Annotated in this window: 35 protein-coding genes (2 of these 35 running past the window's edge); 30 read left to right on the top strand and 5 right to left on the bottom strand. The window is 53.5% G+C overall.

Features of this window, described 5'->3' with window-relative positions:
* From AB1757_14115 to AB1757_13985, 27 genes are all read left to right on the top strand, one after another.
* Positions 1 to 314, top strand: partial view of a M14 family zinc carboxypeptidase gene (locus AB1757_14115; protein ID MEW6128172.1) — the 3' end only. Its footprint begins 2,725 nt before the window's first position; the window shows 314 of its 3,039 coding nt (coding positions 2,726-3,039); its start codon lies beyond the left edge, outside the window; the stop codon is at positions 312 to 314.
* A gap of 282 nt (positions 315 to 596) precedes the next feature.
* A complete protein-coding gene (locus AB1757_14110; GenBank protein ID MEW6128171.1) occupies positions 597 to 3,446 on the top strand; it encodes a PSD1 and planctomycete cytochrome C domain-containing protein in 2,850 nt (949 codons plus the stop codon).
* Positions 3,447 to 3,662: 216 nt separating this feature from the next.
* Positions 3,663 to 5,207, top strand: a complete 1,545-nt coding sequence (locus AB1757_14105; protein MEW6128170.1) for a DUF1501 domain-containing protein — start codon at positions 3,663 to 3,665, stop codon at positions 5,205 to 5,207.
* Between the two features lie 360 nt (positions 5,208 to 5,567).
* A complete protein-coding gene (locus AB1757_14100; GenBank protein MEW6128169.1) occupies positions 5,568 to 7,025 on the top strand; it encodes a PQQ-binding-like beta-propeller repeat protein in 1,458 nt (485 codons plus the stop codon).
* Between the two features lie 37 nt (positions 7,026 to 7,062).
* On the top strand, positions 7,063 to 7,236 hold the full coding sequence (locus AB1757_14095) for a hypothetical protein (GenBank protein MEW6128168.1): 174 nt from the start codon (positions 7,063 to 7,065) through the stop codon (positions 7,234 to 7,236).
* Positions 7,237 to 7,462: 226 nt separating this feature from the next.
* Positions 7,463 to 8,884, top strand: a complete 1,422-nt coding sequence (locus AB1757_14090; protein MEW6128167.1) for a sulfatase — start codon at positions 7,463 to 7,465, stop codon at positions 8,882 to 8,884.
* A gap of 33 nt (positions 8,885 to 8,917) precedes the next feature.
* Positions 8,918 to 10,966: a PQQ-binding-like beta-propeller repeat protein gene (locus tag AB1757_14085; protein MEW6128166.1), complete on the top strand. Its 2,049-nt coding sequence runs from the start codon at positions 8,918 to 8,920 to the stop codon at positions 10,964 to 10,966.
* A gap of 44 nt (positions 10,967 to 11,010) precedes the next feature.
* The gene (locus AB1757_14080; GenBank protein MEW6128165.1) at positions 11,011 to 11,325 is read left to right on the top strand and encodes a hypothetical protein; all 315 of its coding nucleotides are present in this window, start codon (positions 11,011 to 11,013) and stop codon (positions 11,323 to 11,325) included.
* Positions 11,312 to 11,956: a nucleotidyl transferase AbiEii/AbiGii toxin family protein gene (locus AB1757_14075; GenBank protein MEW6128164.1), complete on the top strand. Its 645-nt coding sequence runs from the start codon at positions 11,312 to 11,314 to the stop codon at positions 11,954 to 11,956. The genes AB1757_14080 and AB1757_14075 overlap by 14 nt, the downstream gene beginning before the upstream one ends.
* A 95-nt stretch (positions 11,957 to 12,051) precedes the next feature.
* Positions 12,052 to 13,926: a CocE/NonD family hydrolase gene (locus AB1757_14070; protein ID MEW6128163.1), complete on the top strand. Its 1,875-nt coding sequence runs from the start codon at positions 12,052 to 12,054 to the stop codon at positions 13,924 to 13,926.
* A gap of 189 nt (positions 13,927 to 14,115) precedes the next feature.
* Positions 14,116 to 15,963 carry a M2 family metallopeptidase gene (locus AB1757_14065; protein ID MEW6128162.1) on the top strand — a complete coding sequence of 616 codons (1,848 nt, stop codon included), beginning with the start codon at positions 14,116 to 14,118 and terminating at the stop codon, positions 15,961 to 15,963.
* Between the two features lie 9 nt (positions 15,964 to 15,972).
* Positions 15,973 to 16,509, top strand: a complete 537-nt coding sequence (locus AB1757_14060; GenBank protein ID MEW6128161.1) for a DinB family protein — start codon at positions 15,973 to 15,975, stop codon at positions 16,507 to 16,509.
* Positions 16,510 to 16,693: 184 nt separating this feature from the next.
* Entirely contained in the window at positions 16,694 to 19,594 is a 2,901-nt protein-coding gene (locus AB1757_14055; protein MEW6128160.1) for a protein kinase, read from the top strand.
* Between the two features lie 57 nt (positions 19,595 to 19,651).
* Positions 19,652 to 20,410 carry a cupin domain-containing protein gene (locus AB1757_14050; GenBank protein MEW6128159.1) on the top strand — a complete coding sequence of 253 codons (759 nt, stop codon included), beginning with the start codon at positions 19,652 to 19,654 and terminating at the stop codon, positions 20,408 to 20,410.
* A complete protein-coding gene (locus AB1757_14045) occupies positions 20,411 to 20,638 on the top strand; it encodes a hypothetical protein (protein MEW6128158.1) in 228 nt (75 codons plus the stop codon).
* Between the two features lie 329 nt (positions 20,639 to 20,967).
* Entirely contained in the window at positions 20,968 to 21,321 is a 354-nt protein-coding gene (locus AB1757_14040) for a PadR family transcriptional regulator (GenBank protein MEW6128157.1), read from the top strand.
* The gene (locus AB1757_14035; protein MEW6128156.1) at positions 21,314 to 24,163 is read left to right on the top strand and encodes an ABC transporter permease; all 2,850 of its coding nucleotides are present in this window, start codon (positions 21,314 to 21,316) and stop codon (positions 24,161 to 24,163) included. Before AB1757_14040 ends, AB1757_14035 begins: the two co-directional genes overlap by 8 nt.
* A gap of 13 nt (positions 24,164 to 24,176) precedes the next feature.
* Positions 24,177 to 26,867 (top strand): ABC transporter permease, encoded by a 2,691-nt coding sequence (locus tag AB1757_14030; protein ID MEW6128155.1) that lies wholly within the window; start codon positions 24,177 to 24,179, stop codon positions 26,865 to 26,867.
* Positions 26,868 to 27,075: 208 nt separating this feature from the next.
* Positions 27,076 to 28,365, top strand: a complete 1,290-nt coding sequence (locus AB1757_14025) for a PQQ-binding-like beta-propeller repeat protein (GenBank protein ID MEW6128154.1) — start codon at positions 27,076 to 27,078, stop codon at positions 28,363 to 28,365.
* Between the two features lie 180 nt (positions 28,366 to 28,545).
* Positions 28,546 to 29,697, top strand: a complete 1,152-nt coding sequence (locus AB1757_14020) for a VCBS repeat-containing protein (protein MEW6128153.1) — start codon at positions 28,546 to 28,548, stop codon at positions 29,695 to 29,697.
* Between the two features lie 11 nt (positions 29,698 to 29,708).
* On the top strand, positions 29,709 to 32,189 hold the full coding sequence (locus tag AB1757_14015; protein ID MEW6128152.1) for an ABC transporter permease: 2,481 nt from the start codon (positions 29,709 to 29,711) through the stop codon (positions 32,187 to 32,189).
* A 288-nt stretch (positions 32,190 to 32,477) separates the two neighbouring features.
* Entirely contained in the window at positions 32,478 to 32,840 is a 363-nt protein-coding gene (locus AB1757_14010) for a PadR family transcriptional regulator (protein ID MEW6128151.1), read from the top strand.
* Between the two features lie 4 nt (positions 32,841 to 32,844).
* Positions 32,845 to 35,508 carry an ABC transporter permease gene (locus AB1757_14005; protein MEW6128150.1) on the top strand — a complete coding sequence of 888 codons (2,664 nt, stop codon included), beginning with the start codon at positions 32,845 to 32,847 and terminating at the stop codon, positions 35,506 to 35,508.
* Between the two features lie 19 nt (positions 35,509 to 35,527).
* Positions 35,528 to 38,188 carry an ABC transporter permease gene (locus tag AB1757_14000; GenBank protein MEW6128149.1) on the top strand — a complete coding sequence of 887 codons (2,661 nt, stop codon included), beginning with the start codon at positions 35,528 to 35,530 and terminating at the stop codon, positions 38,186 to 38,188.
* Between the two features lie 33 nt (positions 38,189 to 38,221).
* Entirely contained in the window at positions 38,222 to 40,900 is a 2,679-nt protein-coding gene (locus tag AB1757_13995) for an ABC transporter permease (protein MEW6128148.1), read from the top strand.
* Positions 40,897 to 43,557, top strand: a complete 2,661-nt coding sequence (locus AB1757_13990; protein ID MEW6128147.1) for an ABC transporter permease — start codon at positions 40,897 to 40,899, stop codon at positions 43,555 to 43,557. The genes AB1757_13995 and AB1757_13990 overlap by 4 nt, the downstream gene beginning before the upstream one ends.
* Before the next feature lie 19 nt (positions 43,558 to 43,576).
* Entirely contained in the window at positions 43,577 to 46,231 is a 2,655-nt protein-coding gene (locus AB1757_13985; GenBank protein ID MEW6128146.1) for an ABC transporter permease, read from the top strand.
* Between the two features lie 152 nt (positions 46,232 to 46,383).
* Here the strand turns inward: AB1757_13985 and AB1757_13980 are convergent, their stop codons facing one another.
* Positions 46,384 to 47,118, bottom strand: a complete 735-nt coding sequence (locus AB1757_13980) for a lysophospholipid acyltransferase family protein (protein ID MEW6128145.1) — start codon at positions 47,116 to 47,118, stop codon at positions 46,384 to 46,386.
* A gap of 467 nt (positions 47,119 to 47,585) precedes the next feature.
* Here AB1757_13980 and AB1757_13975 point away from each other — a divergent pair, with 467 nt between their 5' ends.
* A complete protein-coding gene (locus AB1757_13975; protein ID MEW6128144.1) occupies positions 47,586 to 49,586 on the top strand; it encodes a putative Ig domain-containing protein in 2,001 nt (666 codons plus the stop codon).
* A 95-nt stretch (positions 49,587 to 49,681) separates the two neighbouring features.
* On the opposite strand, the gene AB1757_13970 is transcribed toward AB1757_13975, so the two are convergent.
* Positions 49,682 to 51,271: a sulfatase gene (locus AB1757_13970; protein MEW6128143.1), complete on the bottom strand. Its 1,590-nt coding sequence runs from the start codon at positions 51,269 to 51,271 to the stop codon at positions 49,682 to 49,684.
* A 231-nt stretch (positions 51,272 to 51,502) separates the two neighbouring features.
* Between AB1757_13970 and AB1757_13965 the strand changes: the two genes are divergently transcribed.
* Complete coding sequence (locus AB1757_13965; protein MEW6128142.1) at positions 51,503 to 54,796, top strand: hypothetical protein; 3,294 nt, start codon at positions 51,503 to 51,505, stop codon at positions 54,794 to 54,796.
* Positions 54,797 to 55,022: 226 nt separating this feature from the next.
* On the opposite strand, the gene AB1757_13960 is transcribed toward AB1757_13965, so the two are convergent.
* The 3 genes from AB1757_13960 to AB1757_13950 form a co-directional block, all read right to left on the bottom strand.
* On the bottom strand, positions 55,023 to 55,499 hold the full coding sequence (locus tag AB1757_13960; protein MEW6128141.1) for a C25 family cysteine peptidase: 477 nt from the start codon (positions 55,497 to 55,499) through the stop codon (positions 55,023 to 55,025).
* Positions 55,483 to 56,475 (bottom strand): formylglycine-generating enzyme family protein, encoded by a 993-nt coding sequence (locus tag AB1757_13955; protein MEW6128140.1) that lies wholly within the window; start codon positions 56,473 to 56,475, stop codon positions 55,483 to 55,485. Before AB1757_13955 ends, AB1757_13960 begins: the two co-directional genes overlap by 17 nt.
* A 110-nt stretch (positions 56,476 to 56,585) precedes the next feature.
* A complete protein-coding gene (locus tag AB1757_13950; GenBank protein MEW6128139.1) occupies positions 56,586 to 56,879 on the bottom strand; it encodes a hypothetical protein in 294 nt (97 codons plus the stop codon).
* A 139-nt stretch (positions 56,880 to 57,018) separates the two neighbouring features.
* On the opposite strand from AB1757_13950, the gene AB1757_13945 reads away from it, so the two are divergent.
* A protein-coding gene (locus tag AB1757_13945; GenBank protein MEW6128138.1) for a winged helix-turn-helix domain-containing protein crosses the window boundary here: on the top strand, positions 57,019 to 57,671 show its start. 1,726 nt of this gene lie beyond the right edge of the window; the window shows 653 of its 2,379 coding nt (coding positions 1-653); it begins with the start codon at positions 57,019 to 57,021; the stop codon falls past the right edge of the window.

The raw sequence follows: 57,671 nt of genomic DNA, 5'->3' as shown, positions 1-57,671 counted from the left end.
TCTGGGAACTGCCGCCGGTCACCGATGAACAATTGCGCAATGGCATAGGGGTGATCCCACCTGCAATGAGACCGCGCGTGGTGTTGCGTTACGCGGATGCGCGCGAGTTGTTGGTATCGGGACTGTTGGAAGCGGGCAATGAAATCGCTCAACGCCCGGCAGTGATTGATGTGCCATTTGACAAAGGTCATGTGGTGTTATTCTCGAATAATCCGTTCTGGCGAGCCGAAACCCAGGGGAGTTATTTTCTGGTCTTCAATGCGATTTTGCATTTCGATAATTTGAATGCCGGAAGAAAACTCGCCGAGCGATAAACCAATCCATTTATCAGTAACCTCAGCGTAAGCGGGTGATGAGTTCGATAGTTCCGACGCTCACGCTGAGGTTACTGATTGGTTGTTGATTGCTGGTTGAGCAAGCGATCTTTGACCGCGCCATTAGTAAAATCGCTCATTCAACCTCAGTCAATGGTGCGGCAAATCGCTCCAGGCAATCATCAAGTCGCTTTGTCACTTTCTCAAAGTCGCATATAATAGCGCGGTAGTACGGTTCCCTTTGGACTTCATCAATCAATACATAACGCAAGAGGATTTAGGATGCCGCTCGCTTATCGCCGGTTTAAATTTCCGGTTTTTATTTTCTTCGTCAGCTTATCAATGACCGCTGCCTGGTTTGATAGGCAATCGGTGTCGGCAAACGCGGATGATACAGCCGAGTTTTTTGAAAAGCGCGTTCGCCCGATTCTTTTGACCCGCTGCGCCAGTTGCCATAATCCGCAGGCGCAGGTTGCCAAACTTGACCTGACGACCGCCGAAGGTTTCGCTAAGGGAGGCGAAAGCGGCGCGCTGATTAATTTGAGTCAACCCGAAGAGAGCCGTTTACTTAAAGTCATCGGTTATTCGGAAACCTTGAAGATGCCACCCACCGGCAAATTGAAAGCCGATGAAATTGCTGTGCTCACCGAGTGGGTGAAGATGGGCGCGCCGTGGGCGAATGCGACCGTAAAACCCGAAGCCAAATGGAACCCGCCAAAATCGACACGCGAATTTACCGAAGAAGAGAAAACTTATTGGGCTTTTCAACCGCTTGCTACAGTCGCACCGCCGAAAGTTAAAAATCGAGCCTGGGTTAAATCGCCGATTGATGCATTCATTTTGCAGAAACTCGAAGCCCGTGGCATCACCCCCGCGCCGCCTGCCGATAAACTCACCTTACTGCGCCGCGCCACCTTTGATTTAACGGGACTGCCGCCGACTGAAAAAGAGATGGGCGATTTCTTAGCCGATAATTCGCCTGCTGCGTTTGCCAAAGTCGTCGAGCGATTGCTGGCGAGTCCGCGTTACGGCGAGAAGTGGGGCAGGCATTGGCTCGATGTTGCGCGTTATGCCGATTCGACCGGCAATGATGAAGACCATCGCTACCCGCACGCCTGGAAATATCGCGACTATGTCATCGAAGCGTTCAACTGGGATTTGCCGTATGACCAGTTTATTCGCGAACAGCTTGCGGGAGATTTGTTGCCCGCTGCGGATGGCGGCGAAATCAATAAGCGCGGCATTGTGGCAACCGGATTTCTGGCGCTTGGCGCAAAAGCTCTCGCGCAGCAGGACAAACAGAAGATGCTTTACGATGTCTGGGATGAACAGGTGGATGTAACCTCGAAAGCCTTTTTAGGCATGACGATGGCTTGCGCGCGTTGTCACAATCACAAATTCGACCCGATTCTCACCAAAGATTATTATTCACTGATTGGTATATTTGCCGCGACACGCAGTTTTACCAATCCCGATTCGCATGTCTCTGTGGTGCTTGAAAAACCTCTGATTCCGAAATCCGAATGGCAGCAGTATCAAGCGGCGAAAAAAGTTTATAACGAAAAACAGAAACGCTTGCAGTTGGCTTTGGCAGCGATTAAAGACGATGCGCAGCGGCGATGGGTGCAACCGCTTGCCAACAATTTTGCGAATATCATGCTTGCCGCCCGCCGTGTCTATGAAGGCAATATCAAAATCGAAGAAGCCGCTAAGCAGGTCGGACTTGATGCGGCTTTCATGCAGAAATGGGTCGATTTTTTTAAGCCGAATGACGAGCGGGTGCGCGGTTATTTGAATGAATGGAAGGACGCGCCTGTGGATAAACGCTCGACGGTTGCGCAAAGTTATCAAGCGCGATTTGTGAAACGTTTTGAAGCCTGGCAGAAATCGCTTGGCGAATGGCAAAGCAAATATCAGAAAGCGCTCGAAGCCAATCAAGCGTTACCCGACCGACCCGGCTTTGAAGAGGGCGAAGACCGTTTTTTTGCCGAAATTTATTTTGGTGATAGCGTATTTGCAGTCTCTGATAAAGAGCCGAAATTTTTCTCCACAGAGCAATGGGCAGCGATTGAAAAGCTGCATAAAGAACAAGAGGCGTTAAAGAAACTTGCGCCCGTAGAACCCGAATTTGCCTGCGCCATTGAAGAGGGCGCACCGGTTAAACAAAAAGTCCTGGTGCGCGGCGATTACAATAACCCCGGCGAAGATGCGCCGCCCGCATTCCCGGCAATCCTTGCGCGCTATGACACGCAATCGCCGTTTAGCGGCAGCGGGCGTTTGCAACTTGCAGATTGGTTGACGCGCGCGGAAAATCCTCTGCCGAAACGGGTGCTGGTCAATCGCTTGTGGCAATGGCATTTCGGCGAGGGGTTAGTGCGAACCCCCGATAATTTTGGCAGGATGGGCGACCGTCCGTCGCACACGGAACTCTTGGATTTTCTCGCCGCAGAGTTCATCAAATGCGGGTATTCGATGAAGGCGATGCATCGAATGCTCATGCTCTCAAACACTTACAAAATGGCTTCGGAAAATCCTGTGGCGATGAAAGCCGACCCGGATAACCGTTTGCTTTCGCGATTCAATCGCCGGCGTCTAACGATTGAAGAGATGCGCGACGGCTTGCTTGCGATTGACGGGACGATTGATTTGACGATGGGCGGCACGTTGCAGACCGGGCGCGGCACGGATGGCGAAAATAATCAGGAGCGGTTGAGTTTCAATCCCGAAAAATCGAAACGCCGCACGGTTTATCTGCCACTTCGTCGGGCGAATTTGCCGACCTTGCTGAATCTTTTTGATTTTGGCGACGCCACAACCATGAGCGGCAAACGCCAACTTACCAATGTCGCAACCCAAGCTTTGTTCTGGCTCAACAGCGAATTTCTGACCGAGCGTTCAGCCGATTTCGCACAACTATTAATGGCGAACAATGTGAAAGATGAGGCGGAGCGCGTGGCGATTGCCTATCGGCGCATCTTAAATCGCGAACCTCAAAAAGCAGAAATGGCGGGCGCATTAAAATACCTTGAAGGATACAAATTGAAATTCGCCGGTGACAAAGCCGAGCAGAAAGCCTGGCAGAGTTTTGTGAGAATTCTGATGTCATCGAATGAATTTGTTTACCTTGATTGAAGAAAATATTTGAGCAGATATTCAGCTACGGTAAGCCTTAAAATTGAGATTGCCAATGTGGATTAACCGCAGAGAACGCAGAGGCAGCGCAGAGAGTTGCTGCAAGCAACTCCTCCAGCGGTTCAACATTTGGAAACGAGGTCAGCTGACGCTCCTCAAACGTGGTTTTTATTTTTCAGAAATTGTAGTGATTACTCATCAATCGGGAGTTGCATAATGTCAAAGCCGGAAAGTCTGGCGTGGATTCAATCGCTTTATCAAAAAACCGAACAACCCATGTCGCGCCGCGCCTGGCTGCGCGCCGCAAGCCTCGGTTTCGGCTCACTCGGTTTAACCGCGATGCTTGCCGAAGAAGCAAAACTTTTCGCGGCGACGAATTCGCAATTCGCGGAAGGCTCAAGTCAGTCCGGCAATCCGCAATCCGCAGGAGGCGTAAGCCTGCCCCGCAATTCGCAATTGCAAAGTCCGCTTGCGCCGCGCCCGCCGCATTTTGCGCCGCGAGCCAAACGGGTGATTTTTCTTTTTATGCATGGCGGTCCCTCTTCGATTGACACTTTCGACCCGAAAGAACGACTGGTGCGCGATCATGGCAAACCCTTGCCGATTAAACGCCCGCTGGCATTCGCTGATGGCAAAGTCGGACCTTTGATGAAACCGCTTTGGGATTTCAAACCCGGCGGACAAAGCGGCATTCCCGTAAGTGATCTCTTTCCACATGTGCGCGATTGCGTAGATGACCTCTGCATTATTCGTTCGCTGGTTGGCGAAGGCGTTGACCACGGCGCGGCATTGCTGCAAACCTTCACAGGCTCTTCAACCTTCGTGCGACCGAGCATGGGGTCTTGGGTGATTTACGGACTGGGAACCGAAAATCAAAATCTTCCCGGCTTCATCACGATTAAACCGGCGCTGTCGCATGGCGGCGCGAAAAACTGGTCATCAGCTTTTTTGCCCGGCGCATATCAAGGCACGGCGATTGGCAATTCCGGCTTGAAAGTCGAAGACATCAAAAAAGAACCGATTGAATATCTCCTCAGCAAACATCTGTCGCCCGATGAGCAGCGTTATGAACTGGAGATGCTCGAAGCCATCAATCGCCGCCATCAGCAACTCCATAAGCAAGACCCGCAACTGGAAACCCGCATACAGGCATTCGAGATGGCTTTCAAAATGCAATCGCAAGCCCCCGAAGCCTTCGAGGTGGATAAAGAATCCCAAGCCACGAAAAAACTTTACGGCTTGGATGACCCTTTGACCGCCGATTTCGGCTGGCAGTGTTTATTGGCGCGACGACTTGCCGAACGCGATGTGCGCTACATTCAATGCACCCACAGTTACAAATGGGATCAGCACAGCGACCTCTATAATCTGCATACTAAGAATGCCCGTGAAGTCGATAAACCGATTGCCGGACTGCTGAAAGATTTGAAAGCGCGTGGACTGTTGAAAGATACGCTGGTCATCTGGGCGGGCGAATTCGGACGCACCCCGGTCAGTGAAAGCGGTGACGGGCGCGATCACAATCCTTACGGCTATTCGATATGGATGGCGGGCGGCGGCGTCAAAGCCGGTTTCGTTTATGGCGCGACCGATGACATCGGCTATCACGCTGTCGAAGACCGCTGTCACATACATGATTTTCACGCGACGGTGTTGCATTTGCTGGGACTTGATCACGAGCGCTTGACTTATCGGTTCAGCGGGCGCGATTTCCGTTTGACGGATGTGGCGGGCGTTGTCGCCCAAAAGATTCTCGCATAATTAAGGCTTTGGTGTAATTGGCTCAGCTTTATTCCTGTGACTTGGTGAAGGCAATCTGAAACCGGAAATTAGTCGTTTCAATCCGTATCGCTTTGCAAAAAATAACTCGGCAGTTTTTGATTTAATCTGATAGACTGCTCACCCGTTTTTCATATCAAACATTTCAGGCTAGCGAGATGATATTAACCCCTCACACCCGACTGAGGCATTACAAACTCTCGCCACCTGGCGTGGGCGGGATGAGCAGAACTTTTTCTGGTTCGCGTTTGCTATCGCGAGCATCAGTCGTTATCAAATTGTTCAGTAAAAAATTTCAGCCGATACACTCAACTCAGCCTTATAAAAATCTAGGAGTAACTCATGAGTACAAGTTGTCCCGAACGCGGAAATATCCGCAAAGTTATTGACCGCGCGCTCTGCTTGCGTCTGCTTGGTTTGGCGTGCGTGCTCCTTATGGCATCGCTCAACGCGGACGGTCAGCGTCTCGACTGGCCGCAATTTCGCGGGCCCGACGCCAACCCTGTGGGCACATCAGCGCAACTGGCGGAACGCTGGTCGAAGACCGAAAATGTCGAGTGGTCGCAAGCGATTCCCGGGCGCGGTTGGTCGTCGCCCATCGTCACCGGTGGCAAAGTCTATGTGACGACCGTGACCACAGATGGCAAGTCGAAATCGCCGCAAATCGGCACGGAATACAGCAACGAATACGTCGCCGAACTGCAAAAACAGGGATTGCCGATGGATAAAGTCATCGAGCGCGTGACCGAGCGCGATATTGAATTGCCGAAAGAAGTAAGCCTGCACTACTTCCTCTATTGTCTGAACCTGAAAAGTGGCAAGGTGGAATGGCAGAAAGAATTTTATGCGGGACATCCGCCCGGTGGGCGACACCGCAAAAATAGTTTTACTTCGGAAAGCCCGGTGACCGACGGCAAATTCGTTTATGTGTATGTAGCGAATCTCGGTTTATGGGCGTTTGACTTGAACGGCAAGCAAGTATGGAAGACGCCGCTTGAAGTCAATCCCATTTACCTGGACTTTGGGACAGGCAGTTCACCGGCGCTGGCGGGCAACCTGTTGGTGATTGTCAACGACAATGAGAAGCAGCAGTTCATCGCGGCGTTTGACAAGCAGACCGGCAGGCAGGTCTGGCGCGCGAATCGAGACATTGGCCCCCAGGGACGGCGGTCAGCCTGGGTGACGCCCTTTATTTGGCGGCACGCGCTGCGTACGGAAATCGTAGCGGTGGGTCCTGAGGTAGTGGTGAGTTACGACCTCGCGGGGAAAGAATTGTGGCGACTGTCCGGGATGTCTGCAACGCCGATTCCCATGCCCTTGGCTTATGACGGATTGCTTTACATCAACGGCGGGCGCGGCGCTGCCTTGTTCGCTATTCGTCCGGGCGCAAGCGGCGATATTTCGCTCAGTCAAAACCAGACCTCAAACAATTATATTGTCTGGTCGCAACCTCGCGCCGGAACCTATTTGCCATCTTCGTTGGCTTATAACGGAGGTATTTACGCATTGACCGAAACGGGAATCCTGAGCCGCTTTGACGCCAAGACCGGCAAGCAGACATACAAAACACGCATTGACCCGACGGCAACGGCGTTTACGACCTCGCCCTGGGTTTACAATGGCAAGCTGTTCTGCCTGAGCGAAGAAGGCCAGACCTTTGTTATCGCGGCGGGCGAGCAGTTCAAGTTATTGCACGTGAATGAACTGGACGACATGGCGCTGGCGTCGCCTGCAATCGTCGGCGAGCGCTTGTTGATACGCACGGAACAACGCCTGTATTCAATTCGCCGCAGAGGATGAGCGGGGCACTATGGTTACCCGAGGATAGTTAGAATAGATGAGTCAGGAACTGGCAATCAACACCGCGCTCGCGCATTACCGCATCGTCGCCAGACTCGGCGCGGGCGGCATGGGTGAGGCGCAACCCTGTACGTCTCACTGGGTGAGAAGGACGCAGCGTTTGCCGAACTCAAAAGGGGTTACCGCAGTCGCGAATGGTTATTGGCATTGATCAAGGTTGACCCGCGAGTGGATGCTTTGCGAGACGACCCGCGTTTTGCCGAGATGCTGCGGCGCATCGGCTTGTCGCAGTGAGCGAGACCAGCGAACGGTTTGCCTGCGTTGCTGAAATTATGGTTTTCACGGTGAACAAATTTGGCTGGGAAATTCCCCTTATTCAGGGGGGCTGGCGCGGACATTCACCCGACCGGGCGCTTCGCTCTGGAAAGGTCATTGCCATGAAAAAACATCTAATTGCCATCGCCATCACCCTGCTGCTCGCAGCCTCTCACTGTCCGGCGCAATCTGCCCCGCGCCAACCGTCACGCCCCAACATCGTCTTCATCCTGATTGATGATTTACGATGGGATGAACTCGGTATCGTCGGGCATCCGTTTATCAAAACGCCTAACATTGACCGTCTCGGCAAAGAGGGTGGATTATTTCGCAATGCCTTTATGACGACGCCACTTTGTTCGCCTTCGCGCGCCAGTTTGCTTACCGGGCAATATGCCCACACCCACGGCATCACAGACAATGTTGATCGCTCTGCCGCCAGTCACAGGCTCGAAACTTTTCCTCGTCTGCTTAATCAATCGGGATACGAAACCGCCTTCATCGGCAAATGGCACATGGGCAATGATGACAAGCCGCGACCGGGTTTTGATCGCTGGGTGAGTTTCAAAGGACAAGGCACCTATCTCAATCCCGAGATCAACGAAGACGGCAAATCCGTCAAACCATCGGGCTACATCACAGATATTTTGAGCGGCTACGTGGTGGAGTTCATCCGGCGACGACACGACAAACCGTTTCTGGTTTATCTGGCACACAAAGCCATCCATCCCGAAGTCACGCAGAATGACGATGGCAGCGTCAATTTAGCCAATGCGGAACTGTTTATTCCCGCCGAGCGGCACAAAAATTTGTATACGGGCAAAGCGATTCCGCATAGACCAAATTATGGTCGCGCGCCGACGGATAAACCCGCGCTGCAAAGACCCATCGGCAATCTGCCATCACTTGGAGTTGCCACCGTCACCGGCGACGAAGCTATTCTTGGACGGGCGCGCACGCTTGCGGCGATTGACGAGGGCGTCGGGGAAATCCTCAAAGCCTTGCAGGAGACCGGACAACTCGATAACACGGTGATTGTTTTCACCAGCGACAACGGCTATTTTTACGGCGAACACGGATTGAGTGTCGAACGACGGCTGGCTTACGAAGAATCCATACGCATGCCGCTGCTCGTGCGTTATCCGAAAGCGATCAGGGCTGGCACGGTGCGCGACGAATTGGCGCTCAACATTGACCTCGCGCCAAGCTTGCTGGAACTGGCTGGCGTCGCTGTGCCGAATACGATGCAGGGACGTTCGCTTGTGCCGCTGCTGGCGGGCAGGCAAAGGGCATGGCGCAATTCGTTTCTAATCGAATACTATTCCGACAAGGTCTTTCCGCGGGTTTTACAGATGGGCTATAAAGCCGTGCGCAACGCGCGCTGGAAATACATTCACTATCTCGAACTGCAAGGGATGGATGAACTCTACGACCTGAAAACCGACCCTTATGAAATGAAAAACCTCATTGCCAAGCCCGACGCCGCCCGCGCGCTTGCTGCAATGCAGCGCACGATGGAACGTCTGTTGAAAGAGACTGATTGAGGAATTGCCATTTTGTTTGAAGGAGACCGAGCGATGAAATTTCAAAACCTGTTCTTCAGCTTCAATGCTCATCTGAAACTGTCAACCATTTTTATGTTGACCATTCTCGCTTTTACTTTACGAAGTGTGACCGCGCAACAAGCGGGAGTCTTCACCAACGCGCAGGCGGCGCGCGGGCAGGCGCTTTATGACAAACGCTGCGCCGCGTGTCACGGCGCGAACCTCACAGGCGGTTCATCGGTGCCGCTTGTCGGAGCGCGCTTCATGGCGAAATGGGGGCAGGGCAAACATAGTGTCGATGAGTTGTATTACATCACCCGCACCCAGATGCCTTATGGCGCAGCAGCAACGATGACCAATCAGGAATACATCGATATGGTCGCTTATATTTTGAAAGCCAATGGCTATCGTTCGGGTGAACGCGAACTTTCGACCGATTCGGCTACTTTGCAGAAAATCATCATTCGCCCGCAAACCGCTGCCAAAGGCGACGCGATTGAAACTGTTTCAAGCAATACGGGCAAATCTGCGACAGCCAATGCACAGGCGACCCTCACGGGACCTACGCAACAGGAATTAAATGCCGCCGCGACGAATTCCAGCGACTGGCTGCTGACGAATCACGATTATGCCGGAACCCGCTTCGTTGACCTCAAACAGATCAACCGCCAAAACGCCGCTTCTTTGCGTCCGGTGTTTATGTATCAGGCGGGCGACACCAACACCTTTCACACCAACCCGCTGGTCTATCGCGGGGTGATGATTTTGACCACCGCCGATTCGACGATTGCCATTGATGCGACGAGCGGGCAAGTCAAATGGCGGTACAACTGGCGACTCAAAGGCAAGCCCGGTTGGCCCGTGCAACGCGGCGTGGCAATCAAAGATGGCTACGTGGTGCGCGGCACTTATGACGGTTATTTGATTGCGCTCGACATTGCCACCGGAAAATTGCTGTGGGACAGAGCCATCGTTGATATGACCAAAAACGAAGGCGGATTCACCATGCCGCCAATGATTTATGAAGACCTGATTATCATCGGTCCTGCCGGCAGCGAACTCGGCGTCAAAGGCTGGATTGGCGCGTTTCGTTTGAAAGACGGCAGCGAAGTCTGGCGATTCAATACCATACCGGATGACGGCGAACCCGGCGCAGAAACCTGGGGCAAAGCCGATGCGCGACTCAAGGGCGGCGGGTCGCTGTGGACGCCTGTATCGCTGGATACCGCACAGAACCTGCTCTATTTCGCAGTCGCCAATCCTGCGCCCGATTTTTACGGCGAAGCGCGACCGGGAGCCAATCTCTACACCAACTGTATGGTGGCGCTCGATGTCCGCACAGGCAAATTGCAGTGGTACTATCAGGTCGTGCCGCACGATACTCACGATTGGGATTTGACACAGGCAAGCCCGTTGTTTACCGCAACCGTGAATGGCAAACTGCGCAAACTGGCGGCAACCGTCGGCAAAAGCGGCGTTCTGCACGTCGTTGACCGCGAAACTCATGAGAAAGTTTATGAGGTGCCGGTGTCCAGTCAATTGAATGCCGATGTGCCGCTGACAACTCAAGGGGTGCGCGTCTGTCCGGGCATTCAAGGCGGGGTGTTATGGAGCGGTCCGGCGTTCAATCCGCGCACCAATATGCTTTATGTGAATTCGGTTGAGTGGTGCGGGACGTTTGGTGTCGCCAAAGAATTGCGCTACATCGAAGGGCAGTTTTATATGGGCGGGTTTTCCCGTCTTGACCCGATTGAACAGGCGCGGGGGTGGCTCACTGCCATAGACGCTTCGACAGGCAAGGTGCAATGGCGTTATAAATCTAATCGACAGATGGTTGCTACGGTGACCACGACCTCAGCCGATTTAATTTTTACCGGAGAGATTACCGGCGATTTTCTGGTACTTGATGCGCGCAACGGAAAAGAGCTTTACCGCTTCAACACCGGCGGACCTATCAATGGCGGCGTGATTACCTATGCCATTAACGGCAAACAGTATGTCGCGGTGATGAGCGGCAATGCCACGGCGTTCTGGCAGGCACGCCCCGGTTCATCAACGGCAATCGTTTTTGCGCTGCCATAATATTTTTTGGCAGATAATGGCAAATGTGTGAGATTTAAATATTGATGGAGAACCTTGTGAGGGTTGCGCTTTCAACCGAGTTGGATGATCCACAGGCAATTCCCTATTTTTTGTGGGATGAGCCGATGACGGTTGCTGAGTTTAAGCGACGACTTCAACTGGCATCACACAGTGAACAAATTCGTTTGCTGGCAAAAGTGTTGCGTGAAGCTCGCGATACCGATGTCTGGAAATTCACCACTCCGCAAGAGGTTTTGCAGAAGTGGAATGAGCTTTCCCGGCATCTTGGGCGACGGCGCAACTTTTGGGAATTTTTATTTGACTGTTGGCAGAAAGAAGGATTGCTTGCCAAATCGTAAACTGAGCACTTTACAAGAGGAATTTCTTAACGCTTTTTTCAAGCTTGAAGACCGCTTCTTTCTTACAGGCGGCGCAGCGTTGGTTGGGTTTTACCTTGGACACAGAGAAACCCACGACCTCGACCTCTTTACACTTGCAGATGTGCTTGATGAAGGCGTAGCAACCGTTGAAGCCATTGCCCGGCAACTGTCAGCCTCTCTCGAATCCATTCAAACTGCACCGGATTTTCGCCGGTTCTTGTTACGCAAGGGGAAAGATTCAGTGGTCATTGATTTGGTGCGCGAATATGTCACCCAGATTGTGTCGGAAAAACCTGTCGTCAATGGCGTTAAGGTTGACCCGCCGCAAGAAATACTTGCCAATAAACTTTGCGCCTTATTGTCACGCTCCGAAATACGCGATTTGGTTGATGTCCGTGCTTTGGAATTGCTGGGTTACAAAGTTGAAGATGCGCTGCCATCAGCAGCAGCCAAAGATAGCGGTCTGACAGCCGCACAACTGGCTTGGGTATTGAGTCAAATTGAAATGAGTGATGATCTGATTCCTCCGGGAGAAGTTTCGGTCGAAGAATTAAGGCAATATCTTGCAGATTTGATACGGCGACTTACCCGTCAAGCGTTCCCGGAATAATTGGCGCTCAACTATTCAATAAGTGATGATAAACAATCAATCGCGGTAAATATACCCAGCCGCTTTTTATAAATTTACAGCAGGAGAACGGAATTATGAAAATTAAACGAAATCTGGTGCAACGAGTCAGATTGCATTATCTCCTTTTATTCACTGCCCTGGTTGCGCTGCTCAATGTCACGGCACTGGCGCAAGGCGCGCAGCCGCAGCAGGACGCCAAATATGAAGCCATCGAAGCGATGGTGCCGATGCGCGACGGCGTCAAACTCTACACGGTGATTTGTGTGCCGAAAAATCAAACCGAAGCCTTGCCGATTCTTTTGCAACGCACGCCTTATGGGGCAAGCCCGCGCATCGCAGGGTTTTTACCTCAGGCTTACAGAGAGCTTGATGCCGATGGTTACGTTTTCGCTTTTCAGGATATTCGCGGCAAATACAAATCCGAAGGCGAGTTTCGCATGAATCGTCCGCCGCGCGACAAAAGCGACGCGAAATCGGTTGATGAAGCGTCGGACACCTACGACACCATCGACTGGTTGTTGAAAAACGTTAAAAACCACAACGGTCGCGTCGGGATGTTCGGCGTGTCGTATCCCGGTTGGCTTGCGGTGGTTCCGTTAGTCGAACCGCATCCGGCTTTAAAAGCCTTATCGCCGCAAGCCTTGATGGGCGACACCTGGCTTGGCGATGACTTCTTTCATCAGGGCGGTTTTCGCCTGAGCTATGGTTATGAATATGTCTACGGCGTTGAAAGCGCCAAAGGCGGCGCGAGTCCGCAATTCGATACCTATGACATGTATGAATGGTATTTGAAAAAGGGGGCGCTCTCGAATTTTCTTAAACCGACTTTGCCAACCTGGAAAGATTTCATCGAGCATCCGACGTTTGACAGTTTCTGGCAATCGCGTTCAGCTTCGCACTATTTGAAATCGGCGAGCGTGCCGACCTTAGTGGTGGTTGGCTGGTTCGATCAGGAAGATTTTTACGGGCCGATGAAAGCTTATATGGCGTTGGAGAAAAACGATAAGCAGAATAACAATTTTCTGGTGGTTGGTCCCTGGAATCACGGTGGTTGGCGCGGCGAAGGCGCGAAACTCGGCAATCTCGAATTCAAAAGCGCCACCGGAAACCATTTTCGCGAAAAAATCGAAGCGCCGTTTTTCGCTTATTATCTGAAAGGCAAAGGCGACCTCAAACAACCCGAAGCCATCACTTTTCAAACCGGCAGCAACGAGTGGAAAACCTACACGCAGTGGCCGCCTCGCAATCTCACCACCGAGCGTAAACTCTATTTTCACGCCAACGGCAAGCTCTCATTCGATGCGCCGACCGCTGGTGGCGCTAAAGAATTCGATAGTTATGTTTCAGACCCCGCGCATCCTGTGCCCTATCGCAAACGTCCGATTGAGCCGACCTATTTTCAAAAAGGTTCCGGGTGGTTTGCGTGGCTTACCGAAGACCAGCGCTTCGTTGACCGCAGACCTGATGTGTTGACCTGGGAGACCGATACGTTGAAAGAAGACGTGACCATATCGGGTGAAATCATCGGACAACTCTTCGCCTCAACCACCGGGACGGACAGCGACTGGATTGTGAAATTGATTGATGTTTTGCCGGAAGAGATTGCCGAAAATCATCGCATGGGCGGCTATCAAATGATGGTCGCGGGTGAAGTGTTGCGCGGGCGTTATCACAAGAGTTTTGCCAAGCCCGAACCGCTCACGCCCAACCAGGTGACCGAATTCAATGTTGACCTGATACATAAAGACCACTGCTTCAAGAAGGGGCATAAAATCATGGTGCAGGTACAAAGCACCTGGTTTCCGATTATTGACCGCAATCCGCAAAAGTACGTCGAGAATATTTTCAAAGCGACCGATGCCGATTTCACTGTGGCAACGCAACGCATCTACCGGTCGAAGCGTTACCCGTCGGGCGTCAAAGTTTTCGTGGTCGCTAATCAGCATTGAAGATAGTAAGCAGTAGGCAGTAGGCAGTTAGGTTGCACAATGGAATGCAAATGGTGGTTTGCACATTCTATTTTTTTAATATTAAAGAAGACGACGATACCTTCCTTGCTGCCTACTGCCTACTGCTTACTGCCTACTACTTCTTGCCTTAGCGCCTCACGCATGCTCTCATAAACAGGGAGGTCGTTTATGAAACCGTCATTCATTTCTAAACTGCGTTTCAGCATTTCTATCGTTTTACTTTTAAGCCTTTGTTTATTGCCGAATCTCTCATTTGTGCGGGCGCAATCTGCCAAACCGCCGATGAAATCAGCCACAGCAAAAGCGACGGTTGCCGATGCCGAAAAATTTATTGCCGATGCCGAACAGCGATTAAAAACCTTGAGCATTCAATCGAGCCGCGCCGACTGGGTCAACAGCAATTTCATCACCGACGATACCGAAGCGATTGCCGCCAATGCCAAAAAGGATTATATCGCGGCGGTCACTGAACTTGCCGAAGCCTCGCGCCGGTTCGATGACCTGAAACTGCCGGAAAATATGGCGCGAAAAATGATGCTGCTGAAATTGGCGCTCACCTTACCCGCGCCGAATAATCCCGCAGAGCGCGAAGAGTTGACCAAAATCGCCGTGTCGATGGAAAGCGATTATGGCAAAGGCAAATTCTGTCCCGATGGCGCAACCGGCAAATGTCTGTCGCTTGATGAAATGGAAGAGATATTGGCGACCAGCCGCGACCCCGAAGAATTGAAAAAGGTCTGGGCGGGTTGGCGAACCGTTTCGCCCGCGTATCGCGAGCGTTATGCGCGCTTCGTTGAGCTTGCCAATAAAGGCGCAAGAGAGATGGGCTTTAAAGATGCGGGCGCGATGTGGCGTTCAAAATACGATATGCCGCCCGATGCTTTTGCTGCCGAAATGGAACGCTTGTGGCAACAACTCAAACCGCTCTATGATTCGCTCTATAAATACACCCGCAAACAATTGGCGAAAAAATATGGCAACCGGATTATCCCGGAAAACGGTTTGATTCCGGCGCACCTGCTCGGCAATATGTGGGCGCAGACCTGGGGCAATACCTATTCGTTGTTGAAGCCACCGGCGGGCGACCCCGGTTATGATTTAACGGAAATCCTCAAGCGCAAAAACACCGATGCGCGGCAGATGGTCAAATACGGCGAAGGCTTTTTCACCTCGCTTGGTTTTGAAGCGTTGCCCGCGACCTTTTGGGAACGCTCACTGTTTACCAAACCGCAAGACCGCGAAGTCGTCTGTCACGCGAGCGCCTGGAACATCGATACGCAAAAAGATGTGCGCATCAAAATGTGTATAAAAATCAATGATGAAGATTTCGTCACCGTGCATCACGAACTCGGACATAACTTCTACCAGATGGCTTATGCGCCGCAACCTTATCTTTATCAGGACAGCGCCAATGATGGATTTCACGAAGCCATCGGCGATACCATCGCGCTATCGGTGACGCCGGAATATTTGAAACGTCTTGGTTTCATTGATAAGTTGCCGGATGAAACCAGCGACATCGGATTTTTACTCAAGATGGCGCTCGATAAAATCGCTTTTCTGCCGTTCGGTTATCTGGTTGACCAGTGGCGCTGGAAAGTATTTTCCGGCGAAATCAAGCCGCAGGATTACAATAAAGGCTGGTGGGAACTGGTCGAAAAATATCAAGGCATTGCGCCGCCTGTGGCGCGCAGTGAAAAAGATTTTGATGCCGGCGCGAAATATCACATCGCTGCCAATGTGCCGTATGCGCGGTATTTTCTGGCGACCGTCTTGCAATTCCAATTTCATCGGGCGCTGCTCAGAATTGCCGGTTACCAGGGAGCTTTGCACAGAGGTTCGATTTACGGCAACCAAGCCGCAGGTGAACGTTTGAAGCAGATGCTGGCGATGGGACAGAGTCGCCCGTGGCCTGAGGCATTGAAGACCTTGACCGGCGAAGACCGCATGGATGCCACAGCGATTGTTGATTATTTTGCGCCGCTCAAGAAATGGCTTGATGAACAAAACAAGTAAAGGAACGCCATGAACCGAACCGAACTGGAAATCAAATTAAACAATGACCGGGTGTGGTTGCTGGAAACGTTTACGACCATGTCTGATGAAGATTTAACCTGCGGCATCACCACCAGCCGTCACAACCCCGAATCGCGTTGGAGCGCCAAAGACCATCTGGCGCATCTCATCGGCATCGAAACGGTTTTCAACACTATCATTCGCCGCTACCTTGACGGCAACGCTAACCCCGTTGGTGTCATGGTGAATGAAGACGGCACACCGCGTTCCCGCGAAGCGATTATGGCAGATGTGCATGCGATGAATGAAAAGTGGGTTAGTGACCACCGCGATAAAAATCTTGATGAACTCATTGCGCTCGGTCAGAAAGTTCGCGGCGAAACCCTCGCACTCGTGTCGGGACTGACGAATGAACAACTCAGTGAAAAGATTCCCGGTGCGCCGTGGGGCGATGGTGCAATTGCCACGATTATCGGCATCAATGGCGACCATGCGCGTCAACATTATGGTTGGGTGAGGGAAGGACTGGCGGGACATAAAGCCTGAGTATATCGTTCTTTTTTGAACGGTTCTATTGGTGCCTTACATTCGCCAATGCATATAACTTTGCTGAATGGTGGCGCTTGAAGCGCACTCGCGAAATCGAATCAATATTACGCGCCCGGTAATCTGACATTTGAATTTCTTTTAAACCTCCCGGCCAGACGAATCGAATTTTGCCATCGAAATCATGACACTTTCGCAAGGGACACGGCTTGGACATTATGAAATCCTCTCGCCGATTGGCGTCGGCGGAATGGGCGAAGTTTACCTGGCGCGCGATACCCGACTTGAACGCAAGGTCGCGATTAAATTATTGACCGAACCCTTCAAGACCGATGAAAACCGTTTGCGGCGCTTTATGCAGGAGGCGCGCGCCGCGTCCGCCCTCAACCATCCGAACATCCTGACGATTTATGAAATCGGCGAAACCGATGGCGTCCATTTTATCGCGACCGAATACATCGAAGGCGAAACCTTGCGCGGGCGTTTGCAACAATCGTTGATGAGTGTGACGGAAACCCTGGAAGTGGTTTCACAAGCCGCCAATGCGCTCGCGGCAGCGCATCAATCGGGCATCATTCATCGCGATGTGAAGCCCGAAAATTTGATGCTGCGTCCCGATGGTTATGTCAAAGTTCTGGATTTTGGTTTAGCGAAACTCAGCGAAAGCGAAGCCATTGAACCGGCGAGCAATACCTTGACGGGTCCCGGAATCGTCATGGGAACGGCGCGTTATATGTCACCCGAACAAGCGCGCGGGCAAACCCTTGATGCGCGCACAGACATTTTCAGCCTCGGCATCACCCTTTACGAAATGCTCACCGGTCGGACGCCTTTTCGGGGCGAATCCGCCGCCGATGTCTTCGCTTCGATTTTGCATCAAGAGCCTGAGCCGTTCACCGTCGATTCGACTTACGCATCGCAAAAATTGCACTACATCATCAACAAAGCACTGGCGAAAGACCGCGAAGCGCGTTATCAAACCATGAAGGAGATGCTCGCAGACTTGAAGGATTTGCAAAACGAGTTAGCGACGCAATCGAAACAGGAACGCTTTGCCACGCTCGACCTCAGCAATAGCAAAAAAACGCAGGCGATGTTTGCCACGACGATGCAGGAAACCTTGACGCTTGATAATCAGACGACGCCTTTGGCGAGACCTTCAAGCGCCGAATACCTCATCACGCAGATTAAAATTCATAAACGCAGTCTGGCGATTGCCCTCGGTGTATTGGTTTTCTTTTCAACCGCCGCCTATTTTTATCTGAGTCGCAAACCGGCGCTTACCGAACAGGATGCGATTTTGCTCGCTGATTTCACGAATACCACGGGCGATGCGATATTCGATGGAACCCTCAAACAGGGACTCGCGGTGCAATTGCAACAATCGCCATTCTTCAATATTTTTCCTGAAGCGCGCGCTCGCCAAACCTTGTTGTTGATGAAACGCAGCGAAGATGAACGCATCACCCAAACCCTTGGGCGCGAAATTTGTGAACGACAGGGACTCAAGGCTTTGATTGCCGGAGCGATTGCGCCGCTCGGCACGCATTATGTGATTACCCTTGAAGCCATCAATGCGAAAAACGGCGAGGTGATTGCGCGCGAACAAAGTGAAGCCGAAAGCAAAGAAGGGGTCTTGAAAACCCTTTCGTCAGCCGCCAGTCGGTTGCGCGAAAAACTCGGCGAATCGCTTGCTTCATTGCAAAAGTTTGATGCGCCACTCGAAGTCACCACCGCTTCGCTTGATGCGCTCAAAGCCCTTTCGCTTGGCGAAGACCAGCAACTGAAAGGCAAATATCTCGACGCCGTCCCGTTTTTCAAACGCGCCGTTGAACTCGACCCCAACTTCGCCTATGCGTGGGGAAGACTCGGCGTGATGTATTACAACACCAATCAACCGAGACAGGCAGCGCAGGCGGTGACCAAAGCTTACGGATTGCAGGATAGAGTGAGCGCCCTGGAAAAACTGCGCATCAAATATTTTTATTATGCCTTGGTCACTGGCGAACTCGATAAAGGGATTGCCGAACTCGAACTTTATAAACAGACCTATCCGCGTGACTGGCGCGCGCCGGCGGCGCTCTCCGATAGTTATTTGCGAACCGGGCGCTTTGAAGAATCGGTTGCCGAAGGCTACGAAGCTTTGCGCCTCGACCCCAATGCAGCGGTGGCTTACTGGAACCTCTGCGCATCCTTGATGCACCTCAATCGCTTTGCGGAAGTTCTGGAAGTTTGCGACAAAGCTTTTCAACAAAAACTCGACACCACGAGCTACCATACCTTCCTTTATCAAATCGCTTTCATCAATAGCGACGCGGCGATGATGCAATCGCAACTTGATTGGGCAAGCGGCAAGGCTGATGAATATGTGGCGCTTGATTGGCAAACCGGCGCGGCGATATTTGCGGGCGAGTGGCAAACGGCGCAGGATTTTTCGCGCCGGGCAGTTGATCTGGCGACCCGCAGTAATGCCAGAGAAGTGGCGGCGCGTTACAGTGTTGAACAAGCCTTGCGGGCAGCGATGCTCGGCGATTGTGAAACTGCCAAACGCCTGGCAACGGAGGCGCTCGCGCTTGAACGCAATCAGGTGACGTTGGCGCGCGCTGCGCTGGCGCTCGCCTGGTGCGGCGAAGCGCGACAGGCGCAAACTTTTGCCGATGAACTCGCAAAAACCTACCCGCAAGATGTTTTTGTCAACGCCCTGAGATTGCCATTGATTCAGGCAGCCATCGAATTGAAAAGAGGAAATGCGGCGCAGGCGTTGCAGGCGTTGGAAGCGGCGCGGCGTTACGAATCGGTTGCGGAATTTCTGCCGCAAACCTTGCGCGGCGAAGCCTACTTGCAAATGAAGGCGGGCGCGGAAGCCACAGCAGAGTTTCAAAAAATTCTCAATCATCGCGGCGAAGCGCCGCTGTCAATGCTCTACACTCTGGCTTACCGGGGACTGGGGCGCGCTGCTGCATTAAGTGGTGATGTGCAAAAGAGCCGCGAAAACTATCAGGCGTTTTTCGCGATATGGAAAAATCGCGACAGCCAGTTGCCGGTTATCCTTGAAGCCAGAGGCGAACAGGAGCGATTACCATAAGCAGCTATAAATTTTGATAGGCGTTAAGGTAAAATTTGAAATCGGGAGAATCGTTAAATGACTGTTGAACTCGAAGGCGGTTGTCTGGTGACAACGATTGATGCAGGCGAAGCGATTACGCAAGGCAATGTAAAAATCCGCCATCAGGTCGGGCATCACACCGGCGCGCAGGCGATTTCGCTTCGCGTGCTGGAATTTGGCGAAGGTTTATCGAAAGGCATTCGCAACCCTGATTGTGATGCGGTGCAATACGTGCTTGCGGGGAGCGGCAAATTATTCGTTGCCGGTCAGGCTTACGATCTCGAACCCGATATGGGGATTTACATTAAACCCGAAGAGACGTTCGCGATTGAGAATCCCAACCGCGAAGCCCTAGTGTTAATCAGTTGCGAATGTCCCGAACCGCAAACCCCATCCGCTTTTGTTGAATGGAGGGCTGCGCCTCACTCGCAAACCGATAAGCCTCGGCGCTGTGTTCGACTGGCTGACCGCAAAGCGCAATCGACGGCAGACCGCTGGTATCGCGTGCTGATTGATACGGAAGTCGGAAGTCAACAGGTGACGCAGTTCGTCGGTTCGATTCCGCCCGGTCGCGCGCCCGATCATTTTCACACTTACGAAGAAGTGATTGTGATTTTGCGCGGCACGGGGCGCATGTGGGCAGGCAAAACTCATACGCCGATAGCCCAAGGGTCGTGCATTTTTCTACCGAAAAAACAGGTGCATTGTCTCGAAAATACCGGCGACGGCGAATTGCGTTTGCTTGGGATTTTTTATCCGGCGGGCAGTCCCGCGGTGCGTTACGATGCAAAGTAGATGAACAAACTCTACATCAAAAAAATCAAGCAGGGGTTGAATAAATTGCTGGTCGTGGTGTCAACCAATCTTTTGGCATTAGCCATCATCGGGGTGTTTGATGCGATTCTTTTTGCGGCTTACTGGTATTGGAATATTGATTTTGGCAAACTGCCTTATTTTGTCGGCGTCTTGTTTTTAATCGCCACCAACATCTGGGTAATCCGTCGCCTGCGCGCTCAGTCGTAATTGATTTTTTAATTCATCAAAAAATATTTGAACCCTCGCTGTGGGATTCTTATCCAAATTTTCATTTACAGCAGCGGTTTGCCGTTCTTACCGGAAATTTCAACTGCGCGCAAGCGCGCTAACGCCGGTTCTCGGATGAAGCCCAATCTTTCCCTTCAAAAAAAACGCTTCTCTTTGAGTGAATCGCCTAGAGCGGTTTGCGATTGAGTTTACTCAGCCGCTTCCTCAACTTGAGTAAATAGTTTTGCAAACGGCTATAAGATGAACCCTCTCACCCTGATTTTTCATCCGCAGCTTGACAGTGATATACATTTAAATAATATATAGCTATGCCATATATTAAATCGAAGATGCTCGACCGCGAATTGAAAAAGGGCAGCGCCGAATTGTTAATTCTTTCACTGGTTGAAGCGCGCGCCCGACACGGTTACGAAATCAGCAAATTGATTGAAGCGCGTTCCGATGGGGTGTTGTCTTTTAACGTGGCGTCGCTCTATCCGTTGCTCTATCGTCTGGAAAAGCGCGGCTGGATTGAAGGTCGTTGGGTAGAGCGTGCGGGACAGCGCCGCAGGCGTTATTACAAACTGACCAGGGAAGGCAGAAAAGTGCTTTCGGCGCAACGCAGCGCCTGGGAGTCTTTCGTCGCCGCCGTGAGTCGCATTACCGAGACCGAACATGCCTGATTGGAAAGCGGAAATCAAAAAACAACTCGCCGGCTTGAATCTCGCGCCAACCCGCGAAGCGGATATCATCGAAGAACTCGCGCAGCATTTTGAGTTGCTTTATGAAGAGTTACTCGACGATGGCGCAACCGAGAATGAAGCATCACAAACGTTATTGGCGGAGATCAAAGAAAGCCCGTTGCTGCAACAAAAGTTGAAGTGGCTGGAGCGCGAGACGCCGCCCGAACCGATTCTTTATGAAAACAGGAGAGGAAATATGATTGCAGATTTTTGGCAGGACTTGAAATATGCAGTGCGAATGATGCGCAAAGCTCCGAGTTTTACGGCGATTGCCATGCTGGTGTTAGCCTTGGGAATCGGCGTGAACACGGCGATGTTTACGGTCTTCAATGCGTTGGTACTCAAGCCACTGCCGTTAAAAGATGCGGGTAGTGTGGTAGAAGTTCGCGGCGTGGCGGAGCCAGGCAAACGGGCGCGACGGTTTTCTTATCGAGATTATCAGGATTATGCCGCGCATTCGCAGACCATGACCGGACTGACGCTGATGAGCGAGACGGGTGCGACGCTGGGGGTCGAACACTCGAAACCCGTCGAGGGCCAGTCGCAACGGGAAGAATTCGGTCAGGTTTCCTGCCAGTTGGTGGCTGCCAATTACTTTTCCCTGCTCGGCGCGGAGATGGCGCTGGGGCGCGGGTTTCTGCCTGAAGAAGAGGTCACGCCGGGCGCGCATCCGGTGGCTGTCCTGAGCCATTATTTCTGGGAGCGGGCATTTGCCAGCGACCCGCAGATCATCGGGAAGACTATCCGGCTTTCGGGCCAGCCGTTTGAGATCGTCGGGGTGACGAACAAGGAATTCATCGGCACGACGCCGAACCGCCCCGCCTGCTGGTTGCCTCTGATGATGCGCGAATCGCTCTACCAGACGGGGCTACCTCAGAGGCAAAGCTGGCATACGGATCGCCTGGTCGCCAGTTTCAATATGCTGGGACGCTTGAAACCGGGCGTAACGGCGGCGCAGGCGCAGGCAGAATTGAGTCAGATGACGGCGCAACTGGCGCGCGACTATCCCGGCGAAGATCAACTCGGTGAAAATCGCAATATCGCTGTAAAAGTCAACCGCGCTCCCGGCTTTGTGTCGTTGGATGATGGGGAAAACGGCGGAGAAGTATTTCTGATGCTGCCGCTGTCGGTGGCGCTGGTGTTGCTGATTGCCTGCGCCAATGTGACCAATCTGATGCTGGCGCGCGCCGCCCGGCGGCAAAAGGAAATCGCCACGCGGTTGGCGATGGGCGCGACGCGCGGGCGCATCATTCGCCAGTTGCTGACCGAAAGCCTGCTGATTGCGCTTGCCGGAGGGGCGCTCGGTTTATCGCTGGCATGGTGGGCGCTCAGCGCCTTGTATCCGTTGTTGCTGGCGCAGTTTCCGGTTTCAGCCACATTCCGGGCTTCGATGGCACTCAATCTGGAGCCTGATTATCGGGTCTTCGGTTTCATGTTGTTGATGGCGTTGCTTTCAGGTCTGGCGGCGGGACTGGCTCCGGCATTGCAAGCTTCGCGTCCCAGTCTGACATTGGCACTCAAAGGCGAAGGCTCGGTTTTTGGCGATCATCTGAGCCAGTCGCGGTTGCGAAACGGGCTGATCGTCATGCAACTGGCTTTCTCGCTGGTATTGCTGGTGAGCGCGGGGCTGCTGGCGCGGAATCTGCAAAAGTTGCAAACCATTGACACGGGTTTTGAAACAGCGCGGCTCTTAACCGTTGAGACTGACCTGGGGATTGCCAGAGCGCCGCAGACAGAAGAACTGCGCCAGCAGTTGGAAGCGCGGCTGCGCGCTCTGCCTGAAGTGGCATCGGTCAGCCGCAGTTCGCGCGCGCCTTTGTCCGGTTCCGCGCCGCAGATGACTGTCACGCTGCCGGGGCAAGCCGAGGGAGCCAATCTGCGTGATGTCAGCTTCGATACGGTCTCGCCAACTTATCTGGAGACGCTCGGCGTTCCCTTGCTGTATGGGCGGAACTTTACCCGGCAGGAAGCCGATTCCGGCGCGCGCGTGGTGGTCATCAGCGCGGCGGCGGCGCGCAAGTGCTGGCCGCAATTCAACGATCCGGGGCAGGCAATTGGGCAATCCATCGGCATCTGGTCAGGAGTAATTGTTGATGCCGTAGCGCAGCCGCAAGTAGAAGACATAGCGGATTTCGCAAAATATCCCATCTATCAGGTCATCGGCGTGACGCGCGACGTTGTCAGCGGTCTGGTTTTCCAGCGCGACAAGTCTTTCGTTTACCTGCCGTTCCGACCTGGCGGTCGGGGAGGCGAGCACCTGCTGGTTCGCACGCGGACGGATGCGGGCCGCGTGATGGCGGGCATGTATGCGCAGGTATCAGCGCTCAATCCAAACGCGACGCTATCGATGAAAACGACATCGGAATGGCTGGCATTGCAAACTGCGCCGTTTGGCATCGCGGCTAACCTCGCCCTTGCGCTAGGCGTAGCGGCGCTGCTGCTTGCCGCCATCGGATTGTATGGCGTGGTGTCGTTTGTCGTCACCCAGCGCACGCGCGAGATCGGCATCCGCGTAGCGTTGGGCGCAGAACCGCACAGCATTCTTGCCTTGTTTCTCAAACAGGGAATGCGCGTGATTGCCATTGGTATCCTGCTCGGCTTGTTGGGCGGCGCAGCCATCGCGCGTTTGCTCGCCACCATATTGGTTGATTTGAGTCCCTTTGACCCTCTGACCTTCGGCGGCGTCTCGCTGTGCCTGACTTCGGTAGCGTTGCTGGCAACCTGGTTGCCCGCGCGCCGCGCGACAAAGGTTGATCCGATGATTGCGCTTCGTCACGAATGATGAAAGGCAGACCATGCCTGAATGGAAAAATGAAATCAGAAACCGCCTGACGGACTTGCAGCTTGAGCCTGTGCGCGAAGCCGGGATTGTCGAAGAACTGGCGCAGCATCTCGATGACCGCTATCAGGAATTGCTCACAAACGGGGCAACGACTAAGCAGGCTTATCAAATGGCGCTTGCAGAGTTGAGTGACGGCGAATTGCTCAGAAAAGCTTTGCGCGGCATTGAGCAACCCATCAACGAAGAACCCAGCTTACTCGGAATGAATCGAAGGAACCATATGATTGCGGATTTGTGGCAAGACCTGCGCTTTGGCGCGCGAATGTTGATGAAACAACCGAGCTTTACCCTGATTGCGGTGATGACCTTGGCGCTTGGCATCGGCGCCAACACCGCGATTTTCAGTTTTACGGACGCCGTGTTGTTTCGTCCCTTGCCATTTGCCCACCCTGAACGCCTGGTGCTGATGAAAGGCGCGGCGGGAACCTTGGTGGATATGGGCTTTGAAAAAACCGAGATGTTCATGCAGTGGAATCATGCCGTGCAATCATTCGAGCAGGTCGCGGCGTATGATGCCGGTCGGGTAAATCTGGCAGATGAACAAACGCCGGAGCGCGTTCAAATGATGCGAGTCACGGGCGGCTTCTTTCCCATGCTCGGCGTTCCCCCGATGATTGGGCGCTGGTTCAGCGAGCAGGAACAGCGCAAAGGTCAACATCACGTCGTTATCCTCAGTCATCAACTGTGGCAGAGCCGTTATGGAGCGGCAACCGATATTCTGCAAAGGACTGTGCATATCAACGGGCATAGTTTGCAAGTCATCGGTGTGATGCCGCCCGATTTTCAGTTCGCGCATGACCTCGAACGCGCTCAACTATGGATGCCGCTGGTGCCTGGAGATTATGAGGTGTTAGCGAAGGATTCATTTTATTATGAAATCAGCGGGAAATTGAAAGCGGGTGTAACCCTGGCGGCGGCACAGGCGGAGTTGGAGGTGCTCAATCAACAACTGAATCTCGGCGAACAGCGCATCGGCAATTTTGTCAGCGATACGCGACTGACGCTCGCACCGCTCAGTCAGAAGTTTGCCGGAAAACTGCGCCAGCCGTTGTTGCTATTGCTGGGGGCAGTGGCGTTTGTTTGGTTGTTGGCTTGCGCTAATGTTGCCAACTTGTTACTGACGCGGGCGGTTGTGCGGCAAAAAGAGGTAGCGATTCGCGCCGCACTCGGAGCCGCGCGCTGGCGATTGGTTCGTCTGTGGATGACCGAAAGTTTATTGCTGGCAGTGGCAGGCGGCGCGCTGGGGTTGCTGGCATCAAGCTGGTTGTTGAGGGCATTGATGGCATTGAGTCCGCAAAACGCTTCGCCGATAAACCCCATCGGTATGAATGTGCGCGTGATGGCTTTTGGTATCGGCGTGATTTTGTTGACCGGTATGTTGTTTGGTTTCGTGCCCGCGCTGCAAAGTTCAAAGCCTGATTTGGCGCATATGTTGAAAGAAAGCGGGCAACGCAGTACTGCGGGCTTATCGCCGCGCTTACGACAGCTATTGATTGTGGGCGAAGTTGCAATTGCCTTGATGCTGTTGATTGGCGCAGGACTGATGATCAAAAGCTTTCGCGCGTTGTTACAAGTTCCACCCGGCTTCAATCCCGAACAGGTGTTGACATTTGAACTGTCGCCGACATTATTGCAATACGACACCAAAGAAAAACGCGCCGGACTGTATCAAACTATCGTTGAGCGGTTGAGCGCCCTTCCCGGTGTGACGAGTGCTGGGGCAATCAGTCATTTGCCGATTGCGCGCGGCGGCGGGATGGGCTTGCCACTCAAGGTCGAAGGGCGCGCGGATTCGGACGAAGTCCTCATCGGTCTTTATCAAACGGTGTCTGCCGATTATTTCAAGGCAGTGGAAATTCCATTGCTGGCAGGAAGATATTTTACAGAGCAAGATCGCCCGGGCGCAGGCAATGTGCTGATATTGAATCAGGCGCTGGCGCGTAAACTGTTCGCTGATGAAAATCCGGTTGGCAAACGTATTGTGCTGCCAATGGAAAAGCTTACCCCGTTTACGGTGATTGGAGTTGTGGGTAATGTCAAAACTACGGGGCTGGATCAAACCACTTTTGAAGAGTTTTACCTCCACATTCCGCAATATCCGCCCGGTTTCGTTAGCTTCGTTGTGAAAACCACGCTCCCGCCCACGAACCTCGTCGCCGCTATAACTAAAACCGTGCAGGATATAGACCGTAATCAACCGCTTTATCGTGTGAAAACCCTGGAACAACATCTCGCCGATTCCGTCGCTGAACGCCGTTTTCCGATGTTGATTCTGACAGGCTTTGCCGTAACCGCGTTGTTGCTCGCGGCACTAGGTTTGTACGGCGTGATGTCGTACATGGTCGCGCAACGTACACACGAAATCGGCATCCGCCAGGCGCTCGGCGCACAAACAACAGATGTACTCAGGTTGGTTATCGGGCAGGGAATCAGACTGACGATAATCGGCATTGGGTTTGGTTTGATAGCGGCTTATGGGCTGACAAGGTTGCTTGCAGGTTTGTTATTTGGTGTGAGTGCGACTGACCCACTCATTTTTGTTGGGATTGCTTTGTTGTTGCTGTTGACGGCGTGCGCAGCCTGCTGGGTTCCGGCGCGACGGGCGACGAAAGTTGACCCGTTGGAGGCTTTGCGCAATGAATGAACCGGCTCAAGTAATCAGAGTGATGTAAAAGCGAAACAACCCAGATTGACAACCCGCGAGCAGATAAGGCGTGCAGCCATTTGCGCCCATTAATATTTTGCACCTTGAACGTAAAGTTTTTCGTAAATGGCAACGCTACCCAAACTGAGCGTCCCAGCGACGGGCGGCAAGCTCAAAAAGCAATTCCCATAGTCAAAAGGAGACGACAGTGAAGTTACTAATTACCGTTGCTACGCTTTGTTTGTGCTTTTCAAGCTTATCCGTTAGCGGGACTGTTAACCTGCGCGCTTCGACTTCCGACTGGCCTCAATGGCGCGGTCCGAAACGGGACGGCATCTCACAAGAAACCGGTCTATTAAAACAATGGCCAACCGGCGGACCAAAACTCGTCTGGCAACTGAACGACGTCGGTGACGGCTATTCAACGCCATCAGTGGTCGGCAACCGCATCTACCTGCTGAGCAATCGCGGTTTTGACAATGAATTCGTGCAGGCGCTTTCCACCGAAGATGGAAAAACCATCTGGATGACGCGCCTAGGCAACGTCGGCAACGCCAATGATTTTCTTTACGCCAAGGCAAGGTCGACGCCGACCGTTGACGGAGATTTCATCTACGCGCTCGGCTCGGACGGCGACCTCGCCTGCCTCGAAACCAAAACCGGCAAAATTGTCTGGCAGAAGAGCCTGCGCAAAGAGTTTGGCGGCAAGCCGGGCGTCTGGGCGTATGCCGAGTCTCCGTTGGTTGATGGTGACCTTGTTGTGGTAACTCCGGGTGGTGAACAGGCAACCATGTTGGCGCTCAACAAAAAGACCGGCGCAGTTATCTGGAAATCGGCGATTCCGGGCAGCGACCCTGCCGCTTATGCGTCGGCAATTGTCGTGCAAGCGGGTGGCAGAAAACAATATGTGCAGTTTTTAAGTCAAGGCATCGTCGGGGTTGATGCAAAGACCGGTGACTTTCTATGGCGCTACAAGGATGCCGTCAAGGGAATGGCGCAGATGGTGACTCCGGTGGCGCGTGACGGTTATGTGTACGGCGGGGCGCATAGTGTCGGCGGCGGCACGGTTCGCTTAAAGGCTGAGCGTAGCGGCGTCGTCGCCGAACAGGTTTACTTCGCGCGCGGGCTTCCGAACAGTATCGGCGGGTCGGTACTGGTTGGCGATTATCTTTACGGCACTGCTGCCGAAGGCTTGGTCGCGGTCGAGTTCACTACCGGAAAGATAAAGTGGCAGGCTGAGAGTATCGGCAGGGGGTCACTAGCCTACGCCGATGCTCATTTATATGTTCATGGCGAGAATGGTGATGTGGCGTTGGTGGAGGCGACCCCGGAAGCGTATCGCGAAAAGGGCAGATTCACGCCGCCGGCTCAGCCAACCCGTAAACGCCTGGGTCCCTACCCTGAGAAAGCTTGGACCTATCCGGTGATTGCTGGTGGCAGGCTCTACATTCGCGATAACGGCACCTTGTGGGCTTACGACATCAAAGCCAGTCGCTAGGGACTTGGCAAATCTTCATTCGTCAAGCGCACAGGTGGAATCGCTGTGCGAAGGCTGAATAAGCCCGCAAAAACCGGCGAAATTTAACACGCAAGAAATTGGGGATGAAAATCCAGTGCAACTTCGTCTAATTGACACCTGATTCACATTTCAAGTGTCAATTAGAACGGAGGAATGGCAATGGATAAGAAGTGGTTTTTGACTCTGATAATTTTTATTGCTGCGAGTTGCACCGTGTTTGCTTTTGCACAGGCTCCGCAATTTGTGCCCGCGCCCGACTCGCCTGTAGCGGTCGGTGAAGGTTCAGGGTTGGTGTTGATTGCCGATGTCAACCGTGATGGCAAGCCTGATTTAATCACCCAACATTTGCTGCAACGAGTGGTGAGTGTACAACTCGGCGATGGCACAGGGCGATTCGTGCCCGCGCCCGCCAGCCCGATTAAACTTGCTTATTCGCCCGGTGGTATCAAATCCGGCGAGGTCAATGGCGACAGCATATTAGACCTCGTTATCGTCAGCGGCGAACGCAACGCCGTCGATATTTTGCTCGGCGACGGCGGCGGCAAATTCCATCAAGCTCCCGGCGCACCCTTTTCGGTTGGCGCAGCAACCGGGTTCAACACAGGGTTGCAGCTTGCCGACATCAATGAAGACGGGAAACTGGACATCATTGCCGTGAGCAATCAGCGAAACAGCTTTGGCACTCTGTTTGGCAACGGGCGTGGTGGGTTCACGCCGGGAGCGACAACGAGTTTTACCATTGGACAGGGGCGTTATGCCTTCGCATTTGGCGATGTGGATGGTGACAAGCACCTTGATGCCGTCATCGCCAATACCGGCAGCGGCGATGAATTTTCGCCTGAACCCGGCAAAGTGGTTGTGCTTGGCGGCGACGGCAAAGGCACATTCAACAAATTGAGCCAAACCACTGTGCCACTGGGAACCCGCTGGGTGGCGCTTGGTGATTTGAATGGCGATGGGCGAGATGACCTGACGCTCAATCACTCTGGCGGACAGTTGAGCACGTTATTGAATCAAGGCGGCGGTAAGTTTGCGGCAGGTTCGAGCTACGACCTCAATACCAATGCCTTTGCCGTGAATCTCGCAGATGTCAATCAGGATAAGCGCAATGATTTGATTGTGGCGACGGTCGATAGTGTTACTGTATTGCTCAACGGTAAAAACAGATTCGCGCCCGCGCCGGGTTCACCGTTTCGCGCCGGACCCGGAGCCTATCATCTGGCTGTCGGCGATGTAAACCGCGATGGCAAACCCGACATTGCCGCGTCGAGCTTTGAAGGGAAATTGCTAACTGTGTTGTTGGGACGCTGAGGAAACCGCCTATGGAAACCATCTGGCAAGACCTGCGCTTTGGCGCGCGAATGCTCGCAAAGCAACCCGTCTACACTTTGGTTGCGGTGTTCACGCTCAGTTTAGGAATTGGCGCAAACACGGCGATTTTCAGTGTCATCAACGGCGTATTGTTGAAACCGTTGCCATATGAATCGCCGGAACGTCTGGTGATGTTATGGGAACGCAAACTGCCAAGTGGAGCGAGTCGCGGTTTTGAGCAGGAGATGGTTTCGCCGCCGACACTCGCCGATTGGCAAACCGAGCAGCAAAGCTTCTCGCAACTGACCTACTGGACAGGCGACAGCGAATTCAATCTGGTCAATGCCGAGGGCAGCGAAAAAACCCGTTGCAGTTACGTCGCTTCATCGCTATTTGAAACGCTTGGCGTGCAACCCCTCAGAGGGCGCAGGTTGTTACCGGAAGAAGACCGCAAAGAAGGCAATCGCGCAGCGGTCATCGGTTACGATTTGTGGCAACAACGTTTTGGCGGCGATGAAAACGTAGTTGGTCAAACGCTCACGCTCGATACCTTTGGGCGGCGCGCCTATGAAATTGTTGGCGTGATGCCGCCGGGCTTTCAATTTCCCGGCAAAACCGAAATCTGGTTGCCCGCGGGGTGGAATGGCTTGTCGCCGGATAGACGCGCGGGACATTGGCTGACGGTGATGGGGCGATTAAAAGACGGGGTGACGCTGGCGCAGGCTGAGAGGGAAATGAATCTCATTCAAGCGCGCATTGAGCAACAATTTCCGCAACACAATGTCGGTTCGCAAGTCGTCATCGTGCCGCTGCTTGAACAAACCGTCGGGCGCAATCTGCAAAAAGCTTTGTGGCTGCTCTGGGGAGTGATTGCTACCGTGTTGTTGATTGCCTGCGCCAATGTCGCCAATCTGACGCTGGCGCGCGCCACCGCAAGACAAAAAGAAATCGCCATTCGTCTGGCGCTCGGCGCGAGTCGCGTTCAGGTGGCGCGCCATTTACTGAGCGAAAGCCTGCTGTTGTCATTTGCGGGAGCCGCCGCCGGATGGCTAATAGCTTGGTGGGGACTGGCGTTATTGATTGCTTCGAGCGCCGCACAGGTGCCACGCTTGCAAAACGCGCGGTTGGATGTCGGTGTCCTGGGCTTCACTTTCATGGTGTCTTTGCTCACCAGCCTGTTATGCGGACTGATTCCGGCATTGCAATCAACCCGACCCGATTTGCATCAGGCATTGAAGGAGGATAGCAAAGCGGTTTCGGCTGGCGTTTCACATCATCGCTTGCGTGGCGCTCTGGTGGTTGCGCAAATCGCTTTGTCGCTTGCGCTGCTCGTTGGCGCGGGATTGATGGTCAATAGCTTCGTGCGATTGGTGACCCTTAATCGCGGGTTTCAAACCGATAATTTGCTGGTCGCGAAACTCGATTTTTCGGTAACTGGTTTTACAACCTGGATTCAACCGACAACCACGCGCCCGCAGGTTACGCTGCTGGAGTTGATGCAACGAATGCAAGCGCGCCCCGGCGTCCAATCGGTCGCTGCGGTGAGCGCCTTGCCACGCAGCGCAACGCCGCCACGGCAGGGAATCATTCTCGAACAAGGGCAACCCGCTGAGACGCCGCGCGCAGATTTTTTTGGCATCACGCCCGATTACTTTCGCACACTAAGCGTTCCGCTTTTGCAAGGTCGTGGGTTTAGCGAAAGCGACAGGTTTGAAGCGCCGTCAGTAATCATCATCAACGAAAGTTTTGCCAGACGATTTTTCCCCAATGAAAACCCGCTCGGCAAACGCCTGGCGATGGAGGGACGCGCGCCCGGACAACCCGCCACGCCGCTTCCGCACAGCGCATCAGCGTGGAGTGAAATTGTCGGTGTGGTTGCAGACACGCGGCGCTTGGATGTCAGCGGCGGCACCCTGCCGGAAGTATATGTGCCGTACTGGCAATGGCCTATGCAAACGCCGGAATTGCTGGTGCGTACAGATGCCAATACAGCAAGCAGGATCAGCGCCGTTCGCGATGAAGTCAAAGCCTTGAACAAAAATTTACCCACGCCCGATTTGAAAACCATGAATGCCCTGCTCACGGAGGTTGTCGCCGAGCCGCGCTTGTACACAGCACTGCTCAGCTTATTTGCCGTGTTGGCGTTGTTGCTATCGGCGGTCGGCATCTACAGCGTGATTGCCTATCTGGTTGTGCAACGCACACGCGAAATCGGCATCCGCCAGGCGCTCGGCGCACAAGCGCGTGATGTGTTGAAACTGGTTGTTGGTCAGGGGATGAAATGGGTACTTATCGGCATTGTGATTGGTCTTGCCGGAGCTTTCGTTGTGACTCGCGCACTCTCAAGCCTGCTGTTTGGCATCGGCGCAACTGACCCCGCGACCTTTGCGAGCGTCACGGTTTTATTATTTGCCGTTGCCTTGCTGGCTTGCTGGATACCGGCGCGACGGGCGACCAAGGTTGACCCGATGAAGGCGCTACGTTGCGAATAAGATGGATGTTGATTTGAACTCGCCATCCCTCTGGTCAATGGAGTGCTCTTGCGCCCCATGCCTGCCTGTTTGATACCGGCAGAACGCGCTGCCAAAACCCTGCGCTTACGGCGCTCAAGTTTGAATAACGCCGATGCGACAGCGGTTGGTTAGCTTGGCTGTGCAGGGCTTTTCAAACTGCCGGGAACCTTTTCAACATTCCGCTTGATTCCGATTATGCCGTTTCAAACTCAAGATCATTTGAAAAATATTTTCACCCGCCCTTGACAACCCTATGTAGAAAACTATATGAATAGAAAGCTATATAAAGTCGAAAGGAACTTTATGGGAAAAGGTTATCTCTCGTATTCGGCAACCGCCATCCTGCAAGCGGTGGCAAATGGCTATCAATACGGATTTGACATTATGGATATGACGGGCTTGCCAAGCGGCACGGTTTACCCGGCGCTCAGGCGGCTTGAAGACTTGGGATTGGTGAAATCCAAGTGGGAAAAGCAGAGCATCGCGCAGGCCGACCAGCGTCCGCCGCGCAAGTATTATGAACTGACGCGCGGCGGTGAAGCGGCACTCGCGGAAGCCGTCAAGCGTTATCGATTACTCGAACAAACCCCAGCCTTAAAACCCAGCAAACCAACTTCTGAACGAGGGTAAAGCGATGTCATCCAGCAAGCGCTTTGTCAGGAGATTTGCAAACCCTGCGCGGGGACTCATCTACCTGATTGGCATCATCGTGCCGCAAGGTTTGCGCAGAGACTGGCGACAGGAATGGGAAGCCGAGTTGCAGCATCGCGAAATGATGCTTAGCGAGTGGGACAACTTGAATTGGCGCAATAAAGGCGAATTGCTCAAACGTTCACTGGGCGCTTTTCGTGATGCGTTGCTTCTGCAACCTCAGCGATTGGAGGACGAGATGTTTCAGGATGTGCGATTCGGTGTGCGAAGGCTTTTGAAAACTCCGGGCTTCACCTTGATTGCGGTGTTGACGCTCGCGCTTGGCATCGGTGCCACGACAGCGATTTTCAGCGTGGTCAATACGGTGCTACTCAGACCCTTACCGTTTAAAGAACCGGATAGACTGGTGATGGTTCGCGAAACCAAGTTTCCGCAATTTTCGGAATTTGCCGTCTCGCCTGCGAATTTCCTTGATTGGCAACAGCAAAACACCGTGTTTGAACAACTGGTCGGCGTTCGCCCCGTAACGGTGAATCTGACCGGCACGGGCGACCCTGAGCGGTTGAATGGCGCTACGCTTACAGATGGATTTGGTGCGCTGCTTGGTGTCACGCCTCAACTCGGTCGGGATTTTCTGTCCGAAGAAAATCAAGTGGGGCGCAACAACGTCGTGTTATTGAGTCATAACCTCTGGCAGCGACGCTTTGGTGGTGAGCCTGACATTATCAATCAGAAGATTATCCTTGATGGTCAACCTTACACAGTCGTTGGCGTGATGCCCGCAGGGTTTAAATTTCTGGAATGGCAAAGCGAACTTTGGATACCGCTCGCTTTCACGCCGCAACAGGCGCAAAATCGCGGCGGGCATAATATCAGTCTGGTGGTCGGACGACTCAAACCCGACATTACACACGAAATGGCGCGTGTGGAAATGAGCGCGCTGGCGAGCCGCTTGGAGATGCAATACCCGGAAGTCAACGCCGGTTGGAATGTGATACTCATGCCGCTGCTGGACGCAACGGTGAGAACCATCAAGCCCGCGTTGCTCCTGTTACTGGCAGCGGTTGCTTTTGTGCTGGTGATTGCCTGCGTCAACGTTGCCAATTTGTTACTCGCCAAAGCTGCTGTCCGGCAAAGAGAAATTGCCATTCGCACGGCACTCGGCGCCGGACGTTTTCGCATCATTCGACAGTTGTTGACCGAAAGCGTCCTGCTTGCCATAGTGGGTGGCACTGCCGGTTTGTTACTAGCCAACTGGGGACTACAGTTATTATTGCAACTTGCCCCACAAGACTTGCCGCGGGTCGCCAATGTTTCACTCGACGCTCGCGTACTCGCGTTCTCCGCAGTAATCACCTTGTTGACCGGCATCCTGTTCGGTCTGGTTCCCGCTCTGCACGCTTCAAAACCGAATCTACAGGAACCCATGAAAGATGCCAGTCGTGGTCTGACTGCTGGCGGCAATCGCCAGCGCATGCGCAGTTCGTTGGTAGTTGTTGAAATCGCCGCCGCGCTGGTCTTGCTGGTGGGCGCTGGATTGATGCTGAAAAGCTTCTGGCGCTTATTGCAGGTCGATCCGGGCTTTGCGCCTGAGCAGGCACTGACGATGACCGTGGCATTGCCGCAGAACAAGTATGGCGATGGAACTCGGCAGACGGCGTTCTTTCAACAGCTTCTGGACAACGTGAAAGCACTGCCGGGAGTCGAGTCGGTAGGCGCGGCTTCGCATATACCACTTGACGGCAATGATTCCGTGGTCAGTTATGAGGTCAAAGGGCAACCGCCCGCGCCGCCCGGCAGTTTTACCAGCGCCAACTACTTTATTATCGAAGGTGATTATTTTGGGGCGATGGGGATACCACTGCGCAAAGGACGAGTCTTTAGTGAGCACGACACCAAGGATGCGCCTTTGGTTGTCATGATTAATGAAACCTTTGCGCGAAAGAATTTTCCTGATGAAAACCCCATCGGCAAAAGCCTCAATTTCGATAGTGCAGATAATCCGGTTTACCGCGAAATCATCGGCGTGGTCGGTGATGTGAAGTATTACGGGCTTGATAGAGAAGCCACCCAACAACTCTATTTTCCCGCCTCGCAGGAACCCGAACGCAAGATGACACTGGTTGCGCGCACAGCGGGCGACCCCCTTGCACTGACCACAGCGATTCGCAATCAAGTCCATCATCTCGATAAAAACCAGCCGGTTTCCGACATCAAAACGCTTGCGCAGTTGGTTTCAACTTCTATCGTGTCGCAGCGTTTTTCAATATGGTTGCTCGGCATCTTCGCAACAGTGGCGTTGGTGCTGGCAGCGGTCGGCATTTACGGTGTGCTGAGTTATGTAGTCGCTCAACGAACCCATGAAATCGGTATACGCATGGCGCTCGGCGCGGGGCGACGCGAAGTGTTCCGCTTAGTTGTTGGACACGGAATGCAATTGACAATGATTGGCGTCGTAGCGGGACTCAGCGTCGCGTTTGTGCTAACGCGCTTGATGGCGACCTTATTGTTCAACGTCAGTGCCACCGATCCGCTGACTTATACGCTTATCGGGTTGTTGTTAGTAGTTGTGGCTTTGCTGGCTTGTTATATCCCTGCGCGCCGCGCCACCAGAGTTGACCCGCTAGTGGCGCTCAGGCACGAATGATGGATTTGCGGAGTAGTCAATGCAGCAGGACGAGGCGTCAAAATTGAAAGCTCATCTGTGGCTCATTCATTTGATTGGCATCATCGTGCCGCGAAGACTGCGCGCCGATTGGCGACAGGAATGGGAAGCCGAACTGCGTTTTCGCGAGATGTTGCTTAGCGAGTGGGATAACTTGAATTGGCAAACCAAACTCGATTTACTGCGGCGCAGTCTCGGCGCATTTTGGGATGCGCTGGTTTTACAGCCGCGCAGACTGGAGGATGAAATGTTTCAGGATTTGCGATTCGGTGTGCGAATGATGCTCAAGAATCCGGGGTTCACTTTTATAACCGTGCTGACGCTCAGTTTAGGCATCGGCGCCAATACCGCAATTTTCAGCCTCGTCAATCGCGTACTCATTCAACCGTTGCCTTATGCGCAACCCGACCAACTCGTCCGCGTGACTGAGGCTTATCCGAAAGGCGCAATTGTCGCTTTGCAAGAACACAGTCGAACGATGGCTATCGCCGCCTACACCACCGACTCCGAGTTCAACCTGACGGGGCAAGGCGAGGCGGCGCGTCTGGTCGGCAGCCGGGTTTCAGCCAATCTTTTTACTCTGCTTGGCGCTCAAGCGAGACTGGGGCGCACCTTTTCAGGCGGAGAAGACCTGCCGGAACGCGACAACATTGTCATCCTCAGCCATTGGTTGTGGCAGAATAAATTCGACGGCGCTGAAACCATCATTGGTCGCCCGATTATGATTGACGGCGTGGCGCGGCAAGTGGTTGGCATTATGCCGCCGGAATTTAGTTTTCCCTCGCCCAAGGTGCAGATGTGGTTGCCTGTGCGCTTCGATTCGCGCGATAGAGGCGAGTATTGGGAGTTTGGCTGGATGTCTTTGATTGGGCGCTTGCACCCGGGAGTAACGCCCGAACAGGCGCACAGTGAACTGCACACCTTGATTGCCGACATCATTCCCCGCTTTCCATACCTTGTCCCTCCCGATTGGAATGCAACATCAACGGTCATTTCGTTGCAGGAAGATTTAACCCGCGACCTGCGTGGCAAACTGCTTTTGCTGCTTGCCGCCGTGATTTGTGTTCTGCTGATTGCCTGTGCCAATGTCGCGAGCCTGTTGCTTGCCAGAGTTGCAACGCGGCAAAGAGAGATGGCGGTGCGGGCTGCGCTGGGGGCTGGGCGCGGACGCCTTGTGCGACAACTGTTGACGGAAAGTGTGCTGCTGGCGTTTATCGGAGGCGGTCTGGGGTTGGTTTTAGCGACAAGCAGTTTGTCAATCCTGAAATCGGTGTTGCCGTCGGACAATTTCTTATTGGCAGCCGCCGCGATTGACTGGCAGGTCTTTGCCTATGTTGCCGCGCTTGCCATTCTGACCGGATTGGTATTCGGAGTGGCACCGGCACTGAGCGCCGCGCGACTGGATTTATCAAGCGCGCTGAAAACGCGAGGCACACACCATACAGGGCTTGTCGGTGCCCGTTTGCGCAGCATCTTGATTGTTGGTGAAGTCACGCTTGCCGTGGCGCTGGTCATCGGTGCCGGATTGTTGATTAAAAGTTTATGGCGTTTATCTCAGGAAAATCCCGGATTTCGCCCTGAGCAAGTGGTCGCCATGCGTGTCTATCCTCCGCAGTCACCAATGCAGGAACGCGCGGCTTACCTCGCACTGTATGACGAACTCCTACGCCGCGCGCGCAATATCAATGGGGTGGACGAAGTAGCTGCTGCCAGTACCACACCGCTTTCGAGTGAACTGCCGTTTCTGCCGGTTGAGGTCGAAGGTCACATGCTCATTCCGGGACAGCGCACGGCACCGCTCTTCTGGGCAGGAGCCATTACGCCCGACTACTTCAAAACGCTTAACATTCCACTGCTATCGGGGAGGGCATTCGCTGAAGCCGATAGCGAAAAAGCTGAACCGGTGGTGATGGTGAGCGCCGCAACTGCCAAACAATACTGGCACGGCGAAAACCCTATCGGCAAACACATCCGCATTGTCTGGGAAGCCCAGCAGCGCACCATCATCGGCGTGGTGGGTGATGTGCGTCAATATGATATGGCAGGTAAATCGCCGGAATTTATCGAGGGAACTTTTTATATGCCTTATTCGCAATCGACCAATCTGAATCGGCAATTGCCTACAGCCCTGACGCTGATCCTGCGCACAACAACGACTGCTTCGCAAGTTGCCGGTGAGTTGCGAAACCTGGCGTTAAGCGTAAATCCCGATTTGCCGGTCAGTGATGTCTATTTGCTCGAATCGGCGGTTGCCGCGTCGGTCGCGCCATCACGTTCATTGATGTGGCTCTTTACCGGTTTCGGAGCACTGGCACTGCTGCTTGCAGCTATCGGCGCTTATGGGGTTGTTTCGTATGCCACCACCCAACGAACCTTTGAGATTGGTGTGCGCATGGCGTTTGGCGCAACGCCGCGTCGGGTTTTCGGTTTGGTGTTAAGCCAGAGTTTCAAACTGGTGCTTACGGGCTTGATACTGGGAATGCTGGCTTCGTTCATGTTGACTCGTTTGATGGAAGGGTTTCTTTATGGCGTCACGGTTGCCGACCCCTTAACGTTTATAGGTGTCGGTTTTCTGCTCCTGGCGGTCGCTTTACTGGCTGGCTATGTTCCGGCGCGCCGCGCCGCGCGCGTTGACCCATTAATTGCTTTGCAGCACGAGTGAAGCGGTTTGAGATTTTAGATTTCGGATGTTGGATTGAACGCATTAGGTAAAAGTGGAATTTCGCTGAAGCCGCATCTGTGGCTCATTCATTTGATTGGTGTGATAGTGCCGCGCCGCCTGCGCGCTGATTGGCGACAGGAATGGGAAGCCGAACTGCGTTTTCGCGAGATGTTGCTTAGCGAGTGGGATAACTTGAATTGGCAAACCAAACTCGATTTACTGCGGCGCAGTCTCGGCGCATTTTGGGATGCGCTGCTTTTGCAACCTCAGAGATTGGAGGATGAAATGTTTCAAGACTTACGCTTCGGTGTGCGAATGTTACTGAAAAAGCCCGGCTTTACTGCTGCGATTGTGCTGACGCTCAGTTTAGGCATCGGCGCCAACGCGGCGCTCTTTTCAGTGGTTAATGGGGTGCTGCTTAATCCCTTGCCTTACCCGCAGCCCGAACAACTGGTGACCCTGCATCAGAGCAAACCGAATTTCGCGACCGGCGCGATACCCTATCCGAATTTTCGCGACTGGCAACGCCTGAATCAGACATTCGCGGCGATGGCGATTTCACGCGGCGCGAATTTCAGTTTGATTGGTACAGGCGAAGCCGAGCGCGTCAGCGGGCGGCGGGTGTCGGCGAATTTCTTCTCTGTGCTTGGGGTTGAACCGGTCATGGGGCGCAACTTTGAAGCGCGCGAAGATGAGCGCGGCACGGCACCTGTGGTGCTCATCAGCGCGGAACTTTGGCAGCGCAAATTCAGCGCCGCGCCGGATGTCACAGGCAAAAGCCTGACGCTCGATGATCAGAGTTACACGATTGTCGGCGTTCTGCCGGCAGGTTTTACGCTCTATCGCGGCACAGATGTCTATGTGCCGATTGGGCAGTGGGAAAATCCCGCCTTGCAAAATCGCAGCGCTGCTCTGGGATTGCATGGCATTGGTCGGCTCAAACCCGACGTGACGCTCGCGCAGGCGCAGGCAGATATGGACGGGGTGATGCGGAATCTGGCTGAGGCTTACCCGGATGCCAATCGCGGCAATGGCGCGGCGATTATCCCGCTCAAAGACCGGTTAGTCGGCGCAGTCAGACCGATTCTCTGGACGTTGCTTGGTGCGGTCGGGTTTGTCTTGCTGATTGCGTGCGCGAATGTCAGCAACCTGTTGCTGGCGCGTTCGACCGGCAGAACCCGCGAATTTGCCATTCGCGCGGCGCTTGGTGCCGGACAATGGCGGTTGATTCGGCAACTGCTGACTGAAAGTATGCTGCTGGGGTTAGCGGGCGGCGGCCTTGGGCTGGCAATTGCCGCCTGGGGTACGAAAGCCGCGCTTGCCGCGTTGCCTGCTACCTTACCGCGCGCCGATGAAATCGGTCTGGACGGGCGCGTGCTGCTCTTTACTTTTGCCATATCGCTTTTCACAGGCGTGCTTGCGGGACTGGCTCCGGCGTTTAAAGCCCGGCAATGGAGTTTATCGGAAGCCCTCAAAGAAGGCGGACGCGGCACAAGTGGCGGACGACACCGCGCGCAAGCGATGCTGGTTGCCGTCGAGATGGCGCTGGCGCTCGTCCTGCTCATCGGCGCGGGGCTGATGATTCGCAGTCTGAATGCGCTCTGGAGTGTCGATCCGGGCTTTCGACCGGACAATGCCTTGACCTTTAATATCAGTCTTCCGCCCTCAATGAGAAGTCTCGCGCCGGAAGCTGCGAGCGCCGCTTTGCGCGACCTCAGTGACCGGATTGCTTCAACGCCGGGAATCAAAGCGGCATCACTCTCGGTGGGCGCTTCTCCCATGCTGAGCGAAGACGACCGCTTCTTCTGGCTCAATGACCAACCCAAGCCTGCCAGCACCAGCGAGATGCATATGACGCTCACCTATCGCGTCGAACCCGGCTATCTGACAGCAATGGGCATTCCGCTTAAACAGGGGCGCTTTTTCACCAATCAGGATGATGAACGCGCGCCGCCCGTGGTGGTGATTGACGAGGTTCTCGCCGCGCAGTATTTCCCCGATGTAAACCCCATCGGTAAGCGCATCAATCTTGGGGATGACCGTGGCGCATTAGAGATTATCGGGGTGGTCGGGCATGTCAAGCAGTGGGGACTTGATGGCGATGACAGAGAGACGCTACAGGCGCAACTCTATGAACCGATGCGGCAATTAATCGGCAGCCCTTCGGAGGTGAGCGTCGTCGTGCGCGCCCAGGGCGTTGACAAAAACCCGACGGCGCTGCTCGATTCAATCCGCCAGGTCGTACAGGCGCAACATAACCAGAACATCATTTTCAGACCGCAGACCTTGAATGAAGTAATTGCTGTGTCGCTTGCCTCGCAACGTTTTTCGATGACCCTGATCAATATCTTTGCCGCCGTGGCATTGCTTTTGGCAAGCATCGGTCTTTACGGGGTCATCTCTTATCTCGTCGGACAGCGCACTCAGGAACTCGGTGTTCGTATGGCGCTCGGCGCACAGCGTCAAAATGTCTTGCGCCTGATTATCAACCACGGCATGAAGGTCGCACTCGGTGGCGTTGCGCTGGGACTCGTGGCGGCGTTTGGCTTGACACAACTCTTGACAGAAATGCTCTACAGAGTGAGCGCCACCGACCCGCTGACCTTCACAAGCATCACGTTGTTGCTCATCGCCGTGGCGCTCTTTGCCTGCTTTATTCCGGCGTGGCGGGCAACCAAAGTCGACCCGATGGTGGCGCTCAGGCACGAATGACTAATTTGAGATTGAACGCATTAGGTAAAAGTGGAATTTCGCTGAAGCCGCATCTGTGGCTCATTCATTTGATTGGCATCATCGTGCCGCGCCGACTGCGCGCCGATTGGCGACAGGAGTGGGAAGCCGAACTGCATTTTCGCGAGATGTTGCTTAGCGAGTGGGATAACTTGAATTGGCAAACCAAACTCGATTTACTGCGGCGCAGTCTCGGCGCATTTTGGGATGCGCTGCTTTTGCAACCCTACAGATTGGAGGATGAAATGTTTCAAGATGTGCGTTACGGACTGAGAATGCTATTGAAGAAGCCGAGCTTTACGGTGATTGCGGTTTTAACTCTGGCGCTTGGCATTGGCGCTTGCACGGCAATCTTCAGCGTCGTTGATGCAGTGCTGCTTCGTCCATTGCCTTATCCGCAAGCGGAAAATCTTTTGAGCCTCAGAGAGGTCGATGCGCAGGGGCGACAAATCACTTTTGCGGCGCGAAATTTTCAGGATGTTGCAGAGCGCAATCAAACGCTTGTTGCAACCGCTCAATACAACACGCAAATTACCACAGTCCTTGGCGGCAGCGAACCTGTGCGCACATCGGTAACCTTTGTGTCGCGCGACTTCTTTAAAGTGCTTGGCACTCAGCCCGCCGTCGGACGCAGTTTTTTGCCTGAAGAAAATCAAATTGGCGGCAATCCTGTCGCCGTTGTGAGCGCCGGGTTCTGGAAAAAATTACTGAACCGCCAGAGTGATTTGTCGGCAACAAGCTTACGCATTGATAACACCAATTACACTGTCGTTGGGGTGATGCCGGACGAATTCAACTTTCCGAAAGACGCCGAAATCTGGTTGCCCGCCGAAGTGGAACCTTTCAATTCATCGCGCACCTCGCACGGATGGCGAGTGATTGGGCGTCTCAATGAAGGCATTTCACTTGCGCAGGCTCGCCTGGACCTCAGCACCATTGGCAAACAACTGCGACAGGAAAACGATGGAAAAATCGATTTGGTTGACCTTGCGGCGATGCCTTTGCAGGAAGCCCTGGTCGGTTCATCAAGCAGTACGTTGTTAGTGATGTTGGCGGCGGTCGGCGTGCTGATGCTGATTGCCTGCGCCAATGTGGCGAACCTCTTGCTCGCGCAAATCACCACCCGCCAGCATGAATTCGATGTGCGGGCGGCGCTTGGCGCAACCCGCTGGCGACTGGCGCGGCAATTCATAACCGAAAGTTTGATGCTTGCGGCGCTCGCCGGCAGTTTCGGGGTGTTGCTTTCCTTCTGGGGCGTGCAAGCATTACTGAGTCTCAATCAGGATAATTTGCCGCGCGCCGAAGAAATCGGCATCAATACCCGCGCCCTGGTATTTACATTGGCGCTTTCAACGCTGGCTGCCGTCGGGTTGGGACTGGTGCCGTTGTTGCGTTTTGGCGGGAGCGATTTACACGCCGGTTTGAAAGAAGCCGGGCGCGGGAAAACCGCCAATGCCGCGAGCCATCGTCTGCGCAGCTTGCTGGTGGTGACGCAAGTCGCTTTGACTTTAGTGCTGCTGGTGGGCGCGGGGCTTCTGGGTAAAAGCTTTTTGAAATTGCTCAGCATCGATCCGGGCTTTCGTACCGATAATGCAGTGGCGATGGAAATATCCGTGCCGGTACAGGGTGGCGCGAATGATGCGCAAACCCGCGCCTATTTCTATCAACAACTGCTTGAACGGGTGTCAAGTCTACCGGGGGTTACGGCGGCAGGCGGCATCAATGGATTGCCGATGACCGGCGGCGCTCCCAACGGGCAGTTTTTAATTGATAACAATCCGGACTTGAAAGGCTATGGCGAATTGCGCATTGCCACACCCGGCTATTTCAAAGCGATGGGCATTCAATTGCTGCGCGGGCGCTTGCTCGCCGATAGCGATGGCTCCGATACCCAACACGTCGCGCTCATCAGTGAATCACTGGCGCGTCAGTATTGGCCTAATGAAGAGCCGCTCGGCAAACACCTGCAATATGGCAATATGGATGGCGACCGGCGTTTGCTGCAAATTGTCGGCGTGGTCAGTGATGTGCGCGAATTCGGACTCGACGCCAACCCGCGACCGACGGTTTATGCGCATTATCTGCAACGTCCGCGTCAAGCCTGGAACTTCACGATTGTCTCGCGCACCACTGGCGACCCCAGCGCCTTGATTCCTGCCATGCAATCCACTTTGCAATCTTTGAATCGCGATGTGCCGATGAAATTCCGCACCCTGGCACAAATTTTCTCTTCATCGCTCGACAATCGCCGTTTCAGTCTGGTGCTGTTTGGGGTGTTTGCCGTTGTTGCCTTGCTGCTTGCGGCGCTTGGCATTTACGGCGTGACCTCGTATGCCGTCACTCAGCGCACCCCTGAACTCGGTTTACGCCTGGCGCTTGGCGCGCAAGGTCGCGATGTTTTGCGACTGGTCATCGGGCAGGGGATGAAAGCCGTGCTTGCCGGATGCGTTATCGGTTTAGCGGGGGCGGTAGCGGTGATGCGATTGATAGCCCATCTGCTTTTTGAAATGAGCGCCACCGACCCGCTGACCTTTGCAACGATTGTCGTGGTTTTATTGTTAGTGGCGCTCACTGCCTGCTGGATACCGGCGCGCCGCGCCATGAAAGTTGACCCGATGGTGGCGCTCAGGCACGAATGACCGATTTGCGGAGTAGCCAATGCAATCTATCGAACCGTCAAGATTGAAAGCCCATCTGTGGCTCATTCGTTTGATTGGCATTATCGTGCCGCGTCGCTTGCGTCTGGATTGGCGGCAGGAATGGGAAGCCGAGTTGCGCTATCGTGAACATTTGCTTGCCGAATGGGACAACTTGCATTGGCGAAACCGCGTGGATTTGTTGCGGCGCAGTTTCGGCGCGTTGGTGGATGCCTTGTTTTTACAACCTCAGCGAATGGAGGATGAGATGTTTCAAGATGTGCGTTTCGGTGTGCGAATGTTAATGAAAACTCCAGGGTTTACGTTGGCAGCGTTTTTATCTTTAACCATTGGTATCGGCGCCACGAGCGCGATTTTCAGTATCGTCAACGGCGTGTTGCTTAAGCCCTTACCTTACCTGGAGCCTGACCGCCTGGTTCGTTTGTGGCACAGCAAACCGCAAGCCGGGATGACCGATATGCCGGTTTCCGGCGGCAATGTTCAAATCTGGCGCGAACGCGCCCAATCCTTTGAAAGCGTAGCGGCGTTTTCGCCAGCCACATCGGTTATCACCGATGAATCGGAAACCGAGCAATTGCAGGGCGCAAGAGTCAGTTACAACCTGATGCCCCTGCTCGGGTTTCAACCGCTACTTGGACGGGGTTTCGTGGCTGATGAAAATAAATCGGGAAACGATAAAGTCGTTCTGCTCAGTCATCAACTCTGGCAACGACGATTCGGCGCAGATGAAAGCATCATCGGTCGTTCGATTACTTTGAATCACACCAATCAATACACGGTTGTCGGCGTGATGCCGCCGGAGGTGAGCTTTCCGGGACAAAGCGAATACTGGATACCCGAAACTTCGACAGTCAGCGGCAGACATGATATGCGCGGCAGCGGTGTGATAGCGCGTCTCAAATCCGGCGTCACGGTTGAGATGGCAACCAATGAAATTGCTTTAATCCATCAGCAACTACAGGAGCAGATTCCCGGTGATTACCAGGACTGGGGCGTCAATTTGCAACCGCTGCATGATTCGATTGTCGGCAAAGTGCGCCCGACCTTGTTAATTTTATTTGGCGCAGTGGGTTTTGTGCTGTTGATAGCCTGCGCCAATGTTGCCAACCTGTTGCTGGCGCGCGCCGTAAAGCGCCAAAAAGAGATGGCGATGCGCGCCGCCCTTGGCGCAAGGCGCGGGCGGTTGATTCGCCAGTTGCTGACGGAAAGCACCTTGCTCGCTCTGTTTGGCGGCGCAGGCGGCGCACTGCTTGCACAGGCGATGGTCAAAGGGTTGATTGCCCTCAACCCGCCCGATGTGCCGAGGCTTACGCAGGTGAGCGTCGATGGACGGGTCTTTGCCTTCATGTTTTTTACGACGTTAGTGGTCGGATTAATCTTCGGATTGGCTCCGGCGTTCCATTCATCCAAACCCGACCTCAATCACGCGCTAAAACAGGGCGCGACTTCAACGATTGGGCGTAGACGCTGGCTGCGGCGTTTCGGCTTGCGCGATTTACTGGTTGTTTCGCAAACTACGCTCGCGGTAATTCTCATGGTTGGCGCGGGACTTCTGATGAAAAGTTTCATCAGATTGCAACAGGTGGAACTCGGCTTTACGCCTACACGGGTCATCACCATGAGTTTGCTGCCGCCGCTCAATCGGTTTCCCAAAGATTACAAAACCGCGAACTATTACCGGCAGATGCTTGATTCAATCAATGCCTTGCCGGGGGTTGAATCGGCAGCGGCGATGACCTCTGCGCCTACCACTGGCGCGTTTATGAGCGCGCCGATTTTAATTAACGGGCAACCTGCGCCGCTTAATGCCGACAGTCAACGCGCTTTTGTTTCCGTGGTCAGCCCCGATTATTTTCAAACCATCGGCAATCCGTTAAAAGCCGGGCGCTGGTTTACCGATGCCGATAACGAAAGTGCGCCGCCTGTGGCAATCATCAATGAAACCCTGGCGCGCCGCTATTTCGCGGGTGCAAACCCTATCGGTCAACGCATTGCGCTGAAAGGGGAACCGGAGAAATGGCTGGAAATTATCGGCGTCACAACTGACGTCAAACAGTTCGGACTCGCACGGGAAAACCAACCGGGCTTTTATCAATCCTATCAACAAAAAGATGTCTCATTTATGACGCTTGCGGTGCGCACCACCGCCGAACCCGAAACTCTGATTGCGGCATTGCGCACACGCATTCTGGAAGTCGACAAATTTACTGCCATCACGCGAGTTCGCACGCTCGAACAATTACTCGCAGATTCCGTTGCGCAACCGCGATTTTACCTGCTTTTGCTGGGGCTTTTTGCTGATATCGCGCTGGCGCTGGCGGCGCTCGGCATTTACGGATTGATGGCTTACACGGTCAACCAGCGCACCCATGAAATCGGCATCAGGCTGGCGCTTGGCGCAGGCGCGCAACGAATTTTGCGATTGATTGTCGGGCAAGGCTTCGCGCTGATTTTGTTTGGACTTGCGATTGGCATGTTTGGCGCATATGCCTTGACGCGGCTGCTGACCGATTTGCTTTTCGCTGTGAGCGCCACCGACCCGACGGTATTTATCCTGATTGCCTTTACGCTGATGACGGTTGCGCTGATTGCCTGTTTGATTCCTGCGCGCAAAGCTGCGCGCACCGACCCGATGGTGGCGCTCAGGCACGAATGACCGGTTGATGTCGTCTATGCAGTCGGAGACGCCTTCAGCGGGCAATTGCTAAATCAAGTTGACGGCTTAGGGTTTGCGTGAATGGCGCGCGTTTGCAAGGTAAAATTTATCTTAGGATTGAATGGATAAAACGAATTGGGCGGATTTAAAAATTATTGCGTTGTCGTTCCGGCTTCTTCGGCGCTCAGTGCCGAATAGATTTTTTCCCGCGTGCGCTGCATCAGTTCCGCGACATTTTCTTTCGAGTACCCTTTGGTGCTGATGGGTTGGTGAATGGTGATATGAACAGTTGACGGGTAAACATTGAATTCACCTTTGGGCATCACCCGCGTCGCGCCCGAAACCGTCACCGGCACAATCGGCACCCCTGCATCAATCGCCATAATGAACGCGCCTTTTTTAAACGGTAACATTCTGCCGTCAGGCGAGCGCGTGCCTTCCGGGTAAACCATATAAGATTTGCCTTCGCGAATATATTGGGTAGCGAGTTTGGCGCTTTCAACCGCCGCCGGAGAATTGCTGCGATCCACGGGCACCACTTTGATTAAACGAATGCCGGTGCCGAATACCGGATATTTGAAGACCTCTTTTTTAGCCAGGTACGCGGGGTTGCGCCCAAGGTAGGTGACGAACAAAGGAACCTCGATAAAGCTTTGGTGATTGGGGGTGAAAATATAAGGTTGGTTGGGGTCGAGGCGCTGCAAACCTTTGACTTCGATTTTGACGCCCACGAGCGCCAGTCCGATTCGGACAAACAGGCGCACCGGTTCGTAAATAAAATTTTCATTGCCGGTCAGTTTACAAAGCAGAATGATGACGGGACCGATGAGGGCAATTGCCGTAAACCAGAAAATGACTAAAAAGAGTCCGCGAAGTTTAGCGATCATCCGTAAAAATCACTACCTCAAATATGTAATCGGGAAATGCTCAAGCGACGAGGCGCAAGCCTATCAAATAAACTGCCGCGTGTCATGAAAGCGAAAGCAAATTTTAGCGGAATCGGTATCACGGTTTTCTCAGAAAATGCTTCGGCGCAAAATTAAGGTGGGCTTCCCACCGGATACAACGGATGCTGCGGATAATCGCAGGTGATTGCAAGGCGAAAAAATGCGGCATAGATACGCGCCTAAGCAAACGGGCAAAGGGCTGTTGATAATTTCAAAGGCGCATCATTTCTATTGTTTGTTACAGGCTTTTTGTTACAATCCGGGCAAGCCTTTTCCTCACCGGGCTGAACCAATGAATCAATAATTTGCTCCCGCATTTGATTCAACAAGACAAACAGCTAATCAACCTCACGGGAATAATTTTGAAATTTTCTCTTTGCCCACATTCGTTTGAGGAGATGGTTACCTTGAAAAAAATAACGACACTTTTTCTGTTTACGCTGGTCGCAGCCTTTTTCGTTAGTTTCTTTTATCCAGGCGCAAAAGCGCAGGGCAATGTTTACGAAGTCGGCGCCGATAAACCTTACACCTCAATCGGCGCGGTTCCCTGGGAGAGTTTGCAAGCCGGTGACACGGTGTTGATTTACTGGCGTTCGACGCCTTACAAAGAAAAATTTGTTATCTGTCGGCAAGGCACGGCGGCGGCTCCCATCACCGTGCGCGGAGTTTCGGGTCCAAACGGCGAACAGCCCGTCCTTGATGGCAACGGCGCGACCACACGTTCGGTATTGAATTACTGGAATCAAAATCGCTCGGTCATCAAAATCGGCGGCGCAAATGTTCCCGCCGATACTTTGCCGAAATACATCACCATTGAAAATCTCGACATACGCAGCGCCCGCCCGCCTTACACCTACACCGCGACAAACGGCGCAGTGCAGGCTTATGTCAATAACGCCGCCTCGATTTATGTCGAGAAGGGCGAAAATATCACTGTGCGCAATTGCACATTGCACGATTGCGGCAATGGCTTTTTCGTGGCATCAAGCGACGCGCTGGCATCAAGAAACCTTCTCGTCGAAGGCAACTACATTTACGACAATGGCAATGTCAACAGCATCTATGAACACAACAACTACACGGCAGCCATCGGCATTACTTTTCAATACAACCGTTTCGGTCCCTTGCGCGCCGGTTGTCTCGGCAACAACCTCAAAGACCGTTCGGCGGGACTGGTGGTGCGTTACAACTGGATTGAAGGCGGCAACCGGCAACTCGATTTGGTCGATGGCGAAGACAGTTCATTGATTCGCGGTCAGGCGAGCTACCGCGAAACTTTTGTTTACGGCAATGTGTTGATTGAACCGGCGGCAGCCGGCAACCGGCAAATCGCCCATTACGGCGGCGACAGCGGCGCGACGGCAAATTATCGCAAAGGGGTTTTGTATTTTTACAACAACACGATTGTGTCAACGCGCACCGACCGCACGACGATAATGAGACTTTCGACCAACGAAGAGACCTGCGATTTTCGCAACAACATTACCTATGTGACGGCTGCGGGAAATACCTTGTCGCTGCTGGATGACACCGGGGTTTTGAATATGACACGCAACTGGTTCAAGCCCGGATATGTGAATTCATTCAGCGCCATGACCGGAACCGTGAATAATGACGGAACCTCTGTGCTTGGTTCATCGCCGGGATTCGTTGATGAAGCCACACAGGATTATCACCTCGCAACAACTTCCGGTTGCCTCAATGCCGGGGCGCAGTTGCATTCACGGGCGTTTTTAACCAACAACCTGACGCGCCAATACGTCAAGCATCAAAGCGGCGAAGACCGTTTGAATGATGGCATCCTGGACATCGGGGCATTTGAACGTCAGGGTTCTACACCACCACCGCCGCCTGCATCACTTACGATTACCACGACCAGCGTGCCTGCGGGAACCGTCAATACCGCCTATTCGACGACCTTTGCGGCAACCGGCGGAGTGACGCCTTACAGTTGGTCTGTGGTGAGTGGCGCGTTGCCAAATGGATTGCAATTGAATTCCGCGACCGGCGTATTGAATGGAACGCCGACCACCACGGGAAGTTATACGTTCACTGTGCAGGTGAGCGATGCGCAAACGCCACCGGCGACGAATGCGAAACAATTTTCTCTAGTGGTCAATGCGCCGCCGGTTGCGACGCTCAACATCACGACAACCAGTTTGCCGAATGGCAAAATCGCAGTCGCCTATCAGCAAACCTTGCAGGCGACCGGTGGCGTGTCGCCTTACAGTTGGTCGCTGGCGTCCGGCGCGTTGCCGAAAGGACTCACGCTCAATTCGGCAACCGGTGTCATCAGCGGCACACCAGTGAAAAAAGGGACGTGGAGTTTTGTCGCGCGTGTGCGTGACAGTCAGGCAGTTCCGGCAAGCGATACGCAGGCGCTCACCATCAAAGTGACGCGCTTTTAGAATTATCAACCGTTCTGGCGAATGACCGACTCTGGCAGTGTTCAGGCGATGAGCAATTGAGGAGTGCGGATATTTTATCGGCGCTCCTCGTCTTTTCATTGCCGGTCGTTTTTTTCGCGCATCAGATGAGCAGGGAAATCCGCCGGGCGACTGCCGCTTTTGCGACGGAGGTTCGCTTGTCTTCCACGGTCAGGATAGAGCGGAATGTACATGCCTCTGGTTTCATCAAGCAAATCGAAAAGCTGTTGATTGAGTTGTCTGATTAACCCTTGATGTTCGGAACGATTAATGAGATTGGTGGTTTCCAACGGGTCAGCCTGCATATCGAAGAGTTCATCGCTGTCCCAAATACCTTGATAGTGAATGTATTTGTACCGCCCGGTGCGCAACGCATGCATGGTTGGAGTATGGGGAAAGTTGCGTTCCCAGAAATACTCATACAACAGAGCCTCGCGCCAATTCACCTGTTTATTTTGCAGGAGTGATAAAAAACTTCGACCATCCAGGTTCGCGGGCGCTTTGAGTGCTGCGGCTTCCAGTATGGTCGGCGCGATGTCGATGTTTGCAACCACCTGATTGATCTCAGCGCCGCCTTTGAATAATTCAGGGCAATGGGCAATCATCGGCACGCGCATGGATTCTTCGTAAGCCGTGCGTTTATCAATCAAGCCGTGTTCCCCGAAAGCGAATCCGTTATCGCCCATATAAATCACCAGCGTCGAATCAAGCAGATGGTTTTCTCTGAGCCACTGCATCACGCGCCCGACGCTGTCATCGACGCCCAGCAAAGTTTCAGCATAACGCTTGTAGTATTCGCCGATATTGAGGTCGCTGTGATAAGGGAAATCGACGCCGTGCCAACTGTTGCGCTGATTCTGTACCCACATCGGAAAGCCTCTGCTTAGTTCCGCTGACATGGTTTTCGGCGGCGTGAAAGTTTTATTTTGCCCGCGCCCCTGGTGCCTTTCCGCGGGGACGAAATCGGAATGCACGCCTTTGTGTGAAAGGTAAAGCATAAAGGGTTGGTTGCCTCGACGCTGATTGAGCCAATCAATCGCATAATCTGTGAGTTCGTCGGTGATGTAGCCGCGTTGCGGGACGCGCTTGCCGTTTACATTCAAGCCGTTGGGATTTGGTAAATAAGTGCCTTGTCCTTTGAAACTCACCCAGTGATTGAAGCCGCGTTGCGGGTGATCAATTTCGCCACCCATGTGCCACTTGCCGATAAAGGCTGTGTCATAACCGGCGCGTTGCAGGTATTGCGAAAAGAAGGTGAGGTCAGCCGGTACGGGATTGTTGTTATCAACCACGCGATGGCGATGAGCATAGAGTCCTGTGAGAATGGAGGCGCGGCTCGGCGAGCAAAGCGCCGTGGTCACAAACGCATTTTTTAAATGCGCGCCGGTGCGCGCCATCTCGTCGAGGTTTGGCGTTTCGATAAACGGTTGACTGTGCAGAAAACCGAGCGCGTCATAACGATGGTCATCCGTGAGAATGAAGATGATATTGCGCGGTTTGGTTTTCGGCAGTCGCGCGAGTCGTAAACCAGCGGAGGCGCTTTTAGGTGACGCGCGCGGCGCGCGAGTTTGCGCAGGCGCGATCATTGCAATCATCTGCACGAACGCTAATAAACCGACACCCAGAGCCAGCAATTGTTGAACTTTACTCCGATGATTCAAGCGCATTCTTTTCACCGCCTTTTTCAAGGATTGATTTGGCGGGCTTATACAATGCTCATCCAACCATGTCAAGTTATCGGTTGAAGCCGTTCGTGGGTTCAGCGCCAGCGTCTTGCTTGTCCACCCTGAAATCAATAAGATTGCGCCGCAATTTAAAATTCGTTGTTAAATTGTTTCTTAAAAATCTCAACACCTTTTAAGCGAACCAGTGGAAAACTTTTTGACGAGGAGGCTCACATGAAGCGATTGGTCATGGTTTCTCTTTTACTTGCCTTGGCTCTGCCTTTTTCCAACATCATCCAAGGCGCACAACAATCAGCGGGTCTTCCGAAAGAGGCTGCGGCGCTTGCCGGACTGCGCTGGCGTTCGATAGGTCCCGCAAACATGGGCGGACGGGTCACTGACATCGTCGGCATAACGGGCGACCCATCGACCTTTTATGTCGCGGGCGCAAATGGCGGCATTCATAAAACCACCAATGGCGGCACCACATTTCGCGCCATCTTTGAAAATCAAGCGGTCTATTCCATCGGCGCTATCGCCATTGCACCCTCTGATACTAACGTCATCTGGGTAGGCACAGGCGAAGGCGATCCGCGCAACAGCGCCAGTTTCGGCAACGGCGTTTATCGTTCGACCGACGCCGGCGAGACCTGGAAATATCTTGGACTCCCCGACAGCGAACGCATCAAACGCATTCGCATCCATCCGACCGACCCCGACACCGCCTGGGTTGCGGCGCTCGGTCACGCCTGGGGCGCAAACGAAGAACGCGGCGTGTTTAAAACCACAGATGGCGGCAAGACCTGGAAAAAAGTTCTCTACATAGACCAGGACACGGGCTGTTCCGACCTCGATATTGATTCGCAAAATCCGCGCATTCTTTACGCAGGGATGTACACCTTTCGGCGCAAAGCCTGGCATTTCACCAGCGGCGGCGGCGCAACCGCGCTCTATCAATCGAAAGATGGCGGCGAGACCTGGACGAAACTTACCAACGGTTTGCCGCGCACGCCTATGGACAGAATCGGCATTGCCGTGGCGCGCAGCAATCCGAACATCGTCTATATGATTACCGAAACCAAAAGCGAAGGAAATCTCTTTCGTTCCGATGACCGGGGCGCGACCTGGCGCAGCGTTTACGATAACCCGAATATCAATTTCCGCCCGTTCTATTACAGCGACATTCGCGTAGACCCCAACGACCCTGAACGCCTTTATTCACTGAGCGGCAGTTTGAGTATGTCCGGTGATGGCGGCAGAACCTTTAATAACCTTGCGCAAAATGTTCACGGCGATCATCAATCATTGTGGATTGACCCGGCGAACTCCAATCGCATATTGAGCGGCAGCGACGGCGGTTTTCAAATCTCGAATGATAAAGGGCGCACCTTTGAAATTTTCAAAAACCTCGTGCTCTCGCAGTTCTATCACATCACTTATGATATGCGGCGTCCGTTCTATTATGTGTACGGCGGATTGCAGGATAACGGCAACTGGGTTGGTCCTTCGGCGACCAACTTTCGCGAAGGCATACGCACCGATGACTGGGCGACGGTAAGCGGCGGCGACGGATTTTTTGCGGTGCCCGAACTCGATGAACCGAACATCATTTATTCCGATTCGCAAGGCGGCACGATTAGCGTCATTGATACCAACACCGGTTGGTCGCGCAACATCAATCCTTATCCGAAAGAGGTCGGCTCAACCGGCGGGCAGATTTCCGATTATAAATATCGTTTCAACTGGAATCCGCCGATTGTGCGTTCGCCGCACGACCCCAAGACCATATATTTCGGCGGCAACGTGTTGTTTAAAACCGCCAATCGCGGACAATCATGGGAAGTTTTAAGCGGCGACCTCACCACCAATGATAAAAGCAAACAGCAATCATCGGGCGGGCAGGTGGTAACCGATAATACCGCCGCCGAATTTCATTGCACGATTTTGACGATTGCCGAATCGCCTGTGCAAAAAGGCGTCATCTGGGTCGGCACTGATGACGGCAATATTCAAATCACCAAAGACCATGGCAAAACCTGGACGAATGTGGTTGCCAACATCAAAGGCTTGCCCGCGAATTCTTATGTGCCGATGATTGACGCTTCGCCGCACGATGCAGGGACAGCATTCGTAGCGGTTGACCGTCACCGCGATGATGATTTTTCGCCGCACGCCTTTAAGACGACGGACTACGGACAGACCTGGTCAGCCATCCAAGGCAACTTGCCCGCGAAAGCTTATGTGCATGTGGTGCGCGAAGACCCCAAGGTGAAAAATTTGCTTTATGCAGGCACTGAGCTTGGCGTCTTTGCGTCGTGGGATGGTGGCGCAAGCTGGGTGTCGATTCGCAATAACCTGCCGCCGGTCGCCGTAAATGATTTGGCGATTCATCCACGCGAGAATGATTTGATTATCGGCACGCATGGGCGCGGCGCTTGGATTTTGGATAACCTCACGCCTTTGCAAAATCTCGCGCAGGCGCAGCAGGTCGAAGCCATGTTGTTCGACATTCGTCCGGCGATGCGTATGCAAACCTGGAGTAAAGATTCCAATTTAGGCAGCAAAATTTTTACCGGGCAAAATCTGCCGCCGGGCGCGATGATTGATTACTATTTGAAACAAGAGACCCGCGAACCCATCACCATTACCATTACCGATAAAAGCGGCAAAGTGATTCGCGCGATTCGCCAACTGCCGAATCAAGGCAACAAAGCCGGGATCAATCGCGTGATGTGGGATTTGCGTTATGACGGCGCGCGGCAGGCTCCCGGCGCGCAAGCCGGCGGACGCGGCTTCGGTGGTGGCGGTCAAGGCGCAGGCGGTCGAGGTGGTGCAGGTGGCGGTCAAGGCTTGGGTCAAGGCGCAGGCGCAAGAGCCACAGCCGCGCCCGCGGAGGTTGCCGAAATCGCCGCGCGTTTCGGATTTGGCGGCGGACCCGCAGTGCTACCCGGTGAATACAACGTGACGTTGAAAGTCGGCAATAAACCGCCGATGACCAAGAGTGTAAAAGTCGAACTCGACCCGCGCCTGAAAGTGAGTGAAGCGGAATTAACCGCGCAACTCAATGCCGCGCTTGCAATGCGCGAGTTGGTATCGCGTCTCAATCAGGTCATTGCCAAAGTTGATGACCTCACCCAACAACTCACCACCTTGCAAACCACTTTGCGAAGAGATGTGAGTGTGGCGATGAGTGAAGAGAACGCGCCAAACGGGGCAGCCAATGTTCAGGCAGATATCAACGCGGCGCTCGATGAACTCAGGAAGTTGCGCGCCCGTCTGGTGCGCGAATGCAATTTCGGTTATCGCTGTCCGGGAAAACTTCGCGAAGATGCGAACTCATTGATGAATGGCATTTCATCGCCGATTGCTGAACCCACGGAAGGGCAGAAACTGCGTATGCGCGAAATCACCGATGAAGTGGGTAAAGTCATCGCCGATTTGAATGCCCTCATCGCGGGTTCCGTTAAGCGCGTGAATGACAAATTGAGCAGCAGCCCGCACATCGTCACCGGAGCGGCGGTGAAGTAAATGCTCGTTTGAAGAAAGGGAGAAGGGGAGACAAAGAAAGCTATGAGCAGGTGGCGTGAAACTGACTCCTGTAGCCGTTTTCATCCTGTTGACGAGATGGCAGCCATCACCAATTGATTGATATTCAAAGCAATTGATTGCAGGTTTTGGTAAACTCCACACACGCTAATCACTCTTTCTCCCTTTCTCCCCTTCTCCCTTTCTCTCTTTTCCATTCGTTTATCAATCATCTTACTTTCAGCGTCGGGTCGCCAAACAGTATCCAGGTGCGGCGAATATCCCGGTCATTGATTTTGGTCTTGGCTTGTCGCGTAGCTTCGCCGAGTGTGATGCCTGCTTTGCCCGCAAGACTTGGATTGAATAGCTCGCCATAGAGCGCCTGATTCATTAGCGTTTGCTCCATTGGTAAAGTCAATCCTGATGATGCCCAGACTGCCAACGCGCCGCCACGCTCGGCTTTCATCAATGCTTCGCCAAGCGAATCCAGATTGGCATCCTGAAAATAACCATTCAAACAATTCATCAATATAAAAATTGCATAGGACTCACTGATCAGACCGCGCGCTTCCGTAGCCGTAAGCAGATTGCCGCGCCAACCGGTCGGCGACCCGTGGCCTGAGTAATTTTGGCACTGCCTCTCGTTTATTCGTGCTATTTCGGGTGAGCAGAAGGGTAAAATGGGCAGGTCAACGATTTCGCGCATTGACCACCACGCGAAACCCCGTCCCGTCGTTTCTTGTATTCGGCGATAGGTATAGGCGGCTGGCTGAGCGACCTCGGTCGCGGTCAGCTACCCAAGCCCCCCCACCTGCCCAGTACCCACGCACTACTCGCCCTGGCGGTTTGCGTCCGGTTTCCCAGGCACTGCCATCTGTCGGCGCTTCATTGTAATCCTCGTGCCAGTAGTCCTGACACCATTCCTGCACACTTCCATGCATATCGTATAAGCCGAAATTGTTAGCTATTCCGGTCGTGCCCACAGGACTACTCTTTCCTAACGTGCTCACCACCATCCCATTTGTGACATTTTCGCCAAACGCAAATGCGGTTGTGGTTCCTGCCCGGCAGGCGTACTCCCATTCGGCTTCCGAAGGCAAGCGATACCTCCTGCCTGTCGCTTTAGATAGTCGCGCGCAAAATTCAATCGCCTCGTCCCAGGAAATTTGTTCGACCGGCCGGTTATCGCCTTCCGCCTGTGACGGATCGGGATCCAGTTTCAGACTCACTTTGGGCAACTTGGCGACGGCTTTCCATTGCGCTTGCGTCACCTCATACTTGCCCATGTAAAACGACGGCACCGCAACTTCGTGCTGTGGCATCTCCCAGACGCAGGACGAGTATGGACCGCCCTCCGGCTTTTGGCCTATCGCTTTCTCCTGATCAGCCTGAGCGCGGCTGGTTCCCATCAGGAACGTACCTGCCGGTATTTCAACCATCTCAAGCCTGACCCCTTTGAGGTCTTCGACGAAATAGCGCGCCTGCCCTTTTCGGCGGTTGGCAAGCTTCCCGTCTAAATTCATGGTCACGGTTTCAAACTCGAAACCGAGCATCTGCGGCTCGCTCGGACGTCGCTTGGTCTGACAGGTGACTGCGACCGCGAGTGAGAACACCAACAGCAGCGCCAGCGCCTGCCACGCATACCCCTTGTTCTTCCGATTTATTCTATGGTTCTTTTGCATACAGGTTTCTCCTACCAATAACCTTCAACTTCGCTTCCCGGCTTTGTCGCCTTATCAACAATAAGGTGACGTATACCAGACGCCGTATTACCATTACCTGAAATAAATTTTTATGGGCGCTTGATATTTTCCCAGTCGGCAATGAGTAGACCTTGTGCGAGCGAGTTGCGACAGATGAGCAAGACGCCGTCTTCGGTCTCCAGGAAATGAACTTCGCCGGCTTCGACGCGCCGATAGATGTTGCGCGCCGTGGTTTGCAGCATCGCTGCCGCTTCATTTGGCACCAGCATCCAAACTCGTGCCGCGCAGGCTTCGCACCATTGTGCGCGCTGATGGCGCAAGCGAATCGCCGCGCGCTGGCGGTTCTCAATGGTGATTTCAATTTTGGTTTTCGTTCGCATCATTTGTTAGAATTTGACGGTCGCAATAGGCATCAGCTCCTTAAACTTCCGGCGACTCCCGGTTGCACTCCGACATCCAGCCTAGCGGCAACGGGTTGTGAAAGTCTTTAATTGGCGGCGAATTTTTTCCGAAAACTTCCGAATGGCGACCATGAGCAAACTCAAGCAGCAGATTTACGAGTTCGATAACTTTCGACTCGATGTTGCCAGGCGTCAGCTATTGCGCGATGGCGAATTTGTTCAACTTTCCTCGAAAGCCTTTGACCTGTTGTTCGTGCTGGTCGAAAGTGGCGGGCAGTTGGTCACGAAGGAAGAACTCTACGGTCGTGTGTGGGCGAATCAAGTGGTCGAAGAGTCGAATCTGACGGTGCAGATGTCGGCGCTTCGTAAAGCCCTCGGCGAACGCCGCGACCATCCGCGCTACATTATGACGGTTCCCGGTCACGGGTATCGTTTCCTCGGCGAGGTGTTCAGTCCGGGCGAAGACGCGGATGTTTTAATAGAAACCGAAACCGTCTCGCGCCTGGTTATCGAAAAAGCTGAAGAGAGCGAGCCTTCATATCAAGCGGTTGCGTCTCTTCCGCTTGACGAGAGCGACTTGAAAATCGTCAAGCCGGGATTAACTTTTGTGACCCCGGCGGAAACCCGGAGGCTTTCAAAGGAGGAAGAATTTGCCGCTGATACAAAGGGTAGGATAGTGACGGCTGCAACGGTGAAGGCGGTATCGGAAGCCGGCGCGAAAGGTCTTCGACAACCTCACACCTTGCTTCTCTGGTCGGGTGGCTTCATTTTGGC

Source organism: Acidobacteriota bacterium (assembly GCA_040754075.1).
Classification (GTDB): Bacteria; Acidobacteriota; Blastocatellia; order UBA7656; family UBA7656; genus JBFMDH01.
Note: the sequence above shows the minus strand (reverse complement) of the source record. Positions and strands in the feature narration are given on the sequence as shown.

Excerpts from the sequence above, each read along its gene's own strand:
- AB1757_14110 (MEW6128171.1), top strand. The coding sequence starts at position 597 with ATGCCGCTCGCTTATCGCCGGTTTAAATTTCCGGTTTTTATTTTCTTC.
- AB1757_14105 (MEW6128170.1), top strand. The coding sequence starts at position 3,663 with ATGTCAAAGCCGGAAAGTCTGGCGTGGATTCAATCGCTTTATCAAAAA.
- AB1757_14100 (MEW6128169.1), top strand. The coding sequence starts at position 5,568 with ATGAGTACAAGTTGTCCCGAACGCGGAAATATCCGCAAAGTTATTGAC.
- AB1757_14095 (MEW6128168.1), top strand. The coding sequence starts at position 7,063 with ATGAGTCAGGAACTGGCAATCAACACCGCGCTCGCGCATTACCGCATC.
- AB1757_14090 (MEW6128167.1), top strand. The coding sequence starts at position 7,463 with ATGAAAAAACATCTAATTGCCATCGCCATCACCCTGCTGCTCGCAGCC.
- AB1757_14085 (MEW6128166.1), top strand. The coding sequence starts at position 8,918 with ATGAAATTTCAAAACCTGTTCTTCAGCTTCAATGCTCATCTGAAACTG.
- AB1757_14080 (MEW6128165.1), top strand. The coding sequence starts at position 11,011 with ATGGAGAACCTTGTGAGGGTTGCGCTTTCAACCGAGTTGGATGATCCA.
- AB1757_14070 (MEW6128163.1), top strand. The coding sequence starts at position 12,052 with ATGAAAATTAAACGAAATCTGGTGCAACGAGTCAGATTGCATTATCTC.
- AB1757_14065 (MEW6128162.1), top strand. The coding sequence starts at position 14,116 with ATGAAACCGTCATTCATTTCTAAACTGCGTTTCAGCATTTCTATCGTT.
- AB1757_14060 (MEW6128161.1), top strand. The coding sequence starts at position 15,973 with ATGAACCGAACCGAACTGGAAATCAAATTAAACAATGACCGGGTGTGG.
- AB1757_14055 (MEW6128160.1), top strand. The coding sequence starts at position 16,694 with ATGACACTTTCGCAAGGGACACGGCTTGGACATTATGAAATCCTCTCG.
- AB1757_14050 (MEW6128159.1), top strand. The coding sequence starts at position 19,652 with ATGACTGTTGAACTCGAAGGCGGTTGTCTGGTGACAACGATTGATGCA.
- AB1757_14045 (MEW6128158.1), top strand. The coding sequence starts at position 20,411 with ATGAACAAACTCTACATCAAAAAAATCAAGCAGGGGTTGAATAAATTG.
- AB1757_14040 (MEW6128157.1), top strand. The coding sequence starts at position 20,968 with ATGCCATATATTAAATCGAAGATGCTCGACCGCGAATTGAAAAAGGGC.
- AB1757_14035 (MEW6128156.1), top strand. The coding sequence starts at position 21,314 with ATGCCTGATTGGAAAGCGGAAATCAAAAAACAACTCGCCGGCTTGAAT.
- AB1757_14030 (MEW6128155.1), top strand. The coding sequence starts at position 24,177 with ATGCCTGAATGGAAAAATGAAATCAGAAACCGCCTGACGGACTTGCAG.
- AB1757_14020 (MEW6128153.1), top strand. The coding sequence starts at position 28,546 with ATGGATAAGAAGTGGTTTTTGACTCTGATAATTTTTATTGCTGCGAGT.
- AB1757_14015 (MEW6128152.1), top strand. The coding sequence starts at position 29,709 with ATGGAAACCATCTGGCAAGACCTGCGCTTTGGCGCGCGAATGCTCGCA.
- AB1757_14010 (MEW6128151.1), top strand. The coding sequence starts at position 32,478 with ATGAATAGAAAGCTATATAAAGTCGAAAGGAACTTTATGGGAAAAGGT.
- AB1757_14005 (MEW6128150.1), top strand. The coding sequence starts at position 32,845 with ATGTCATCCAGCAAGCGCTTTGTCAGGAGATTTGCAAACCCTGCGCGG.
- AB1757_14000 (MEW6128149.1), top strand. The coding sequence starts at position 35,528 with ATGCAGCAGGACGAGGCGTCAAAATTGAAAGCTCATCTGTGGCTCATT.
- AB1757_13990 (MEW6128147.1), top strand. The coding sequence starts at position 40,897 with ATGACTAATTTGAGATTGAACGCATTAGGTAAAAGTGGAATTTCGCTG.
- AB1757_13985 (MEW6128146.1), top strand. The coding sequence starts at position 43,577 with ATGCAATCTATCGAACCGTCAAGATTGAAAGCCCATCTGTGGCTCATT.
- AB1757_13980 (MEW6128145.1), bottom strand. The coding sequence starts at position 47,118 with ATGATCGCTAAACTTCGCGGACTCTTTTTAGTCATTTTCTGGTTTACG.
- AB1757_13970 (MEW6128143.1), bottom strand. The coding sequence starts at position 51,271 with ATGCGCTTGAATCATCGGAGTAAAGTTCAACAATTGCTGGCTCTGGGT.
- AB1757_13965 (MEW6128142.1), top strand. The coding sequence starts at position 51,503 with ATGAAGCGATTGGTCATGGTTTCTCTTTTACTTGCCTTGGCTCTGCCT.
- AB1757_13960 (MEW6128141.1), bottom strand. The coding sequence starts at position 55,499 with ATGCGCGAAATCGTTGACCTGCCCATTTTACCCTTCTGCTCACCCGAA.
- AB1757_13955 (MEW6128140.1), bottom strand. The coding sequence starts at position 56,475 with ATGCAAAAGAACCATAGAATAAATCGGAAGAACAAGGGGTATGCGTGG.
- AB1757_13950 (MEW6128139.1), bottom strand. The coding sequence starts at position 56,879 with ATGATGCGAACGAAAACCAAAATTGAAATCACCATTGAGAACCGCCAG.